The sequence below is a fragment of the Streptomyces sp. NPDC001617 genome (genome assembly GCF_053596855.1).
The window spans coordinates 1-57671 of the sequence record NZ_JBSFHA010000030.1; the positions used below are offsets into that span (position 1 = coordinate 1).

General features: G+C 70.7%; 50 protein-coding genes and 1 pseudogene (1 of these 51 running past the window's edge). 7 read left to right on the top strand and 44 right to left on the bottom strand.

Features of this window, described 5'->3' with window-relative positions:
• Positions 1 to 107: 107 nt before the first annotated feature.
• From ACWC09_RS22985 to ACWC09_RS23015, 7 genes and pseudogenes are all read right to left on the bottom strand, one after another.
• Positions 108 to 1823, bottom strand: coding sequence for a flavin monoamine oxidase family protein (locus tag ACWC09_RS22985; RefSeq protein WP_450852440.1), 1716 nt, complete (start codon positions 1821 to 1823; stop codon positions 108 to 110).
• 57 nt (positions 1824 to 1880) lie between these two features.
• Positions 1881 to 2687: a carbon-nitrogen hydrolase family protein gene (locus tag ACWC09_RS22990; protein ID WP_450852441.1), complete on the bottom strand. Its 807-nt coding sequence runs from the start codon at positions 2685 to 2687 to the stop codon at positions 1881 to 1883.
• A gap of 143 nt (positions 2688 to 2830) precedes the next feature.
• Positions 2831 to 3958: an MFS transporter gene (locus ACWC09_RS22995; RefSeq protein WP_450852517.1), complete on the bottom strand. Its 1128-nt coding sequence runs from the start codon at positions 3956 to 3958 to the stop codon at positions 2831 to 2833.
• Positions 3959 to 4084: 126 nt separating this feature from the next.
• Positions 4085 to 4537 (bottom strand): Lrp/AsnC family transcriptional regulator, encoded by a 453-nt coding sequence (locus ACWC09_RS23000; RefSeq protein WP_142150397.1) that lies wholly within the window; start codon positions 4535 to 4537, stop codon positions 4085 to 4087.
• A 49-nt stretch (positions 4538 to 4586) separates the two neighbouring features.
• Positions 4587 to 4801, bottom strand: a pseudogene (locus ACWC09_RS23005) (amino acid permease C-terminal domain-containing protein); the annotation flags it as partial.
• A 77-nt stretch (positions 4802 to 4878) separates the two neighbouring features.
• Positions 4879 to 5373: a GNAT family N-acetyltransferase gene (locus ACWC09_RS23010; RefSeq protein ID WP_450852442.1), complete on the bottom strand. Its 495-nt coding sequence runs from the start codon at positions 5371 to 5373 to the stop codon at positions 4879 to 4881.
• A 72-nt stretch (positions 5374 to 5445) separates the two neighbouring features.
• Positions 5446 to 6888, bottom strand: a complete 1443-nt coding sequence (locus tag ACWC09_RS23015) for a GuaB1 family IMP dehydrogenase-related protein (protein ID WP_450852443.1) — start codon at positions 6886 to 6888, stop codon at positions 5446 to 5448.
• Between the two features lie 236 nt (positions 6889 to 7124).
• Here ACWC09_RS23015 and ACWC09_RS23020 point away from each other — a divergent pair, with 236 nt between their 5' ends.
• Positions 7125 to 9242 carry an ATP-binding protein gene (locus tag ACWC09_RS23020; protein WP_450852444.1) on the top strand — a complete coding sequence of 706 codons (2118 nt, stop codon included), beginning with the start codon at positions 7125 to 7127 and terminating at the stop codon, positions 9240 to 9242.
• Here ACWC09_RS23020 and ACWC09_RS23025 read toward each other — a convergent pair.
• Both ACWC09_RS23025 and ACWC09_RS23030 read right to left on the bottom strand, forming a co-directional pair.
• On the bottom strand, positions 9167 to 9547 hold the full coding sequence (locus tag ACWC09_RS23025; protein WP_450852445.1) for a hypothetical protein: 381 nt from the start codon (positions 9545 to 9547) through the stop codon (positions 9167 to 9169). The two genes, ACWC09_RS23020 and ACWC09_RS23025, sit on opposite strands and share 76 nt — an antisense overlap.
• A complete protein-coding gene (locus tag ACWC09_RS23030) occupies positions 9532 to 10800 on the bottom strand; it encodes a hypothetical protein (protein WP_450852446.1) in 1269 nt (422 codons plus the stop codon). Before ACWC09_RS23030 ends, ACWC09_RS23025 begins: the two co-directional genes overlap by 16 nt.
• Before the next feature lie 247 nt (positions 10801 to 11047).
• Between ACWC09_RS23030 and ACWC09_RS23035 the strand changes: the two genes are divergently transcribed.
• The gene (locus ACWC09_RS23035) at positions 11048 to 14209 is read left to right on the top strand and encodes an AfsR/SARP family transcriptional regulator (protein WP_450852447.1); all 3162 of its coding nucleotides are present in this window, start codon (positions 11048 to 11050) and stop codon (positions 14207 to 14209) included.
• Positions 14210 to 14897: 688 nt separating this feature from the next.
• Entirely contained in the window at positions 14898 to 15338 is a 441-nt protein-coding gene (locus tag ACWC09_RS23040; protein WP_450852448.1) for a hypothetical protein, read from the top strand.
• 6 nt (positions 15339 to 15344) lie between these two features.
• On the opposite strand, the gene ACWC09_RS23045 is transcribed toward ACWC09_RS23040, so the two are convergent.
• The 4 genes from ACWC09_RS23045 to rpe form a co-directional block, all read right to left on the bottom strand.
• Entirely contained in the window at positions 15345 to 15665 is a 321-nt protein-coding gene (locus ACWC09_RS23045) for a barstar family protein (protein WP_450852449.1), read from the bottom strand.
• Positions 15662 to 16033 carry a ribonuclease domain-containing protein gene (locus ACWC09_RS23050; RefSeq protein ID WP_450852450.1) on the bottom strand — a complete coding sequence of 124 codons (372 nt, stop codon included), beginning with the start codon at positions 16031 to 16033 and terminating at the stop codon, positions 15662 to 15664. The genes ACWC09_RS23045 and ACWC09_RS23050 overlap by 4 nt, the downstream gene beginning before the upstream one ends.
• A gap of 39 nt (positions 16034 to 16072) precedes the next feature.
• Positions 16073 to 17116 (bottom strand): sugar-binding transcriptional regulator, encoded by a 1044-nt coding sequence (locus tag ACWC09_RS23055; RefSeq protein WP_450852451.1) that lies wholly within the window; start codon positions 17114 to 17116, stop codon positions 16073 to 16075.
• 90 nt (positions 17117 to 17206) lie between these two features.
• Entirely contained in the window at positions 17207 to 17893 is a 687-nt protein-coding gene (gene rpe, locus ACWC09_RS23060; protein ID WP_450852452.1) for a ribulose-phosphate 3-epimerase, read from the bottom strand.
• A 134-nt stretch (positions 17894 to 18027) separates the two neighbouring features.
• On the opposite strand from rpe, the gene ACWC09_RS23065 reads away from it, so the two are divergent.
• Positions 18028 to 20184, top strand: a complete 2157-nt coding sequence (locus tag ACWC09_RS23065) for an MMPL family transporter (protein WP_450852453.1) — start codon at positions 18028 to 18030, stop codon at positions 20182 to 20184.
• Here the strand turns inward: ACWC09_RS23065 and ACWC09_RS23070 are convergent.
• Together ACWC09_RS23070 and fmt are read right to left on the bottom strand one after the other, a co-directional pair.
• Entirely contained in the window at positions 20165 to 21583 is a 1419-nt protein-coding gene (locus ACWC09_RS23070; RefSeq protein ID WP_450852454.1) for an RsmB/NOP family class I SAM-dependent RNA methyltransferase, read from the bottom strand. The genes ACWC09_RS23065 and ACWC09_RS23070 overlap by 20 nt on opposite strands.
• 65 nt (positions 21584 to 21648) lie before the next feature.
• Complete coding sequence (gene fmt, locus ACWC09_RS23075; protein WP_450852455.1) at positions 21649 to 22581, bottom strand: methionyl-tRNA formyltransferase; 933 nt, start codon at positions 22579 to 22581, stop codon at positions 21649 to 21651.
• Between the two features lie 248 nt (positions 22582 to 22829).
• On the opposite strand from fmt, the gene ACWC09_RS23080 reads away from it, so the two are divergent.
• Positions 22830 to 23372 carry a hypothetical protein gene (locus tag ACWC09_RS23080; RefSeq protein WP_450852456.1) on the top strand — a complete coding sequence of 181 codons (543 nt, stop codon included), beginning with the start codon at positions 22830 to 22832 and terminating at the stop codon, positions 23370 to 23372.
• Positions 23373 to 23542: 170 nt separating this feature from the next.
• Here ACWC09_RS23080 and ACWC09_RS23085 read toward each other — a convergent pair whose 3' ends face one another.
• From ACWC09_RS23085 to pyrR, 14 genes are all read right to left on the bottom strand, one after another.
• Positions 23543 to 25699: a primosomal protein N' gene (locus ACWC09_RS23085; protein ID WP_450852457.1), complete on the bottom strand. Its 2157-nt coding sequence runs from the start codon at positions 25697 to 25699 to the stop codon at positions 23543 to 23545.
• A 90-nt stretch (positions 25700 to 25789) separates the two neighbouring features.
• Entirely contained in the window at positions 25790 to 26998 is a 1209-nt protein-coding gene (metK, locus tag ACWC09_RS23090) for a methionine adenosyltransferase (RefSeq protein WP_450852458.1), read from the bottom strand.
• A gap of 240 nt (positions 26999 to 27238) precedes the next feature.
• Positions 27239 to 28441 carry a bifunctional phosphopantothenoylcysteine decarboxylase/phosphopantothenate--cysteine ligase CoaBC gene (coaBC, locus tag ACWC09_RS23095; RefSeq protein ID WP_450852459.1) on the bottom strand — a complete coding sequence of 401 codons (1203 nt, stop codon included), beginning with the start codon at positions 28439 to 28441 and terminating at the stop codon, positions 27239 to 27241.
• A gap of 121 nt (positions 28442 to 28562) precedes the next feature.
• Complete coding sequence (gene rpoZ, locus ACWC09_RS23100) at positions 28563 to 28835, bottom strand: DNA-directed RNA polymerase subunit omega (protein ID WP_003988945.1); 273 nt, start codon at positions 28833 to 28835, stop codon at positions 28563 to 28565.
• Between the two features lie 50 nt (positions 28836 to 28885).
• Positions 28886 to 29443 (bottom strand): guanylate kinase, encoded by a 558-nt coding sequence (gene gmk, locus ACWC09_RS23105; RefSeq protein ID WP_450852460.1) that lies wholly within the window; start codon positions 29441 to 29443, stop codon positions 28886 to 28888.
• Positions 29444 to 29503: 60 nt separating this feature from the next.
• Positions 29504 to 29827, bottom strand: coding sequence for an integration host factor (locus ACWC09_RS23110; RefSeq protein ID WP_003977346.1), 324 nt, complete (start codon positions 29825 to 29827; stop codon positions 29504 to 29506).
• Between the two features lie 338 nt (positions 29828 to 30165).
• On the bottom strand, positions 30166 to 31011 hold the full coding sequence (gene pyrF, locus ACWC09_RS23115) for an orotidine-5'-phosphate decarboxylase (RefSeq protein ID WP_450852461.1): 846 nt from the start codon (positions 31009 to 31011) through the stop codon (positions 30166 to 30168).
• Positions 31008 to 32114 (bottom strand): quinone-dependent dihydroorotate dehydrogenase, encoded by a 1107-nt coding sequence (locus ACWC09_RS23120; RefSeq protein ID WP_450852462.1) that lies wholly within the window; start codon positions 32112 to 32114, stop codon positions 31008 to 31010. Before ACWC09_RS23120 ends, pyrF begins: the two co-directional genes overlap by 4 nt.
• Positions 32115 to 32165: 51 nt before the next feature.
• The gene (carB, locus tag ACWC09_RS23125; RefSeq protein WP_450852463.1) at positions 32166 to 35474 is read right to left on the bottom strand and encodes a carbamoyl-phosphate synthase large subunit; all 3309 of its coding nucleotides are present in this window, start codon (positions 35472 to 35474) and stop codon (positions 32166 to 32168) included.
• The gene (gene carA, locus ACWC09_RS23130) at positions 35467 to 36624 is read right to left on the bottom strand and encodes a glutamine-hydrolyzing carbamoyl-phosphate synthase small subunit (protein ID WP_450852464.1); all 1158 of its coding nucleotides are present in this window, start codon (positions 36622 to 36624) and stop codon (positions 35467 to 35469) included. The genes carB and carA overlap by 8 nt, the downstream gene beginning before the upstream one ends.
• Positions 36621 to 37181, bottom strand: a complete 561-nt coding sequence (locus tag ACWC09_RS23135) for a PH-like domain-containing protein (RefSeq protein WP_450852465.1) — start codon at positions 37179 to 37181, stop codon at positions 36621 to 36623. The genes carA and ACWC09_RS23135 overlap by 4 nt, the downstream gene beginning before the upstream one ends.
• The gene (locus tag ACWC09_RS23140) at positions 37178 to 38464 is read right to left on the bottom strand and encodes a dihydroorotase (protein ID WP_450852466.1); all 1287 of its coding nucleotides are present in this window, start codon (positions 38462 to 38464) and stop codon (positions 37178 to 37180) included. The genes ACWC09_RS23135 and ACWC09_RS23140 overlap by 4 nt, the downstream gene beginning before the upstream one ends.
• Before the next feature lie 5 nt (positions 38465 to 38469).
• Positions 38470 to 39450 carry an aspartate carbamoyltransferase catalytic subunit gene (locus ACWC09_RS23145; protein ID WP_450852467.1) on the bottom strand — a complete coding sequence of 327 codons (981 nt, stop codon included), beginning with the start codon at positions 39448 to 39450 and terminating at the stop codon, positions 38470 to 38472.
• An 87-nt stretch (positions 39451 to 39537) separates the two neighbouring features.
• The gene (pyrR, locus tag ACWC09_RS23150) at positions 39538 to 40110 is read right to left on the bottom strand and encodes a bifunctional pyr operon transcriptional regulator/uracil phosphoribosyltransferase PyrR (protein ID WP_450852468.1); all 573 of its coding nucleotides are present in this window, start codon (positions 40108 to 40110) and stop codon (positions 39538 to 39540) included.
• 254 nt (positions 40111 to 40364) lie between these two features.
• Here pyrR and bldD point away from each other — a divergent pair, with 254 nt between their 5' ends.
• Positions 40365 to 40865, top strand: a complete 501-nt coding sequence (gene bldD / locus ACWC09_RS23155) for a transcriptional regulator BldD (protein WP_330456696.1) — start codon at positions 40365 to 40367, stop codon at positions 40863 to 40865.
• A 168-nt stretch (positions 40866 to 41033) separates the two neighbouring features.
• On the opposite strand, the gene nusB is transcribed toward bldD, so the two are convergent.
• From nusB to ACWC09_RS23220, 13 genes are all read right to left on the bottom strand, one after another.
• Complete coding sequence (gene nusB / locus ACWC09_RS23160) at positions 41034 to 41468, bottom strand: transcription antitermination factor NusB (RefSeq protein ID WP_450852469.1); 435 nt, start codon at positions 41466 to 41468, stop codon at positions 41034 to 41036.
• 2 nt (positions 41469 to 41470) lie between these two features.
• Positions 41471 to 42037 carry an elongation factor P gene (gene efp / locus ACWC09_RS23165; RefSeq protein ID WP_020117452.1) on the bottom strand — a complete coding sequence of 189 codons (567 nt, stop codon included), beginning with the start codon at positions 42035 to 42037 and terminating at the stop codon, positions 41471 to 41473.
• A gap of 210 nt (positions 42038 to 42247) precedes the next feature.
• On the bottom strand, positions 42248 to 43354 hold the full coding sequence (locus ACWC09_RS23170) for an aminopeptidase P family protein (RefSeq protein ID WP_450852470.1): 1107 nt from the start codon (positions 43352 to 43354) through the stop codon (positions 42248 to 42250).
• Positions 43355 to 43534: 180 nt separating this feature from the next.
• Positions 43535 to 44383: a Pro-rich N-terminal domain-containing protein gene (locus ACWC09_RS23175; RefSeq protein WP_450852471.1), complete on the bottom strand. Its 849-nt coding sequence runs from the start codon at positions 44381 to 44383 to the stop codon at positions 43535 to 43537.
• A gap of 165 nt (positions 44384 to 44548) precedes the next feature.
• Positions 44549 to 45640: a 3-dehydroquinate synthase gene (aroB, locus tag ACWC09_RS23180; protein ID WP_450852472.1), complete on the bottom strand. Its 1092-nt coding sequence runs from the start codon at positions 45638 to 45640 to the stop codon at positions 44549 to 44551.
• Entirely contained in the window at positions 45637 to 46152 is a 516-nt protein-coding gene (locus ACWC09_RS23185; protein WP_450852473.1) for a shikimate kinase, read from the bottom strand. The genes aroB and ACWC09_RS23185 overlap by 4 nt, the downstream gene beginning before the upstream one ends.
• Positions 46149 to 47333, bottom strand: a complete 1185-nt coding sequence (gene aroC, locus ACWC09_RS23190) for a chorismate synthase (RefSeq protein WP_450852474.1) — start codon at positions 47331 to 47333, stop codon at positions 46149 to 46151. The genes ACWC09_RS23185 and aroC overlap by 4 nt, the downstream gene beginning before the upstream one ends.
• 180 nt (positions 47334 to 47513) lie before the next feature.
• Positions 47514 to 48329 (bottom strand): shikimate dehydrogenase, encoded by an 816-nt coding sequence (locus tag ACWC09_RS23195; protein WP_450852475.1) that lies wholly within the window; start codon positions 48327 to 48329, stop codon positions 47514 to 47516.
• Positions 48329 to 50020: an endolytic transglycosylase MltG gene (gene mltG, locus ACWC09_RS23200; protein WP_450852476.1), complete on the bottom strand. Its 1692-nt coding sequence runs from the start codon at positions 50018 to 50020 to the stop codon at positions 48329 to 48331. Before mltG ends, ACWC09_RS23195 begins: the two co-directional genes overlap by 1 nt.
• Before the next feature lie 121 nt (positions 50021 to 50141).
• On the bottom strand, positions 50142 to 50606 hold the full coding sequence (gene ruvX / locus ACWC09_RS23205) for a Holliday junction resolvase RuvX (protein ID WP_450852518.1): 465 nt from the start codon (positions 50604 to 50606) through the stop codon (positions 50142 to 50144).
• A gap of 35 nt (positions 50607 to 50641) precedes the next feature.
• Complete coding sequence (gene alaS / locus ACWC09_RS23210) at positions 50642 to 53314, bottom strand: alanine--tRNA ligase (RefSeq protein WP_450852477.1); 2673 nt, start codon at positions 53312 to 53314, stop codon at positions 50642 to 50644.
• A complete protein-coding gene (locus ACWC09_RS23215; protein ID WP_450852478.1) occupies positions 53314 to 53667 on the bottom strand; it encodes a hypothetical protein in 354 nt (117 codons plus the stop codon). The genes alaS and ACWC09_RS23215 overlap by 1 nt, the downstream gene beginning before the upstream one ends.
• 9 nt (positions 53668 to 53676) lie before the next feature.
• Positions 53677 to 54120: a DUF948 domain-containing protein gene (locus tag ACWC09_RS23220; protein WP_450852479.1), complete on the bottom strand. Its 444-nt coding sequence runs from the start codon at positions 54118 to 54120 to the stop codon at positions 53677 to 53679.
• Between the two features lie 152 nt (positions 54121 to 54272).
• Here ACWC09_RS23220 and ACWC09_RS23225 point away from each other — a divergent pair, with 152 nt between their 5' ends.
• Positions 54273 to 56426: an ATP-binding protein gene (locus ACWC09_RS23225; RefSeq protein WP_450852480.1), complete on the top strand. Its 2154-nt coding sequence runs from the start codon at positions 54273 to 54275 to the stop codon at positions 56424 to 56426.
• Positions 56427 to 56453: 27 nt separating this feature from the next.
• Here the strand turns inward: ACWC09_RS23225 and rpsD are convergent, their stop codons facing one another.
• Entirely contained in the window at positions 56454 to 57068 is a 615-nt protein-coding gene (gene rpsD, locus ACWC09_RS23230) for a 30S ribosomal protein S4 (protein WP_450852481.1), read from the bottom strand.
• A 297-nt stretch (positions 57069 to 57365) separates the two neighbouring features.
• Positions 57366 to 57671 carry the 3' end of a replication-associated recombination protein A gene (locus ACWC09_RS23235; RefSeq protein WP_450852482.1) on the bottom strand. 1050 nt of this gene lie beyond the right edge of the window, so 306 of the gene's 1356 nt are visible here — the last part of the coding sequence; its start codon lies beyond the right edge, outside the window — the gene reads right to left on this strand; it ends in the stop codon at positions 57366 to 57368.

A 57671-nucleotide genomic window follows, 5' to 3' on the forward strand; every position in this document is an offset into this window, starting at 1 on the left:
GGCGTGCCGGGTGCAGGCCCTCGTACTGGACGTACTCGGGCTTGTGCCCGGTGCGTCGAGAGCGCGTGCCGGGCGTCGCGGGGCAGGCGGGACTTCCGCAACAGGTCCTAGTCCTCCGGCAGCTCGACCGGCGCGATCTCGTCGTAGAGGTCACCCGGGCCCGGGTTGGTGGCGTCGGTCTCGCCGCCGAAGTGGTGCATGACGCCCCAGACCGCGTTCAGCGCGGTCTGGACGGCGCCCTCGGCCCAGCCGGCCGTCCAGGAGATGTCGTCGCCGGCGAGGAAGACGCCCCGCTTGTCCTCGGGCAGCCGGTCCTGCATGAAGTGGGTGAACAGGCGCCGCTGGTAGCGGTAGTGGCCGGGCAGGTTGGCCTTGAACGCGCCCATGAAGTAGGGCTCGTTCTCCCAGGACACGGTCACCGGGTTGCCGATGACGTGCTTCCTGATGTCGACGTTGGGGTAGATCTCGCCGAGCGACTTCAGCATGACCTCCATCCGCTCGTTCGCGGACAGCGGCAGCCACTTCAGGCTGTCGTCGCACCAGGTGTACGAGAGACAGATGACGGCCGGCCTGTCCGGACCGTCGTCGAGGAGGTAGGTCCCGCGCGTCATACGGTCGGTGAGCGTCATCGACATGACGTCCCGGCCGGTCGGGTTTCCCCTGTCGTCGACGGCCTTGTCCAGCCAGAACGGCCGGTCCACGGGCACGAAGAGCTTCGAGGACTCCATGTAGTGGGTGCGCTCGATCGCGGTCCAGTGGTCGATCGGGAAGAGCGAGTCGTCGCAGGCGATCTTCGACAGCAGCATCCAGGACTGGGCGGTGAAGATCGCCGCCTTGTAGGTGCGGATGTCGCCGTTCGCGTCGGTCACGGTGATCTGGTTGCCCGCCGTGCGGTGGAGACGGGTCACAGCCGGGCGAGGTGCGCCGTTCTCGTGCAGGCTCGCCAGCGAGGTGCCGTGGGCCCAGTGCACGATCTTCTCCGGCTCGCGCTCCCAGAGACGGAGCGGCAGCTGCTGCGAGCCACCGACGATGCCCCGGTGATGGTCGTCGGCCTCGGTGTAGACGACCCGGAGGATCTCCAGGATGGAGTTCGGGAAGTCGGTGTCCCAGCCGCCCGTGCCGAAGCCGACCTGGCCGAAGATCTCGCGGTGCCGGAAGGACCTGAACGCCTCGGAGTCGCAGAGGAAGCCGTAGAAGGTCTGGTTGTCGAGCTTCTCCACGAGCCTGGACCAGATCTCGCGGATGCGCGGCACGTCCCGCTCGCGCAGGGCGCGGTTCATGTCGGAGAAGTCGGCGCCGTCTTCGAGACACTTCTTCCAGGCCTCGGCGACATCGCGGTAGACCTGCGGCAGGTCGTCGATCGTCTCGGCGTAGTGCGACTCGCCCTTGAGGTCGACGACCGTCGAAGGGGTCGTCTCGGCAAGGGGGTTGGGGAAGGGCCGGGTCTCGAGTCCGACCAGGTCGATGTAGTGCTGGAGGGCGGTCGAGGAGGGCGGGAAGCGCATGGCGCCCATCTCGGCGGTCAGGCCCTCCGTGTTGGGGCCGTCGAAGCCGACGGTCCGCAGCCGCCCGCCGATCTGGTCGGCCTCGTAGACGACCGGCTTCAGACCCATCTTCATCAGCTCGTACGCGGCCACGATGCCGGACAGTCCGCCGCCGACGACCGCGACCTCGGTGCCGTGCTCGGTCGCAGGTATCTGGCCGAGGCCCGCCGGGTGGGCCAGGAAGTCGTCGTACGCGTACGGGAAGTCCGGGCCGAACATGGTGATCGGCGGCTGCTGCTCGTCTGCGTGCTCGACGGCGTTGGGCACGGTGGACGTCATGAGGTACGGACTCCTTGCACGAAGGTTACTGAGGGGAGGCTTTTGTTCGGTGGGGATTCAGGCGAGCGACCCGTAGAGGCCGGGGCGGCGGTCCTGCAGATACGGGTTCGCCTCGCGGGACGCGGCGAGGAACGCGGGGTCGACGTCGGCGAGGATCAGCTCCTCGCCACGGCCGGCGCGGGTGCGGGCGATCCCGTCGGGCCCGGCCAGCGTGGAGAGGCCGACGAAGTCGAACTCCCCTTCCTGACCGGTGCGGTTGACGTACGCGACGTACATCTGGTTCTCGAAGGCGCGCACCGGGATCATCGACTCGGCGACGAACTGGAACGGGTGCATCTGCGCCGTCGGCACCACGAGCAGGTCGGTGCCGGCCAGGGCGTGGGCCCGGACGTTCTCCGGGAACTCGACGTCGTAGCAGATCATGAGGCCGACGGTGAGCCCGCCGAGCTCGGCCTGGACGACCGGCTGCTCGCCCGGCGTGAAGTGGTCGCGCTCGAAGCAGCCGAAGAGGTGGGTCTTGCGGTAGTTGGCGAGGCGGTCGCCCTCCGCCGAGATCAGCTGGGCGGAGTTGAAGACCGTGCCGCCCGTCCCTTCGGTCTCACCCTCGCGCTCCGGGTAGCCGTAGGCGATCGCGAGCCCGTGCCGTGAGGCGATGTCGGCGATCGCGTCCGCGGAGTCGCCGCCGGCGGGCTCGGCCAGGCGGCCGATGTCGTCGCCGATCGCGTACCCGGTCAGGAACATCTCCGGCGCGGCCAGCAGCACGGCACCGGCAGCGGCGGCACGACCGGCGGCCGCGTCGAGGACCTTGAGGTTCTCGCCGACGGAGCCGGGGCGGCCGGAGCTCTGGAGCAGGGCGGTGCGCATGCGTGTTCCTCAGCGGTACGGAGGGGTTGGGGCCAGTTAGACGGTACGGTCGCCGGGCTCCGGCCAGCAAGAAGGAGCCGTTGCGCGCCGGTGAGCGGTTCGTTGCGTACGGCACGCTTCCGGCGGCGATTCGTTGCGCGCCCTCAGTCACGGGCGCGGATCGCCAGCAGCACCGCCGTCACCAGGTACGGCACCGCGAACAGCGCGAAGGCGGTGCCGTGGGCGGTCCTGGTCGCGATCGCCGCGTATCCGGCGTAGACGGCGATGGTGACCAGTTCCGTGCCCAGGCCCGCGACGGAGGTCAGCGTCGCCCGGCCGATGTCGTCGATGCGGCGCTGAAGTCGTACGTCGGCCAGCACGGTCGCCAGTTGGAAGCCGCCGAAGGCGAGGGCGACCAGGACGAGGGCGGCCGGCGTCCCGGCCGTGGCGCCTGCGGCGAGCGCGACGGCCGCTCCTCCGAGGAGCCACGCGAGTCCTGCCGCGCCCAGCCGTTCGCAGCGCCCGGCGAGCAGGCTTCCGGCCGTCGCGCCCGTCCAGATCAACAGGAGCAGATAGGGGACCGTCGCCTCCGCGACTCCGGTCTCGCGCACCAACAGCGGCGTGTACTCGTCCAGCGCTCCCCACACGGCGGTCACGACCGGGACCAGCAGAATCGCCCCGCGCAGCGACCGCTCGCGCCGGACCTCGCCCAGCCCCGCCCTCAGCGTGGCGGCCCAGTGGTCGCCCTCGCCCTTCCCCACCACCCGGTGCTCCGGGAACCGGGTCGCCGTCACCGCGCTCGCCAGACAGGCCGCCACACTCGCCGCGCCGACCGCCGGATAGCCGCCCCAGGCGAACACGGGCCCGGCGAGCCCCGTCGCCGCCATGACCGCGACCAGACCGAAGGCCCGGGCCCGGCCCATCACCTGGGCGTACCGCTCGACCGCGCCGAGTCGCTCCAGCTCCTCGTAGACGAGAGCCTCCAGCGCACCGGACACCAGCGCGCCCCGGGCACCCCACAGCACGAAGCCGACAGCGAAGGCCCAGTACGACGGGACGAGCACCCACAGCGCGAAGCCGACGGCGGTGAGCAGCGGGCCGAGCCGGAGCAGCAGTCGCCGGGAGACGGCGTCGGCCCAGGCGCCGGAGGGCACCTCCAGCACGACACCGGTGACCGACCAGATGCCGAAGAGCGAGGAGATCTGCCAGACGGACAGCCCGGTGTCGCTGAACAGCAGCGCGTACACCGGGTAGAGCAGGACGAAGTCGTCCAGGAACGCGTAGCCGTACAGCGTGGCCGTGAGCCGGCGGACGCCGGTGGTGGAGGATCAATGTCGCCAGGTCATGTCACCGATGGTAGGCGGGACCGGGCGCGTGTGTCCCCCGAATTGCCTCGGCTTACGTCGGCTCGGGTCTGCTCAGGTGGGCGAACCCGACGAGAAGCGGCGCAGCAGCGGCGACAGCACCAGCACCGACTTGGTGCGCTCGACGAAGGGCTCCCCGGCGATCCGCTCCAGGACCCGCTCGAAGTGCCGCATGTCGGAGGCGAAGACCTGCACGATCGCGTCCGCGTCGCCGGTGACGGTCGACGCGGCGACGACCTCCTGGTACCGCTCCAGGCCCCGCCGGATGGTCTCCGGCGAGGTGTTGTGCCGGCAGTAGATCTCGACGAACCCCTCGGTCTCCCAGCCGAGGGCCGACGGGTCCACCCGTACGGTGAAGCCGGTGATGGCCCCGGTGGCGCGCAGCCGGTCCACGCGCCGCTTCACGGCGGGCGCGGAGAGGCCGACGAGCTGCCCGATGTCCGCGTAGGAGCGGCGGGCGTCCTCGGCGAGGGCGTGCACGATGCGTTCGTCGAGATCGTTCAGCACGGTGGGTGGTTCAGCTCTCAGGTGGTGCGAGACGGGAAAGGCGTTGGCCTTATACGAAGTAGAACACGAGCCCGACGGCCATCCAGACCCCGAAGGCCACCCAGATGACGGCGGACAGGCTGCCCATCGTCCAGACCCAGAAACCGAAGCCGAGCGCGGGCAGGACCGGGACAGCGGGACGCGGAAGGTGCGGTGCGGGTACGGGCGGGTCCGGCGCAGCACGACCACGGCGATGTTGACCAGCGCGAAGGCGAAGAGCGTGCCGTCATGGTCAGCCGCCACAACCCCAGCGAACGCAACCTATGAGCCAGGACTTCGCAGGCGATCGCGGAAGCTCGCTCCTACAGCTCCCGGATGAGGAAGATGCAGGGATCCGCGCACTCATGGCGTGCGCCCGCCGCGTCCCGGTACGACCACCGGTCGACGTAGGACACGGTGGGGCGGTACCCGAGCCGGGCGTACAGCGCCGCCGCCCTGGGGTTGTGCTCGCCGACACCGAGCCCCATCACCCCGACCCCACGCTGCCGCGCCAGCTCCTCGGCGACGCGGATCACCGCCGTGCCGACGCCCTGGGAGCGGAGCGACTCGGGCCAGACGAACAGGCCGTTGATCTCGGGGCAGTCCGGGTGCTCGGCCCGGACCTCCGGCGCCCTGCAGCCGGTCCAGCGGACCTCGGCGTGTCCTACGGGACGCCCGTCGAGCCACGGGAGGAGATAGCTGCTCTCCCCCGCCTGCTGCCGTGCGAACCGAGCGGCGTGATGGCCGTCGAGGCTGTTCGACGGCATGAGCCGGTCCAGTACGTCGAGGTCCTCGGCCCGGCACACGGTGATGTCCATGACCCGACCGTAGAACCTCGTCCGCCGTCCGGCCCCCGAATTTCAACGGGGGCCGTGCGCAAGGGACTTGGCTCAGCTCCAGCTGGCGTGCAGCGGCTTGCCCTCCGCGTAGCCGGCCGCGCTCTGGATGCCGACGACCGCCTTCTCGGCGAACTCCTCCAGGGAGCCCGCGCCGGCGTAGGTGCAGGACGAGCGGACCCCCGCGATGATCGAGTCGATCAGGTCCTCGACGCCCGGGCGAGCCGGGTCCAGGAACATACGGGAGGTGGAGATGCCCTCCTCGAACAGGGCCTTGCGGGCACGGTCGTACGACGACTCGTCCGACGTACGGTTGCGCACCGCCCGCGCGGAGGCCATGCCGAACGACTCCTTGTAGAGGCGGCCGCTGGCGTCCTGCTGCAGGTCGCCCGGCGACTCGTACGTCCCCGCGAACCAGGACCCGATCATCACGTTGGACGCCCCGGCCGCGAGCGCCATCGCGACGTCACGCGGGTGCCGCACACCGCCGTCGGCCCACACGTGCTTGCCGTACTTCTTCGCCTCGGCCGCGCACTCCAGCACGGCGGAGAACTGCGGCCGGCCGACGCCGGTCATCATGCGGGTGGTGCACATGGCACCGGGGCCCACACCGACCTTGATGATGTCGGCGCCGGCCTCGATGAGGTCCCTGACCCCCTCCGCGGCGACGATGTTGCCGGCCACGATCGGCACCCGCGGGTCGAGCGCCCGCACCACCTTGATCGCGCTGATCATCGAATCCTGGTGCCCGTGCGCCGTGTCGATGACGAGCGTGTCGACGCCCGCGTCCAGCAGCTGCTTGGCCTTCTCCGCGAAGTCGCCGTTGATGCCGACGGCCGCGGCGATGCGCAGCTTGCCGTTCGCGTCGACGGCCGGGGTGTAGAGCGTGGCGCGCAGGGCGCCCTTGCGGGTGAGGATGCCAGCGAGCTTGCCGTCCTTGTCGACGGCGGGGGCGTAGCGGCGGTTGGCCGCGTCGAGCCGGTTGAAGGCCTCGCGGGGGTCGATGTCCGCGTCCAGGAGCAGCAGGTCCCGGGACATGACGACCTCGAGCTGAGTGAAGCGGTCGACGCCGGTCAGGTCCTGGTCGGTGACGACACCGACGGGCCGGCCGTCCTCGTCGACGACCACACCGGCGTTGTGCGCCCGCTTCGGCAGCAGGGCCAGCGCGTCGGCGACGGTCTGGTGCGGGGCCAGCACGATCGGGGTGTCCAGGACGTGGTGGCGGCTCTTCACCCAGGAGACGACCTCGGTCACGACCTCGATCGGGATGTCCTGCGGGATGACGACGAGGCCGCCGCGTCGGGCCATCGTCTCGGCCATACGGCGCCCCGCGATGGCGGTCATGTTGGCGACGACCAGCGGGATAGTGGTGCCCGTGCCGTCCGGGGAGCCGAGGTCCACGCCCTGCCGCGAGCCGACCGCACTGCGGCTCGGGACCATGAATACGTCGTCGTACGTCAGGTCGTACGGGGGCTGGATGTCATTGAGGAAACGCACGTGCTGCACATCCCAGTCGATCAGAGGTGGCCCCCGGACAGGTCAGCCAGGGGGAAAGAGCACGTACTTCATTGTCCCATGAGTGGCGGAATGCCATGGCCGGACGATTCGTCCAGAGACCTGGGCCCCCGCTTTGGAGGATCCCCCGAAAGCGACGACGCCTCGATGGATATCGATCGCGTGTACGGAAAAGATCTGTTCAGGAAGCAGCTACTTTCACACCGCGGGGGTCAGGCGTGCGCAGTCACGAGTTCGGGTCGAGCAACGAGCTGAGCGGCACGGTGCACGGCGCGAGCATCCAGGCGGGCGTGGTCCACGGCGGTATCCGCATCGTCTCCGAGGCGAGCGCCACAGGACGGACCCCCTGGCAGTTCCCGCCCTCCGTGCGCATGGTCGACCGCTCCGAGGAACTGGCCGCACTGGAGCGGCACCGGTCCCTCGCCCTGCGCGAGGAGCGGCTCGCACTCGCCGCGGTGAGCGGGCTGGGCGGGGTCGGGAAGACCGCCCTCGCTCTGCGCTGGCTGCGCACCCTGCGCCCGCTCTTCCCGGGCGGCCAGTTGTACGCCGATCTGGGCGCCCAGTCCCCCGACGGGCCGGCGTCCCCGGCCGAGGTGCTCGGCAGCTTCCTGCGGGCCCTGGGTGTCCCGTCACCGGAGGTCCCCACGACGCTCGCCGAACGGACCGCGCTGTACCGGTCGTCGACCGAGGGCCGACGTCTGGTGGTGCTGCTCGACGACGCCGCGACCGCGGCCCAGGTACGGCCGTTGCTGCCCGCGGGTGGAAACGTCACGGCGGTCACCAGCCGCAGCCGGTTACCGGGGTTGGTCGTCGACGGCTGTCTCCCCGTACAGGTGCAGCCGCTCGGGGCCGAGGCGGCGGTGGAACTGCTCGCGGACACCCTGTCCGACGGCCGGGTGGCCGCGCAGCCGGACGCCGCGCGCACCCTGGTCGAGCTGTGCGCCGGACTGCCGCTCGCCGTGCGGGTCGCCGGTGCCCGGCTGGCGGCGCGGCCGGAACGCCGGATCACCACGATGGTGCGCGCCCTCGCCGAGGAGCGCGACCGATTGGAGGCGCTCGCGATCGACGGCGACCACGATGTACGCGCGGCACTGGACCTGTCGTACCGGGCGCTGCCGCCTCAAGCCGCCCGACTGTACCGGCTGTTGGGGCTGCATCCCGGCCCGGAGTTCGGGGGAGCGGTGGCGGAAGCACTGTGCGGGAACGCGGAGTTGCTCCTGGAGACGCTGCACGACGCGAGCCTGCTCCTGGACGCCGGGGACGAGCGCCACCGCTTCCACGACCTGGTGCGTCTGCACGCCGCCACAAAGGCCGAGGAGGACGAGTCACCACGGGAGCGCGCGGAGGCGCGGCGCCGTATCGCCGACCACTACCTGGCGAGCGCCACCCGGGCCGAGGAGCTGATCGACCCCCAACACCGCACCATGGCACGGGACTTCGGCCCCGGGCCAGTCGTGACGGCTGATGTCGGCGAGGATGCCCAGGCCGCCCTGGACTGGCTGGAACGGGAGCTGCCGGCCCTGATGGCCGTGCTCCGCCAGGCACGGCCCGCGGGCTTCCCGACCGTCGCCTGGCAGCTGGCCGACGCCCTGTGGCCGCTCTTCCTGCGGCGGAAGTTCTACGACGACTGGAGGGCCTCGCACGACGAAGGGCTGTTGGCCGCACGGGAGTTGGGCGACACGGCGGCCGAGTGCCGGATGCTCACCTCCGGCGGGGTGGGGCAGCTCGGTGCCGGGAACCACGAGCGCGCCCTGGAGATGTTCGAGCGTGCGGCACGGCTCTTCCTGGACGCCGACGACCGGCTCGGGCATGCCCGCACCCTCAACTACCGGGGGCTCGCCCTGCAACGGCTCGGGCGTCTCGACGAGGCCACGGACCGGTTCCGGCGTGCCGCGGAGGAACTGCCGGAGCAGGGCGACCGTCGGGCCGGCGCGCTGGCCCTGCTGAACCTCGCCGATGTCGCTCTGGCATCCGGGAACGCCGAGGCGGCGGTCCGGCACGCCGGTGCCGCTCGCACCACGCTCGACGGGGAGGGCGACGCTTACAACGTGGCTCGCGCGACCACGCTCCTGGGCCGCGCGTGCCTCGCCCTGGGCCAACTCGACGAGGCGGCACGACATTTGTCGTACGCCTTGGAGACCTTGCGCGGTGTGGCGGCCGGGTACGAGGTGGCCCGAGCTCTCGGTGTTCTGGCAGAGGTCGCCGAGCGGCGCGGGGACGGCCGCACCGCTCGGGACCACTACCAGGAGGCGCTGGAGCTCTACTCCTCCGCGGGCCGGTCCGGATCGGAGGAGGCGGAATCCGCGCGCCGTCGGCTCCGACAGATGGAGGGGTGACCGAACTCTTCGGCAGGCAGCCCCGCCACCAGCCAGGCATGGGCGAGCGAGGCGAGGGCTGCCCACTTCTCCTCGGAATCCGGTCCGTGGAGTTCGAGTACGGTCCCGTCGGCGCCGAAGCGGAGCCAGCACCGGTCTCGGTGGTGCACCGCCACCACCAAGGCGCCCGGATGGGCTGCCGCCGTCTCCTCGGCCCGGTGCGCTCCCGTGCCGTACTCGATCAGCACGTCGGCGAGCAGGGCCAGGCGTGCGGGTGCGGGAAGCCCGACCCTGAGGTGCTCGTCCACGGTCACGGGCGTCGCCATGGCACCGCCACACTGCCGGGATCGTCGTAGGGCACCGTGACCGGGAGATGTGCCGGTTCCGTCGTCGTCCGGGTGGCGGGGGCTCGCAGGCGGAGCTTGCGGTAGAGCAGGGTCCGCATCTTGCGGGAGAACCTGCCCGGTTCCGAGGAGATGCGGGACGCCACCTGCTCGTACCGGTGCGGACGGCAGGTCGCCGAGCTCCGTTTGAGCTGGGGGCGCAGCGGACGGTCCCCGTGCAGACGCGGCGCGAAGGACATGAGTTCGGCGAGCGGCGAGCCCGGATCCACGTCGGCGTCGGACCTGCCCGCCATGAGGACGGGCACACCGGTCATCGCGCCGTAGAGGGTGACCGAACCGTGGTCGCCCACGATGTAGTCGGCGGCGACGACCGCCCCGGTCCAGTCGCTGTACGGGCTCACCAGGGTCAGCCCGGAGCGTGCCAGTCCGGCGAGCCATGCCCGTACCTGCCAGGCGCCGTGCGCGTTCCAGACATGGGGATGCAGGAGTGCGGCGATCCGGAACTCGTCCCGCGGCAGTTCGCCGACCAACCGCTCCAGGAGGTCCCAGCCCTGCCCCAGCAGGGAGTCGGGCCCCCAGGTGGAACAGACGAGGACCAGTCGTTGGCCGGGCCCCGCGCCCAGGGCGTCCCGATACAGTGCTCGGGACGGCAGGCCGGCCGCGATCCGGTCGAAACACGGGTCGCCCACCACCTCGGCCACCGGCAGCGCTTCGGGGCACTCACGGCCCAACCTGGTCAGCTCCTCGTGGTGGGCCAGCACGATCACCTCGGGCACCACCGCTCCGTCCCGCACCAGCCGCTGCCGGCTGAGGCCGTACACCCCGCGCTGCGCCACCGCCCGACCCGGCCGACCGGCCGGGGCGAGCTTGTTGTGTCCGGCCCCGTGCGGGAGCACGATCACCGGGGTGGGCAGTTCGTGGAGGCTGCCGTGGCTCGCGGCCAGGGCCAGGTCGAAGACCGTCTGCACGGCCTGGCTCCACGGCAGCACCAGGCCACCCAGCCCCTCCAGGAACTCGGCCACGCCGTTGCCGAACACATCGGGTGCCTGGGTGAAGAAGGTCTGCACCCTGATGTCGCCCTCCAGCAGGCGGATCGTGTCGAGCAGTCGCTGCCCCGCGATCATGGTGTGCACCACGACCAGCACCCGCCTGCGGGTCCTGCGAGTGGCCCAGCGTTCGACGTCCGGCCGTACCGGCACATGCCGCCAGTGTGTCTCGGGCACTGTCACGCTCATCTTTGTCGTCCCCCGCTTCTCCTTCGATGACTTCTCGGCCACGTTTCTGAGTGGCCGTCACCGAAGGCGTGCCCCGGGGTCTGGATGGCGGGCTTGCAGAATTCCTGCACTCCCACCCTGTGCGCCCCTCGCGCTCCTGTGCGCCTCTGTCCCCTCCCCGGAACCCAGCAGAACAGTGGATCGAGTTCCGCACATACGTACGGCAGTGCCGAGGTGGCAGGAACCGCATACACCCACGGGGGTAAGGGTGGAACTTCTCGCGCTGGGACCGCTGGAGCTGTGGCACGACGGGCGGCAGTACGGACTGGGGTCCCTCCAGGAGCGCCGGGTGCTCCTGATCCTTGTGCATGCCCGCTGTGAACCCGTCTCCGTGGACACGCTGACGGACCGGGTCTGGAACGGCGAGCCGCCCCCGACCGCCGTGGAGACACTGCAGAGTTACCTCTCCCGGCTGCGGGGGCGATTACGCGCGGCCGTGGGCGACGAACAGGCCTGGGTCGGCCGGGTCTCGCCGCGGCTGTACCAACTGCGGGTCGCCGATCCGGACGACATCGATCTGCTGCGGTTCCAGCGGCTGCGGGCGGACGCGGCGGCCGCTGCGGGACGAGGTGGACGCGAGCTCGCCATCGGCCTGTTGCGCACCGCCGAAAGCATGTGGCGTGGCGAGCCGTTGAGCGAGTTCAGCGACAACGACTGGGCTGTGTCGGCGCGTTCGCGACTGGTCGAGGAACATCGCCGGGTGCGCGAGGAACGTATCGGCCTGGACATGGAGTTGGGCCGCCACGCCGACCTGGTCGGCGAACTCCAGGAACTGGCTTCCCAGAACCCCCTCGCGCAGGGGGTGATCGGCTCACTGATGCTGGCGCTGTATCGCTCCGGGCGACACGACGAGGCGCTTGCCGTGTACCGGGACGCGCGGGGCCGACTGCACGAGAGCCAGGGCATCGAGCCGGGGGCCGAGCTGCAGGAGCTGCATCTGCGGATGCTGGAGCAGGACCGGACACTGATGCGGACACCGGACGCGACTGTCGCGGTGGTACCGGCCGTGTCCGAGCCTCGCAACTGCTTGCCCCGGGACACGCGGGACTTCACCGGGCGCGTCGGTGAACTGCGGATCCTGCTCGCGGAGGAGACCGACGCGGCGAGCCCGGACCGCGAGGCGGGCGCCCTCCCCGTCACCGTCGTCCACGGCATGCCCGGCATCGGCAAGACGGCTCTGGCCGTGCACGCCGCGCACCGGCTCTCCGCCGCCTACCCCGACGGCCAGTTCTACGTCGACCTGCGCGGTTACAGCAATGAGCAGCCCTTGGATCCGGCCGAGGCGCTGGCGCTCCTGCTGCACTCGGCGGGGTGGTCGGGTGAGCTGCCGCCCACGCCGGCCGAGCGAGCGGCGAGGTGGCGGGAGTGGACCGCGCGGCACCGCGCGCTCGTGCTGCTGGACAACGCCAGGGACGCGGCCCAGGTCACCCCGCTGCTGCCGGGGGCACCCGCCTGCCGGGCGATCGTGACCACCCGGAGCCGGCTGGCCGGGCTCGACGGTGCCGCGTTCCTGCGCGTGGACGCCCTGTCGAGGGCCGAGGCGGCCGCCCTGTTCACCCGGATCGTCGGCACGTCGAGAACCTCGGCCGAACCCGAGACCCTGGAGCGGGTGGTGGACGCATCCGCGTGCCACCCTCTCGCCCTGCAACTCCTGGCGAGCCGCTTCCGTCACCGGGAGTCGTGGGTGCTCCAGGATCTCCTCGACCGACTGGCCCACGCGGCCGATCCGCTCGCGGAGTTCGACGACCAGGTCTCCGCGGCCTTCCATGTCTCGTACGCGGAACTCGGCACCGGGGCACGCATGTTGCTGCGCCGACTCGCCCTGCACCCCGGCCCCGACATCACCCTCGGAGCGGCGGCAGCCCTCGCCGGCCCGGAGTTCGAGGGGACACCGGGACTGCTGGAGCGCTGCGTGGAGGAACTGCTGGACGCCAGCCTCCTCGAAGACCCGGTCCGCGGCCGTTACCGGCTCCACGACCTGACCCGCGCCTTCGGCCTACGGGCCGGCGCCCCCACCGACCAGGACGCGCTCGCCCGCCTCCTGGCCCACCACCTCACCGCCGCCCACCGGGCCGACCGCACGGCCCATCCGCACCGCAGGACGATCGCACTGCCCCCGGACCAGGACCCTCACACCCCGCACTTCGCCGACGGGGACGAGGCCTCGGTATGGCTCACCGTGGAACGCTCCAACCTCCTCGCGGTCGCCCGCACGGCGGCCGCACGGCACCCGGAGTACGCCGCACTGTTCCCGGCCGTGCTGGCCAGATCCCTCAAACTGTGGGGCACCTGGGACATCACGACGGAACTCTTCGACGCCGCTCTCCCGGCCCTGCGCGCCTCGGGCGACCGCGCCGTTCTCGCCCGTACGCTGACGGCCCACGCGGACCTGCTGGCCCAGCGCAACCACGCCCAGGCCCTGCGCCGCGCCACCGAAGCCCTCTCCATCTGCGAGGACCTGCACGACACCCACGGCCGTGCCGACGCTCTCCTCCAGTCCGGCCGCGCCCACCTCGCAGCCGGCCACGGGGGCCTGGCGATGCAGGCCCTGGACCAGTCCCTGGCCTTGTACCGCGAGGCCCAAGACCGCTCCGGTGAGGCCGAATGCCTGAATGTGCAGGGGGTGGTGCTGTACTACGCAGGCCAATACGACGCGGCCCTGAACCGGGTCCAGCTCATGCAGACCATCTACGAGGAGCTGCCCGATCACTACGGGCTGGCCCAAGCCCTCAACAACCGCGGCGAGTTGGCGAGCCTGCAGGGGCGTTACGACGACGCCCGCGACTGCTACGAACGCTCGCTGACGCTTATGCGGGAGCACGGCGGCCCACAGGACCTGGCGATTCTGGCGACCAACCTGGGTGCCGTACACCAGGCGACAGGCCGCACCGACCTCGCCCTGGCCTGCTACCGACGTGCCCTCGACGCCCACCGCAGCAGCGGCGACGTCCTCGGCGAGGCCGACGTCCTCATCAGGCTCGGCCTGGCTCACGCCCGGTCCGGCCGCCGGGGCGAGGCCCTGCTGCACCTCTCCATGGCGGAACAGGTCGCCACCAGCATCGACAACCCGTACGAGAGACTGCGCGCACTGATCGCCACGGCGGATGTCCAACGCGAGTCGGGCCGCCTCGACATCGCCTGCAAAGGCTACGAGGAGGCACTCGCCGTATCCGAGGGCATCGACTTCCCGCTCGGTTCCGCCCAGGCATTCGCGGGGCTGGCGCGCACCGCGTTCCTGCGTCCCGGCGGCGCCCAGCAGGCCCATCGACACGCCGAACAGGCGATCACCCTGTACCAGGACCTCGGCGCCGACAAGGAGGCGGAGCAACTGTTCCGCCTCCTGACAGAACACGAATCGACCGGCTCCTGAGCCCCCCTCCCAGGAGCCGACGACGACCCTGGGGCAGGGTCACCACATCCAGCGGTCCACCACCACTACGGCCAACGTGACGCTCAGGAGGTGGACGGCGGCCATGACTCTCGGGAGGTTTTTCAACGTACGCCTTTCCATGTCACAGGGGGTCCCGACGCGATGATCACGTCGGCGCGCCGAAGCTATCGAACACCCAAGGGGTCGTGCGACAAATTTGCGAAACACGAATACCTGCGGTACAACCAAGGCCGAGCGCGTCAACCCACCAGGCCTACCGGTGACTTGAAGTAACAGCCATGGCCAGAGGTCGGCCCGAGCCTAGCCCCAAGCCCGCCATCTGCACGTTCCTCGAAATCCACGCTCACCCGGCGTTCCCCGGTGCACAGCAGCACGCCCTCCGCGAGTTCCTTGCCACTCCTGCCGTCCATCAGCCGCAGGTCCACAACCGCTCCCAGAAGCAAAGGGTCGAGAGGTGTCTCCGGTGCCTGGCTCGCGGCGGCGAGGACCGGTCCGACCCTCTACTCGCTCACCCGGCCGTCCTCCGTTCGACCCGCGCCGCCAAGGCCTCACACCTACTGGCATGGTCAACTCCCCTCACACCGCCGCGCGGTGGCGCCACCAGCACCCTCCCGCTTACGGTGATGGGTCCAAGCGCCGGGTTGAGGCGGAGAGCCGAAGGAGTCCTGTGGAAGCCGAACTGGCGATGCTCGTGGGAACCGGAGCCACGACGGTGGTCGGCCTCATGGTCACCGAGACCTGGGAACAGGCGAAGCAGCGTCTGGTACGGCTCTTCGCCCGCGACGCCCGAGCGGCCACCGTCGACGGTGAACTCGACGAGTCCCGCACCGCCCTGACAGCAGCGATCGGCACCCCTGACGAGGAGGACCTCACCACGGACGTCACAGCGGCGGTACGCCTCAGACTGCGCCGACTGCTGGAGCAGCACCCCGAGGCGGCCGACGAACTCCGCCTCCTCGTCGCAGAATTCGGCCCCGCAGTGCGCAACGGCGAGCCAGGAGCCGTGCACAACAGCATCACCGGCGGCACACAGCACGGCCCCGTGTTCCAAGGGCAGTCCTTCTCGAACATCTTCCACAGCTCTGGGGGACCGGCCCCCGATCAGTGAGCTCGGTCAGCGACCGGCCGCCCCACCGAGAGCCAGCGCCACCGAGAGCTCCGCCGTCCGGTCCACCGCCTCGCCGAAGATGTCGACGGCGATCTCCCACTCGTCCGGCCGCGCCTTCGCGTACGGCTGCCAGTTCCGAACGACGATCGACAGGCCCTTCTCCACCGCGCCCTCGGGCCAGACGGTGTGGTCCGAGAGGGAGTCGGCCAGGGCGTCCCAGTTGCGCCCGAACCAGTCGGGCAGCCCCAGGGCGCGGGCGATGCACTCCATCAGCCCCGCCTTGTCCATGACCCCGTCGAGGTCCAGCGTGACCACGTGCTCCGTCATCTCAGTACCGCCCTGAACGAGTTGTAGTGATCATCGGTGTAGTAGATCTCGCCGCCCTGCCCGGTGACGATGCGCCGGGCCCCGCGATCGCGCGAGCCCGGCGTCCTGACGGTGTACTCGTGGTAGTAACCCCGCTTCTGCCGGGGCAGCAGACCTTCGAAGTTCCCGAAGACGACGCCGTCGCGCGCGTACGGGAAGGGGCCGCCTTTGTCGATGAGGGCCAGCGTCTGCCGTGCCTCGGCGGGGAGTTGGGAGACCCGGACGGTGGCCGTGCCACCGGTCCGCCCGGATCCGGAGTCGGTGGCGGAGCATCCCACCACAAGGACCAGCAGACACAGCAGCAGACGAGGGACGAACCGCAGCACCATGCGCCCGATGCTGCCACGGCCGCCCCTCATGACGTGCTGTCAGGGCCCGTCCGGGTCAGCCCTGTTGAGCGCCGGCCTCGGTGTCGGACCCGCCGTCATCAGTACGTCCGCGGCGGAGGTGTCCGTCACCAGGCTGGTGACGAGCCCGGAGCGCAGCACCGCGTCGATCGCCGCCGCCTTCCGCGCCCCGCCCGCGATCGCGACGACCTCGGGGATACGGCGGAGCTGGTCGGTCTTGACCGTGATGCACCGCTCCCCCAGGTCCCGTCCGACCCGGCGCCCCTCGCTGTCGAAGAGGTGCGCGGACATCTCGGCGGCGACGCCGAGAGAGGCGTAGTGCGCGCGCTCCTCGTCGCTGAGCATGTCGTGCACGGTGGAGATGCCGGGCTCCCAGGAGCCGATGGAGACGCAGGCGACGGTGACCTTGTCGAAGTACTCGAAGGCCCGGGCGATCCCGGTCTGGTTGCGCAGCGCCGCCGCGGTCGCCGCGTCGGGCAGCAGCATCGGCGCGTAGATGGGGTGGGCGTCGCCGCCGGACACCTGGGCGGCGCGGCGGACGGCCTCGACGGAGCCGCGCTCGGCGGTCCCGGCGTCGTAGACGCCCGTCAGCTGCACCACCGTGCACGGCGGCAGCTTGTCCAGGGCCGCGGCCATGTGGATGGTGGAGCGGCCCCAGGCCAGACCGAGAACATCGCCCTCGTTCACGAGCTCGCCGAGCAGGTCGGCGGCCACCTCACCGAGGTTCTCGGGGTCGGGCGACTCCTCGGCCTCGGCCGGGGACTCCACCACGACTGCGTGCCTGAGGCCGTAGCGGGCGCGCAGAGCGTCGGAGCGCTCGGCGTCCAGCTCGGCCGGGACACGGATCTCGATGCGTACGAGATCCCGTTCGAGAGCCGTCTCCAGGACCCGGGCCACCTTGAAGCGGCTGACGCCGAACTCCTCCGCGATCTGGATCTTGGACTTGCCCTCGAGGTAGAAGCGGCGGGCCATGGCCGCCGCCTGCACCAGCTCAGCGGGTCCCATCCGCACTGCTGACCGGCCCGCCGACATACCCGACACGGCGATCTCCTCACTGCTGTTCACACTCTGGATTCGCCGTTCATCCTTGCAGATTCGGCGCACTTGATCCGCCCTGATGGGCGCCGTTCACGTAGCTGTTCACCGACCTGTGGCTCAGTGGTTGCATGCCCAGGACGCCTTGGCCGTCGCCCCCTCTGCCTGGTTGCGCAGTGCACGTACCGCCTCGGCCGGGTCGTCCGCGCTGTATACCGCCGAGCCGGCGACGAAGACGTCCGCGCCCGCGTCCGCGCAGCGCTCGATGGTGGCGGCGGAGACTCCGCCGTCGACCTGGAGCCAGAGCTCGAGGCCGTGCTTGCTGATCAACTCGCGCGTGCGGCGAATCTTCGGGAGCATGATGTCGAGGAACGCCTGCCCGCCGAAGCCCGGCTCCACGGTCATGATCAGCAGCATGTCGAGCTCGGGGAGCAGGTCCTCGTACGGCTCGATGGGCGTCGCGGGCTTCAGGGCCATGGAGGCGCGGGCGCCCTTGGCCCGGATCTCCCGGGCGAGCCGCACCGGCGCGGCGGCCGCCTCGACGTGGAAGGTGACGGAACCGGCCCCCGCCTCTACGTACTGAGGCGCCCACCGATCGGGGGCCTCGATCATCAGATGGCAGTCCAGCGGGGTGTCCGTCGCGCGGGCCAGGGACTCTACGACCGGCACACCGAGCGTGAGGTTCGGGACGAAATGGTTGTCCATGACGTCGACGTGGAGCCAGTCGGCTCCCTCCACGGCCTTCGCCTCGTCCGCGAGGCGGGCGAAGTCGGCGGACAGGATGCTGGGGTTGATCTGCGGGGCCATGACCCAAGCCTGCCATGTCCGGGCACGTTTGTTCGCGCCGGTCCAGACCTAAGCCGTTCATCGGATGTTGTGAACGCGCGCCGCGTGCCATGCTGGGCCGCCGACCGGCACCACGTACGTCGACGGGGGTAGCCATGCGGCAGCTCTACGCCTGGAAGCGGAACGCCATCCGGTTCGTGTGCGGACGGCGCTCCAAGTGGCTGATCGTAGCCCTGTGGCTGGTGGTCCTGGTGATCGCGGCGCCGTTCGGGGCGAAGCTGAACGACGCCCAGGACAACGACGCCCAGTCCTGGCTGCCCGGCTCCGCGGAATCCACCCAGGTTCTCGACACCTCGCAGCACTTCAGGCCCGAGCAGATCCCCGCCGTCGTCGTCTACACGCGCGACGGCGGACTGACCGTCCGGGACCGGCAGCAGATCGCCGAGGACGCCCGGCAGATCAAGACGCTGCGCGCCCACGGCATACGTGGGGCCGAGACACAGGGCCCGGTCTTCGACCGGCAGGCGGCGCCGCGGGCCGCCCAGATCTACGTACCGATCACCATGGACGCGCGGGGCTGGCAGCGCATCGCACCCGCCGTCGACTCCATCCGCGACCAGGTGGGCAAGGGCGGCAACGGACTCGCGGTGCACATCACCGGACCCGGCGGCACGTCGGCGGACTTCTCCAAGGCCTTCGAGGGCATCGACACGACGCTGCTGTTCTCGGCCATGGCGGTGGTGATCGTGATGCTGCTGCTGACGTTCCGCAGTCCGACGCTGCTGTTCGTGCCGTTGCTCGGGGTCGTGGTGGCCCTGTTCACGGCACAGGCGCTGATCTACCTGCTCGCGAAACACGCCGGTCTGACCGTCAACGGCCAGAGCGCGGGCATCCTGACGGTGCTCGTCTTCGGCGCGGGCACCGACTACGCACTGCTGCTGGTCGCCCGCTACCGGGAGGAGCTGCGCCGGCACGAGGACCGCCACGAGGCGATGGAGCTCGCCCTGAACCGCGCGGGACCCGCGGTCCTCGCGTCCGGTCTGACCGTCGTCCTGAGCATGCTGGTGCTGCTGGTCGCCGAGATGAACTCGACGCGCGGCCTGGGCCCGGTGGCGGCCATCGGCGTGACGATCGCGCTCCTGGCCATGCTCACCCTCTTCCCGGCGCTGCTGCTGATCTTCGGCCGCTGGATCTTCTGGCCGACCGTTCCCCACTTCGGGTCCGCCGATCCCACCGAGCGCGGCGTCTGGGCCCGCATGGGCCGTCGTATCGCCCGCCGTCCCCGCATGGTCTGGGGCATCACGGCCGCGGTGCTCATCGCCCTGTCCCTGGGTCTCCTCCAACTGCGCGCGGCCGGAATCGCCAACGCGGACGCCTTCACCAACACCCCGGACTCCATCACCGGCCAGAAGATCTCCGCACGCTACTTCCCGGCCGGCTCCGGCGACCCTCTCGTGATCGTCTCCAACAAGGCGCAGGCCACACAGGTGGGCCGCGCCGTCGCCGCCGACCGCGGGGTCGTCCCGCAGAGCATCGGCGTACCGCCCGGCACCGCGCCCGAGCACAACGGGCAGGTGCTGTTCGAGGCGACCATGCGCGCCCCGTCCGACAGCGATGCGGCGAAGGCGACCGTGGAACGGGTGCGCGACGCGGTGCACGCGGTGCCCGGCGCCGACGCGCAGGTGGGCGGCGGCACAGCGGCCCTGCTCGACATGGAGAACGCCCAGACCCACGACAACTACCTGGTGATCCCGCTCGTCCTGGCCGTCGTCCTGCTGGTGCTGGGCATCCTGCTGCGCGCCCTGGTGGCCCCGCTCCTGCTGATCGGGACGGTCATGCTGTCCCTGGCCACGGCACTGGGCCTGAGCGCCCTCGCCTTCCGGCACGTCTTCGACTACGCGGGCGAGGACGTGGCCTTCCCGCTGTTCGTCTTCGTGTTCCTGGTGGCCCTGGGCATCGACTACAACATCTTCCTGACCACACGCATCCGCGAGGAGGCCTTCCGCCAGGGCACCCGGCCCGGTGTGGTGACGGGCCTCGCCACCACGGGCGCGGTGATCACCTCGGCGGGTCTGGTCCTCGCGGGCACGTTCGCCGCCCTGGGCACACTGCCGATGGTGGGCTTCGCGGAGATCGGCTTCGCGGTGGCGCTGGGCGTCCTGCTGGACACCTTCGTCATCCGCTCCGTGCTGGTCACGTCCCTCTTCCTCGATGTGGGGAGGAAGGTGTGGTGGCCGCACCGGCTGGCCCACGAGGACGGCGGCGCGCCCGTGCTGACGGAGGCGGAACGGATCAGCCAGTCCTCCGAATGAGCGCCAGGTACATGGCGTCGGTCCCGTGCAGATGCGGCCACAGCTGTACGTCGGGACCCTCGCCGAGGTCCGGCACACCCGGCAGCAGGGGACGGGCGTCGATCAGCTCGGCGTCCGGGTGCTGCTTGAGCAGGTCGTTCACGACCGCCCGGGTCTCGGCGAGGTGCGGCGAGCAGGTCGCGTAGCCGACGACGCCGCCGACCCGCACCGCCTCCAGGGCACTGCGCAGCAGGTCGCGCTGGAGCGGCGCGAACCCCTCCAGGTCCTCGGGACGGCGCCGCCAGCGTGCCTCGGGCCGCCGCCGCAGGGCGCCGAGTCCGGTGCAGGGCACGTCCATCAGCACCCGGTCGAAGGAGCCCGCCCGCCAGGGCGGGCGGGTCCCGTCGGCGGCGATGACCTGGTAGGGCCCGGGGTTGCCGTGCAGCGCCCTGGCGACCAGGCCGGCCCGGTGCGGCTGCTTCTCGGAGGCGAGGAGCAGGGCCCCGCGCTCGGCGGCGAGGGCCCCCAGCAAGGCGGCCTTTCCGCCGGGCCCGGCGCACCCGTCGAGCCACTTCTCGTCCCGGCCGTCGACCGGCGCGTTGGCCAGCGCGAGCGCGACGAGCTGGCTGCCCTCGTCCTGCACACCGGCCCGCCCGTCCCGCACGGCCTCGATGGCCCCCGGCTCGCCGCCCTCGGTGAGCCGCACGGCGTACGGCGACCAGCGCCCCGCCACCGCGGCCTCCTCGCCCAGCAGTTCCTCGGTGGTGGCCCTCCCGGGCCGGGCGACGAGCGTCACCTCGGGCCGTTCGTTGTCCGCGGCCAGCAATTCCTCGATACCGGCCCGCCCGCCGCCGAGCGAGTCCCACAGCGCGGAGACGACCCAGCGCGGATGCGAGTGCACGACGGCGAGATGGTCCTCGGGGTCCTCGTCGTAAGGCGGCGACACCTTCTCGATCCACCCGCCGAGATCGTCCTGAGCGACCTTCCGCAGCACGGCGTTGACGAACTTGGCCCGCCCGTCACCGAGCACGACACGGGCGAGCTCGACGGAGGCGGAGACGGCGGCATGGGTCGGAATCCGCGTACCGAGCAGCTGGTGCACGCCGAGGCTCAGCACATCCAGCACCGGCGGATCGACTTCCCGCAGCGGCCGGTCGACACACGCCGAGATGACGGCGTCGTACGTCCCCTGCCGCCGCAGCGTCCCGTACACCAGCTCGGTCGCGAGCGCGGCGTCCCGCCCGTCGAAGTCGCCCTTCTCCCGCGCCTTCCGCAGCAGCGGCGGCAGGACGAGGTTGGCGTACGCATCCCGCTCGTCCACGGCCCTGAGCGCCTCGAAGGCGAGGATGCGGACGGGGTCCTTCTTGGGCCGCCGGTAGGGCTTGCCGGGCTTGTCGGCCCGACGGGGGGTGTCGCTCACGAAAAGGTGCTCCGGATGTGGGATCAGCTGATACGCCCCAAGCGTACGTCGCCCCCGCTCCCCCACTACCCGCCGAGGCTCTCCCCGTCGCCGATCCGCACGCCACGCGCCCAGTCCGCCGCTTTCATCGGCTTCTTGCCCTGGGCCTGCACCCACAGCAACTCGACACCGTACGAACCGGTCCCGACGTGAACGCTGTTCTTGCCGACGGCCAGCTGACCGGCCGCCAGGTCGGTGCGCTCCGGGACGGGTGCGACCTGGATGAGCTTGAGCCGCTCGCCGCGGAAGGTGGTCCAGGCGCCGGGCGCCGGGGTGCACCCGCGCACGATCCGGTCGACCCTCAACGCCGGTGCGGCCCAGTCCACCTGGGCGTCCTCGACGGTGATCTTCGGAGCGAGGGTGATGCCCTCGCCCGGCTGCGGTACGGCCTTCAGGGTGCCGTCCTCGATGCCGTCCATGGTCGCGGCGAGCAGTCCGGCACCGGCGAAGGCGAGGCGGGTGAGCAGGTCGCCGCTGGTGTCGGTGGGCCGGATCACCTCGGTGACCGTCCCGTACACGGGCCCGGAGTCGAGGCCCTCCTCGATGAGGAAGGTGGAGGCGCCCGTGATCTCGTCGCCGGACATGATGGAGTGCTGCACAGGCGCGGCACCTCGCCAGGCCGGCAGCAGCGAGAAGTGCAGATTGACCCAGCCATGGGCGGGGACGTCCAGAGCGACGCGCGGCAGCAGAGCCCCGTACGCGACGACAGGACAGCAGTCGGGCGCGATCTCCCCGAGCCGCTCCAGAAACTCCGGATCCCGGGGCCTGACCGGCTTCAACACCTCGATCCCCGCCTCCTCCGCCCGCTGCGCCACGGGCGAGGCGACCAGCCGACGCCCCCGCCCCGCCGGTGCGTCGGGCCGCGTGACCACGGCAGCCACCTCGTGCCGCCCGGAGGCGAGCAGAGCGTCCAGAGCGGGAACGGCGACCTCGGGGGTCCCGGCGAAGACGAGCTTCATGGGTGGCTTGGGGCCTCTCGGGCGGAAACGGGTACGGGCAACGCACAAGTCTATGACCACCGAGTCGTCCGACCCGCGAGGGGAAAGCCGCCGACGGCGCCAAGCCCCCACCGGGGCGCGCGCATATGCCCACGCGCCCCCTCTGCGTGACCCGCGGAGCGCTCCCGCGTTGGTCAAGGAGGAGTTGACCACAACGGGCCGCACGCACGCGGCCCGATCCTTTTCACGCCGGTTCGAGAGGCTTGTTCATGGCCGACCACGCAACCCACGACGCCCAGGCTCGGGCCAGCCTGCACTTGCTGGTGCGGGACATCGAGCGGGTCCGCCGGCAGGTGGACGCACTGCGCACGCTCACCGCCCAGCTGGGCAACGTCTACCGCCCGCGCCGCTCCGGCCCGTCCACGGGCTTCGTCGTCTACGGACGCGCCCCCGCCCCGACGGTCCGTCTCGCGCAGGAGTTGCGGGACAGTGTCGAGACCCTGGTGACGGCAGCGGTCGACTTCGACCGTTCCCTCGGCTTCTCGTGGGACGCGGTGGGTTCGGCGCTCGGCGTCACCAAGCAGGCCGTGCACCGCCGTTACGGCGCCCGCCGCGCCGCGGCCCAGGCGGCCGCGGAGGCCGAGCGCACGACCGAGCCGTCGGCGACGAGGACGGTCGGCGTCAACACCGGCCTCCCCACGGTGCCGACGGTCCCCGCCGCCCGCTCCATGCCGACCCAGCCGACGGCCGGCAGCCCGGTCCTCCACGACGAGGCCAGATCAACGGCTTTCCCCGGCCCCCGCAACGGCTGAGCCACGTTCATCCCCCGCCCTCCCGGCACACCCGCCCGGGAGGGCGGACGCATGCCCCCACACACTCCTGAAGCCGACCGTCGGCCATCCCTCCCCTGTCGGGCCGCCGTCCCCTGTGGGGCCGCCGTAGTCCATCCCTCAGCCCGTCGCCGGCAGCTACCGGCCATCCCTCACCCAATGTCCGGCGGATCGATCCGCACCCGAACCACCGCCTCTCCGGCCCCCCGAGCCATCCGCGCAGCCTGCGCGGCCTTCAACGCGGCCGCGAGCGCGGCCCCGCTCCCCGGCGGCACCCGTACCAGCGCCCGCTCCCAGTGCTCCCCGGGAGGCGGCGCCCCCACCCGCCGCGGCCGATCCGCCGAAGTGACCGGCAACGGCACCGGCCCCAGCACCTGGGCCTCCCGCGGCAGTTCCGCCGTACGCAGGAACTCGGCGACCGCCTCCCCCGTCCCCGACACGGCCGCCATCCGGGACACCGGCGGAAAGCCCAGCTCGGCCCGCTCGGCCAGCTCCCGCACCGCGTGTCCGACGGGATCCCACCGCACCAGCGCCTGCACAGGCCGCAGCGTCGGCTCGGCGACGACGACCACGGTGCCGCCGGCGCCCTGTGGCCGTACGAGTGCCGCGGCCGCGATCCATCGCCGCAACGCGTCCTCACCGGCCCGCAGATCGGGCCGCCCGAGCATCGCCCAGCCGTCCAGCAGCAGCGCCGCCGCGTACCCGCCCTCGGCGACGGGCTCGGCCCCGGGCGTGCTCACGACCAGCGCGGGCGCCCCCGGCACGGTGTCCAGCACCTGCTCACGCCCCGAGGTCCGCACCGGAACCGCGGGGAAGGCCCGCCCCAGCTCCTCGGCCGTCCGCCGCGCCCCGACCACCTGCGCCCGCAGCCGGAGGCCGCCGCACTCCGGACAGTGCCAGCCGGTCTCCTCCTGCCCGCACCACCCGCACCGCAGCGCCGTCGCACCGGACTCCTGCGCCTCCAACGGTCCGGAACAGTGCCGACACCGAGCGGGCGCACGGCAGTTGGCGCAGGCCATCCGGGGAACGTACCCCCGCCGTGGCACCTGCACGAGCACCGGCCCGTGCCGCAACCCCTCCCGTACGGCCTGCCAGGCGAGGCTCGGCAACCGGGCGGCCCGCGCCGCCTCGTCGCGCGCGAGATCCTGGTCCCCCACGGTCCGCACCAGCGCGGCGGCCCCCCGCACCTGCTCCCGCCCGGCGACGAGCGGTCGTGCCCAACCGCTCTCGACCAGCTGGGCCGCCTCCACCGTGCAGCTCCAACTCCCCAACAGGAAACCGCACTTGTCCTGAGCGGCCCGCACCAGAAGCACCTCACGGGCATGCGGCTGAGGAGCGTGCTGCTCGCTGTGGCTGTCGTCGCCGTCGTCCCAGATGACGACGAGCCCCAGATCCTGGACGGGCGCGAACATGGCGGCCCGGGTCCCCACGACGGCCCGCACGGCCCCCCGTCGCACCGCGAGCCACTCCCGGTACCGCTTCTCGGGCCCGGCATCGGCGGTGAGCACGGCATGCCGCCCCTCCCCCAGCACCGAGGTCAGCGCGGCATCGACCCGCGCGGCGGCCCGCCCGGCGGGCACCACGACCAACGCCCCACGCCCGGAGGCGAGGGTCGCCGCGACGGCCCGGGCGATCTCGTCGCTCCACTCGGGCCCGGGCAACGCGTTCCACACGGCACGCGGCGCACCCCCCGCCGCCAGCGACTCCAGAAACGCGCCCCCGTGCTCGTACCGCCCCCAGGACCCCGCCTCCGGCGCCCCGGGCGGCGGCAACGGCGCGGGCGAGGGCCGCTGCTCGGCCCGCGCGTTACGCGGCGGCACGGCGAGCTGCAGCACATCGGCGAGACTCCCCGCATACCGATCGGCGACGGCCCGCGCGAGCCCGAGCAACTCCTCGCTCAGCACCCGCTCGGGAGAAACGACCTGGGCAAGCGCGGCCAACGGCCCGGAGTAGTCGGACTCGGCCAGCCGCTCGACGAGGAACCCGTCGATCAGCCCCCCGCCCTCACGCCGCCCGTCCCGCACCCGATGCCGCCCGGCCCCGAACCGCACCCGCACGCGCACCCCGGGCTGAGCGTCGGCATCGAGCTCCGCGGGCACCGCATAGTCGAAGTACCGATCAAGATGCAGCACCCCTTTGTCGACCAGCACCCGCGCCACCGGCAACTCCCCGGCCAACGCGGCCCCCCGCCAGGTCCGGGGCTTGGCCCGTGGCTCCTTGGCCTTCCGCACACTCTCCCGAATCAACGCAAGCTGCTCCGGCGGCGCCCCGTCCGCGCCCCCGCCCCCCTGCCCGTTCTCGCTGCTCACCCTTGCATTCTTACCAAACGCCACTGACATCCGGCGCAGACGAAGGCCCGGCCCCCGAAGGGAACCGGGCCTCACATGGCAACGCGGGACCTACAGCCCCGCCGCCTTCCGCAGCGCCTCCACGCGGTCCGTCTTCTCCCAGGTGAACTCCGGCAGCTCGCGGCCGAAGTGGCCGTAGGCCGCCGTCTGGGCGTAGATCGGGCGGAGGAGGTCGAGGTCGCGGATGATGGCGGCCGGGCGGAGGTCGAAGACCTCGTCGATCGCCTTCTCGATCTTCTCGACGTCGACCTTGGCGGTGCCGAAGGTCTCGACGAAGAGACCGACCGGCTCGGCCTTGCCGATCGCGTACGCGACCTGGACCTCGCAGCGGGAGGCGAGGCCTGCGGCGACCACGTTCTTCGCGACCCAGCGCATCGCGTACGCCGCCGAACGGTCCACCTTGGACGGGTCCTTGCCGGAGAAGGCACCGCCGCCGTGGCGGGCCATGCCGCCGTACGTGTCGATGATGATCTTGCGGCCGGTCAGGCCGGCGTCGCCCATCGGGCCGCCGATCTCGAAACGCCCGGTGGGGTTGACCAGGAGACGGTAGTTCTCCGTGTCCAGCTTGATGCCCTCGTCGAGGAGCGCCTTCAGCTCCGGCTCCACCACGAACTCGCGGATGTCGGGGGCGAGGAGGGACTCCAGGTCGATGTCGGAGGCGTGCTGCGAGGAGACGACCACGGTGTCGAGGCGGACGGCCTTGTCGCCGTCGTACTCGATGGTGACCTGCGTCTTGCCGTCGGGACGCAGGTAGGGGATGGTGCCGTTCTTGCGGACCTCGGAGAGGCGCTTCGAGAGGCGGTGCGCCAGGAAGATCGGCAGCGGCATGAGGGTCGGCGTCTCGTCGGTCGCGTAGCCGAACATCAGGCCCTGGTCACCCGCGCCCTGACGGTCCAGCTCGTCCTCGTCGCCCTCGACCCGGTTCTCGTAGGCCGTGTCGACACCCTGCGCGATGTCCGGGGACTGCGCGCCGATGGACACCGAGACGCCGCAGGACGCGCCGTCGAAGCCCTTCTTCGAGGAGTCGTAACCGATCTCCAGGATCTTGCTGCGGACCAGCGTCGCGATGTCCGCGTAGGTCTTGGTGGTGACCTCTCCGGCCACATGGACCAGGCCGGTGGTGATCAGCGTCTCGACGGCGACCCGAGAGGTCGGGTCCTCGCGCAGAAGCGCGTCGAGAATGGTGTCGCTGATCTGGTCAGCGATCTTGTCGGGGTGACCCTCGGTCACGGACTCCGAGGTGAAGAGACGACGGGACACAACGCTCCCTGGGGTTGCAGCGGCTGCTGGCTGATCATTGGCGGACGGGCTCGGGGGCTGCGCCCGGCATCGTCCGAGAACAGTTTATCGGTCGTACTCCGCAGACGGCCCTCCTGTCTCGCCTCTCGGGAGGGCTGTGACCTGCGGCACGGGCATTCTGCCCAATCCCCGGCGGACTTGGCCAGGGTCGCCACACCCCTGTGGCAGAGGTTTGAGGAGACCGAGAAGCGAATCAAACATTCAGCCGAGGCGTTCCGCCACCAGGTCCCAGACGGTTTCGGCCAAATGCTCCTTGGGGCCTCGCGACACGGGAGTCTCGCTGCCGTCGGCGCCCAGCACCACGGCCTCGTTCTCCTCGGAGCCGAAGGTCTTGCGCTCCCCCACCTCGTTCACCACCAGCAGGTCGCAGCCCTTGCGCTGCAGTTTGACGCGGCCGTTGGCGAGGACGTCGTCGGTCTCGGCGGCGAAGCCGACGATCACCTGTCCGGGGCGGGCGCGCTCGGCGGAGATCTCCGCGAGGATGTCCGGATTCCGTATGAGAACGATCGGCTCCGGTTCCTGGTCGTCCTTCTTCTTGATCTTTCCGGCGGCGTAGGTCGCCGGACGGAAGTCGGCCACCGCCGCCGCCATCACCACGGCGTCCGCGTCCGCCGCCGCCTTGAGCACCGCCTCGCGCAGCTGTACAGCGGTGCCGACCTGGACGACGTCCACGCCCGCCGGGTCCGGCAGTCCGGTGTTGGCGGCGACCAGCGTGACCCGGGCGCCGCGCGCGGCGGCGGTGCGGGCGAGGGCGTAGCCCTGTTTGCCGGAGGAGCGGTTGCCGAGGAAGCGGACCGGGTCGAGGGGCTCGCGGGTACCGCCGGCGCTGACGACCACGTGCCGGCCCTTGAGATCGGGCTCGATGACTCCCCGGGAGAGCACTCGGCGGCAGACGGCGTAGATCTCCGTGGGGTCGGGCAGGCGGCCCTTGCCGGTGTCGACGCCGGTGAGGCGGCCGACGGCGGGCTCGATCACGACGGCGCCGCGGCTCCGTAGCGTCGCCACGTTCTCCTGGGTGGCCGGGTGCTCCCACATCTCCGTGTGCATGGCGGGCGCGAAGACGACCGGACAGCGGGCGGTGAGGAGGGTGTTGGTGAGCAGGTCGTCGGCGAGGCCGTGGGCGGCCTTGGCGAGGATGTCCGCCGTGGCGGGGGCGACGACCACCAGGTCCGCATGCTGCCCGATGCGGACGTGCGGGACCTCGTGGACGTCGTCCCAGACCTCGGTGGAGACCGGGTTGCCGGAGAGGGCGGACCAGGTGGCGGCGCCGACGAAGTGCAGCGCGGAGGCGGTGGGGACCACCCGGACGTCGTGTCCCGACTCGGTCAGTCTGCGCAGCAGCTCACAGGCCTTGTAGGCGGCGATGCCACCGCTGACCCCCAGAACGACCTTCGGCTTGTCCACCGGGTCTCCCCACACTCGATACCCGTACGCCTCGGCTCCCGGCGCACGACTCCATCACACACCACAGGCCCGACAGTCGCGCTGTCGGGCCTGTGGAAAAGCCAACTGCAATCTGAAAGTACTACTGCGCGGGGCCCTCAACGGCCTCGGACGTCAGCAGACCCGCGTTGATCTCGCGCAGGGCGATCGAGAGCGGCTTCTCGTGCACGTGGGTGTCGACGAGCGGACCGACATACTCGAGGAGGCCCTCGCCGAGCTGCGAGTAGTACGCGTTGATCTGGCGGGCACGCTTGGCCGCGTAGATCACGAGGCTGTACTTCGAGTCGGTGGCCTCGAGGAGCTCGTCGATCGGCGGGTTGATGATGCCCTCGGGCGCGGAGATGGAAGAGGACACGCTCTACCTTCCGATGGATGGGAAAAGATCGTCATGATCACAGATCGTGATCACACTACGTCCATCAAGGCTAGCAGCTCGCGAGCCACGTCCTCGACGGAGGTGTTGACCAAGGTCACGTCGAACTCCGGCTCCGCCGCCAGCTCGATCCGCGCCGCGTCCAGACGGCGCTCGATCACCTCGGGCGGTTCGGTGCCCCGCCCGGTGAGCCTGCGCACGAGCTCCTCCCAGGAGGGAGGAGCCAGGAACACCAGCTGAGCGTCCGCCATGGACTCGCGGACCTGCCGGGCGCCCTGGAGGTCGATCTCCAGGAGAACCGGCTCGCCCGCCTCCAGCCGGTCCAGCACGGCCGTACGCGGCGTGCCGTACCGGTTGCCGGCGAACTCGGCCCACTCCAGCAGCTCACCGTTGGCGATCAGCTTGTCCATCTCCTCGTCGGTGACGAAGAAGTAGTGGACTCCGTGCCTCTCGCCGGGGCGGGGCTTTCGGGTCGTCGCCGACACCGAGAGCCAGACCTCGGGGTGTTCCTTGCGCATATGGGCGACGACCGTGCTCTTGCCGACCCCGGAGGGGCCGGAGAGCACGGTCAGCCGCGGACGTTCACTCATGCAGCGATTATTCCAGCAATCCCGGAGTGCCCGGGACTCCCGGTCCGGAGGTCACCGGACTCAGGAACCGGTGCTGCCGAACTCACGCTCCAGAGAAGCGATCTGGTTGGAACCGAGGCCACGCACACGGCGGCTCTCGGAGATACCGAGTCGCTCCATGATCTGCTTGGCGCGGACCTTGCCCACGCCCGGCAGGGACTCGAGCAGCGCGGAGACCTTCATCTTGCCAATGACGTCGTTCTCCTGGCCCTGCTTGATGACCTCGTGCAGGGAGGCGCCGGAGTGCTTGAGTCGATTCTTGACCTCGGCCCGCTCCCGGCGAGCCGCGGCGGCCTTTTCGAGCGCGGCTGCGCGCTGTTCAGGGGTAAGGGGCGGAAGAGCCACGCCTACGTCACCTCGGATGTCGAACTGTCGGATACGGACCGGTGAGGAACCTAGTCGCCCCACACCTGGGGAGCCACGAGCAACACGCTTGCCCGTTCACTCTGCGTCGGAGACTAGCGGCCAACTCCGCCGGAGTCAGCGAGAACAGCGGAAAAGTCCTGGTCAGCCTCCGCCAGGCCGGACATTTAGGACATAATGCCCTGGATTTGAGAATGTATTCAGACTCAAGTGGGCTTTCGAACAGTCGTCGGAGGACTCCCGTGACCTCCTGGAACGCCCGAGACGACCGTCGCGGAAGCCGCACACGGTCGTCTCGGAAATCTCATACGTGGTACAGCTCACACCCCTGCCAAAGCGACCCGGATCTCCTCCGCGAAGCGGTCGGCGGAGGCCCTCAGACCCCCGATGTCCGGCCCGTGCCGCAGCACTCCCCGGCTGACGTTCGGCACGACATTGCGCGCCGCGGCCCCGAAGACGGCGGGAAGGTCGGCCGGGGTGGCCCCCTGTGCGCCGACCCCTGGGGCGAGCAGCGGACCGTTGATGTTCAGGTCGTACGACGACAGGTCGCCCAGCGTGGCGCCGACGACGGCCCCGAAGGAACCCAGCGGCTCGTCGCCCTCGTTCTCGGCCGCCAGATGGCCGAGGATCGTCGCTCCGACGTTGCGTCCGTCGGCCCGCACCGCGTGCTGGACCTCGCCGCCCTCCGGGTTGGAGGTGAGGGCCAGCACGAACAGCCCCGTGCCGCTCTCCCGGGCCAGCGCGATGGCCGGCGAGAGCGACCCGTAGCCGAGGTACGGCGAGACGGTCAGGGCGTCCGAGAACAGCGGGGAGTCCTTGTGCAGAAAGGCCTCGGCGTACCCGGCCATGGTCGAGCCGATGTCGCCGCGCTTGGCGTCCATGACGACGAGCGCACCGGCCGCCCGCGCCTCCTCGACCGACTTCTCGAGCACGGCGATGCCGCGCGAGCCGAAGCGTTCGAAGAAGGCGCTCTGCGGCTTCAGGACGGCGACCCGGTCGGCCACCGCCTCGACGACCGTGCGGGAGAACCGCTCCAATCCGGCCACGTCGTCGTTCAGGCCCCACTCGGTGAGCAGGGACGCGTGCGGGTCGATCCCGACGCAGAGTGGGCCACGCTCGTCCATGGCCCGCCGCAGACGTGCGCCGAAGGGTTCGAGGACAGTCATCCGTTCTTCCTCACGTCGGCGCCGACCGCGTCGGCGAGAGTGGCGTACGGGCTCGTACGCAGGCGGGCGGCGAGCCCCTTGTGGACGGCGCGGGCCCAGAAGGGCCCCTCGTAGATGAACGCGCTGTAGCCCTGCACGAGCGTGGCACCGGCCAGGATCCGCTCCCAGGCATCCTCGGCGTTCGCGATGCCGCCCACGCCCACCAGGGTGATGCGGTCGCCCACGCGCGCGTACAGGCGCCGCAGGACCTCCAGGGAGCGCGCCTTCAGAGGCGCCCCGGACAGCCCACCGGTCTCCTTGACCAGGGAGGGTTCGGATTTCAAACCGAGACCCTCGCGCGCGATGGTGGTGTTCGTGGCGATGATCCCGTCCAGGCCGAGCTCGACGGCCAGGTCGGCGACGGCGTCGACGTCCTCGTCGGCGAGGTCCGGCGCGATCTTCACCAGGAGCGGGACACGCCGGTTGGCCACCGTACGGTCCGCGGCCTCGCGGACGGCGCTCAGGAGCGGGCGCAGCGCCTCCGTTGCCTGAAGGTTGCGCAGCCCGGGCGTGTTCGGGGACGAGACGTTCACGACCAGGTAGTCGGCGTACGGCGCCAGCCGCTCGGCCGACTTCACGTAGTCGCCGACCGCCTCGTCCTCCGGGACGACCTTGGTCTTGCCGATGTTGACGCCCACGACCGTCTTGAAGACCGGCTCACGGGACGCCAGACGGGCCGCCACGGCCAGCGAGCCCTCGTTGTTGAAGCCCATGCGGTTGATGAGCGCACGGTCCTTCACCAGCCGGAACAGCCGCTTCTTGGGGTTGCCCGGCTGCGCCTCCCCCGTCACCGTGCCGATCTCGACGTGGTCGAAGCCCAGCATCGACATGCCGTCGACGGCGACCGCGTTCTTGTCGAAGCCGGCGGCGAGCCCGAAGGGGCCGTGCATACGCAGCCCGAAGGCCTCGGTGCGCAGCTCCTTGTGGCGGGGCGCGAGGGCGGCGGCGACGAAGGTGCGCAGCACCGGGGTACGGGCGGCGAGGCGGATGCAGCGGAAGGCCAGGTAGTGGGCGTTCTCGGGGTCCATGCGCTTGAAGACGAGGTTGAAGAAGATCTTGTACATGGTGTCCTCACCAAGAGGGGGACACCGTTTCCGGTGTCCCCCTCAGGGCTGCTAGTCGCGGGCCGCGGTCAGGTGTTCCGCGTGTTCCTGGAGCGAACGGACGCCCACGTCACCGTGGTTGAGGGCGTCGATGCCCTGGACGGCCGCGGCGAGCGCCTGGACCGTCGTCAGGCACGGGACCGACCGCGCCACGGCCGCCGTACGGATCTCGTAGCCGTCGAGGCGGCCGCCGGTGCCGTACGGGGTGTTGACGATGAGGTCGACCTCGCCGTCGTGGATGAGCTGGACGATGGTCTTCTCGCCGTTCGGGCCGGTGCCCTCGGACTGCTTGCGCACGATGGTGGCGTTGATGCCGTTGCGCTTGAGGACCTCGGCGGTGCCGGAGGTGGCGAGCAGCTCGAAGCCGTGCGCCACCAGCTCGCGCGCCGGGAAGATCATCGAGCGCTTGTCCCGGTTGGCGACCGAGATGAACGCGCGGCCCTTGGTCGGCAGCGGACCGTAGGCGCCCGCCTGCGACTTGGCGTACGCCGTGCCGAAGACGGAGTCGATGCCCATGACCTCGCCGGTGGAGCGCATCTCCGGGCCGAGGACCGTGTCGACGCCGCGCCCCTGGATGTCGCGGAAGCGCGACCACGGCATGACGGCCTCCTTGACGGAGATCGGCGCGTCAAGCGGGAGCTCGCCGCCGTCGCCGTTCGCCGGAAGCAGACCCTCCGCGCGCAGTTCGGCGATGGTCGCGCCGAGCGAGATGCGGGCGGCGGCCTTCGCCAGCGGCACCGCGGTCGCCTTCGAGGTGAAGGGGACCGTACGGGACGCGCGCGGGTTGGCCTCCAGGACGTACAGGATGTCGCCGGCCATCGCGAACTGGATGTTGATCAGGCCCCGGACGCCGACGCCACGCGCGATGGCCTCCGTGGAGGCCCGCAGGCGCTTGATGTCGAAGCCGCCCAGCGTGATCGGCGGCAGCGCGCACGCCGAGTCGCCGGAGTGGATGCCGGCCTCCTCGATGTGCTCCATGACGCCGCCGAGGTAGAGCTCCTCGCCGTCATAGAGCGCGTCGACGTCGATCTCGATCGCGTCGTCCAGGAAGCGGTCGACGAGCACCGGCCGCGAGGGGCTGATCTCGGTCGACTCGGCGATGTAGGACGACAGCCGGGTCTCGTCGTAGACGATCTCCATACCGCGCCCGCCGAGGACGTACGACGGCCGCACCAGGACCGGGTAGCCGATCTCGTCGGCGATGGCCTTGGCCTCGGCGAAGGTGGTGGCGGTGCCGTGCTTGGGGGCCGGGAGGCCCGCCTCGGCGAGCACCCGCCCGAAGGCGCCCCGGTCCTCGGCCGCGTGGATGGCCTCCGGCGAGGTGCCCACGATCAGCACACCGTTGTCCTTGAGCGCCTGCGAGAGGCCCAGCGGGGTCTGGCCGCCCAGCTGGACGATCACGCCCGCCACGGGGCCCGCCTGCTGCTCCGCGTGGACGATCTCCAGCACGTCTTCCAGCGTCAGCGGCTCGAAGTACAGGCGGTCGGAGGTGTCGTAGTCCGTGGAGACGGTCTCCGGGTTGCAGTTGACCATCACCGTCTCGTACCCGGCGTCGCTCAGCGCGAAGGACGCGTGCACGCAGGAGTAGTCGAACTCGATGCCCTGGCCGATGCGGTTCGGGCCGGAGCCCAGGATGATGACGGCCGGCTTCTCACGCGGCGCGACCTCGGTCTCCTCGTCGTACGAGGAGTAGAAGTACGGCGTCCTGGCCGCGAACTCGGCGGCGCAGGTGTCGACCGTCTTGTAGACCGGGCGCACGCCCAGCGCGTGCCGCACCTCGCGCACGACATCTTCGCGCAGCCCGCGGATCTCGCCGATCTGCTGGTCGGAGAAGCCGTGCCGCTTGGCCTCGGCGATCAGGTCCTTCGTCAGCTCCGGAGCCTCGGCGAGCTCGTCGGCGATCTCCTTGATCAGGAAGAGCTGGTCGACGAACCAGGGGTCGATCTTCGTGTACTCGAAGACCTCCTCCTGGGTTGCTCCGGCGCGGATCGCCTGCATGACGGTGTTGATACGGCCGTCGGTCGGGCGCACGGCCTCTTCGAGGAGCAGATCCTTGTCGCCGGGCTCGCCGACGAACGTGAACTGGCTGCCCTTCTTCTCCAGCGAGCGCAGCGCCTTCTGGAAGGCCTCGGTGAAGTTGCGGCCGATGGCCATGGCCTCGCCGACCGACTTCATGGTGGTGGTCAGCGTGGAGTCGGCCTGCGGGAACTTCTCGAAGGCGAAGCGCGGGGCCTTGACGACCACGTAGTCGAGCGTCGGCTCGAAGGAGGCCGGGGTCTCCTGCGTGATGTCGTTCGGGATCTCGTCGAGGGTGTAGCCGACGGCCAGCTTGGCAGCGATCTTGGCGATCGGGAAGCCGGTCGCCTTGGAGGCGAGCGCGGAGGAGCGCGACACGCGCGGGTTCATCTCGATGACGATCACTCGACCGTCCTCGGGGTTCACCGCGAACTGGATGTTGCAGCCGCCGGTGTCGACGCCGACCTCGCGGATGACGGCGATGCCGATGTCGCGCAGGATCTGGTACTCACGGTCGGTCAGCGTCATCGCGGGCGCCACGGTGATCGAGTCGCCGGTGTGCACGCCCATGGGGTCGAAGTTCTCGATGGAGCAGACGACCACGACGTTGTCGTGCTTGTCGCGCATCAGCTCCAGCTCGTACTCCTTCCAGCCGAGGATGGACTCCTCCAGGAGCACCTCGGTGGTCGGCGAGAGCGTGAGGCCCTGGCCGGCGATGCGGCGCAGCTCCTCCTCGTCGTGCGCGAAGCCGGAGCCGGCACCGCCCATGGTGAACGACGGGCGGACGACGACCGGGTAGCCGCCGAGCGTCTCGACGCCCGCGAGGACGTCCTCCATGGAGTGGCAGATGACCGAGCGGGCGGACTCGCCGTGGCCGATCTTCTGGCGGACGGCCTCGACGACGTCCTTGAAGAGGTCGCGGTCCTCGCCCTTGTTGATCGCCTCGACGTTGGCGCCGATCAGCTCGACGCCGTACTTCTCGAGCGTCCCCGCCTCGTGCAGCGAGATGGCCGTGTTCAGGGCCGTCTGGCCGCCCAGGGTGGGCAGAAGCGTGTCCGGGCGCTCCTTGGCGATGATCTTCTCGACGAACTCCGGGGTGATCGGCTCGACGTAGGTGGCGTCGGCGATCTCCGGGTCGGTCATGATCGTCGCCGGGTTGGAGTTGACCAGGATGACCCGCAGGCCCTCGGCGCGCAGGATGCGGCACGCCTGGGTGCCGGAGTAGTCGAACTCGGCGGCCTGTCCGATGACGATCGGGCCGGAGCCGATGACCAGGACGGACTGGATATCGGTGCGCTTAGGCACGCTGGCCCTCCATCAGGACTGTGCTCATCAACGATGTGAACCGGTCGAACAGGTAGGCGGCGTCGTGCGGGCCCGCTGCCGCTTCGGGGTGGTACTGGACGCTGAAGGCCGGGCGGTCGAGGAGCTGGAGGCCCTCCACCACGTTGTCGTTGAGGCAGACGTGGGAGACCTCGGCGCGGCCGTAGGGGGTCTCGGAGACCCTGTCGGTCGGGGCGTCGACGGCGAAGCCGTGGTTGTGGGCGGTGACCTCGACCTTGCCGGTCGTACGGTCCTGCACCGGCTGGTTGATGCCGCGGTGACCGTACTTGAGCTTGTAGGTGCCGAAGCCCAGCGCGCGGCCCAGGATCTGGTTGCCGAAGCAGATGCCGAAGAGCGGGGTGCCGCGCTCCAGGACCGTCTGCATGACGGAGACCGGGTGGTCGGCGGTGGCCGGGTCGCCCGGGCCGTTGGAGAAGAACACACCGTCGGGGTTGACGGCGTAGACGTCCTCGGCGGTCGCCGTGGCCGGGAGCACGTGCACCTCGATGCCGCGCTCGGCCATGCGGTGCGGGGTCATGCCCTTGATGCCCAGGTCGATGGCGGCGACGGTGAACTTCTTCTCACCGATCGCCGGGACGACGTACGCCTCCTTGGTGGCGACCTCGGCGGAGAGATCGGCGCCCTTCATCTCGGGCGCCTGGCGGACCTCGGCGAGCATGGTGCCCTCGTCGGGCAGCGCGTTGCCGGAGAAGATGCCGACGCGCATGGCGCCGCGCTCGCGCAGATGGCGCGTCAACGCGCGCGTGTCGATGCCGGAGATGCCGACGACGCCCTGGTGGCGCAGCTCGTCGTCCAGGGAGCGCTTGGCGCGCCAGTTGGACGGCACGCGCGCGGGGTCGCGCACGACATAACCCGCGACCCAGATCTGCCTGCTCTCCGGGTCCTCGTCGTTGACGCCGGTGTTGCCGACGTGCGGGGCGGTCATCACGACGACCTGGCGGTGGTAGGAGGGGTCGGTCAGGGTCTCCTGGTAGCCGGTCATGCCGGTCGAGAAGACCGCCTCGCCGAAGGTCACCCCCACGGCCCCGTAGGCACGGCCGCGGAAGATCCGGCCGTCCTCCAGGACGAGTACGGCGGGAACCTTTGCGGCTCCCCTGGTGGAGGTTGTCATCGTGCGCCTTCCATCTTGTTGATCATCAGGTTCAGTGCCTCGACCCACTCGGTGTGCTCGGCCGCGTGGTCGGAGCGGAAGCCGGAGTCGATCAGCCGCTCGCCGTGCGCCCAGGTCACCACGAGCAGTCCGCCCTCGGTGAGGACCTTGCCCGCGATCCCCTTCCCGAGCAGGGCCTCGCGCAGCGCCTCCGCCGGGATGAAGAAGTCGGTGGCCCCGGGGCGTACTACGTCCAGTCCGGCGTCCGTCAGCGTGAGCTCGACCCGGCTGCGGGTGCCGAGGCCGTGCGCCACGATGCGGTCGAGCCACTGACCGGCGGTCGTGGAGCCGTGGTAGCGGCCGCTCATGCTCAGTTTCACCGGGCCGGTCTCGTCCGGCGCGCTGGGCAGCTCCGGCAGGTCGCCCTGGAGCGTGCCGCGCCACTTCCAGCCCTCGCGCATCAGCCAGTAGACGAGCGCGATGAAGAGGGCGAGCCCGACGAGCCAGCCGATCCGCGCGGCCCAGTCGGTGACCTCAGCCGATTTCTTCTCGGCGGCCAGCAGGATGAGTGATGTCACGTGAGCTTCCCGTCGACGAGCGTGGCCTTGCCCCGGAGCCACGTGTGCGTCACACGGCCCGGCAGCTCACGCCCCTCGTACGGGGTGTTCCGGCTGCGCGAGGCGAAGCCCGCGGGGTCCACGGACCCACGGTATGCCGTGTCGACGAGCGTGAGGTTGGCGGGCTCACCAGCCGAGACGGGACGCCCGTGCCCCTTCGCCCGCCCGATCTCGGCGGGCTTGAAGGACATGCGCTCGGCGACCCCGGCCCAGGTGAGGAGCCCGGTGTCCACCATGGTCTCCTGCACCACCGACAACGCGGTCTCCAGGCCCACCATCCCCATGGCGGCCGCGGCCCACTCGCAGTCCTTGTCCTCGTGCGGGTGCGGGGCGTGGTCGGTGGCGACGATGTCGATCGTGCCGTCGGCGAGCGCCTCGCGCAGGGCGAGCACGTCGCGCTCGGTGCGCAGCGGCGGGTTGACCTTGTAGACCGGGTTGTACGACCGGACCAGCTCGTCGGTGAGGAGCAGATGGTGCGGGGTCACCTCGGCCGTGACGTCGATGCCGCGGGACTTGGCCCAGCGGACGATCTCCACCGAGCCGGCGGTCGAGAGATGGCAGATGTGCACCCGGGACCCCACATGCTCGGCGAGCAGGACATCCCGGGCGATGATCGATTCTTCGGCCACCGCGGGCCAGCCTCCGAGCCCCAGCTCGGCGGAGACGACACCCTCGTTCATCTGGGCGCCCTCGGTCAGCCGCGGCTCCTGGGCGTGCTGCGCGACGACGCCGCCGAAGGCCTTCACGTACTCCAGCGCCCGCCGCATGATCACGGCGTCGTCGACGCACTTGCCGTCGTCGGAGAAGACGGTGACGCCGGCGGCCGACTCGTGCATGGCGCCCAGCTCGGCGAGCTTCTTGCCCTCGAGACCGACGGTGACGGCGCCGATGGGCTGTACATCGCAGTAGCCGTGCTCCTGGCCGAGCCGGTAGACCTGCTCGACGACGCCGGCGGTGTCGGCGACCGGGAAGGTGTTGGCCATGGCGAAGACGGCCGTGTAGCCGCCGGCGGCCGCCGCGCGCGTGCCGGTCAGCACCGTCTCGGAGTCCTCGCGGCCGGGCTCGCGCAGGTGGGTGTGCAGGTCGACGAGACCCGGGAGCAACAGCTTGCCGGCGGCCTCGACGACCTCGGCGCCCTCGTCGGACAGCCCGGTACCGACGGACTCGATGACCGAGCCGTCGATCAGCACGTCCTGCGGCTCGCCGCCGAGCACCTTCGCACCACGGATAAGGATCTTGCTCATGGCTCTTACTTCTCCTCGATGGTGCGGGCGTGGGTGACGGCGGGCTCGTTGCCACCGAGCAGGAGGTACAGAACGGCCATCCGGATGGAGACTCCGTTTGCGACCTGCTCGACGACGGTGCAGCGCTCGGAGTCGGCCACCTCGGCGGTGATCTCCATGCCGCGGACCATCGGGCCGGGGTGCATCACGATGGCGTGCTCCGGCATCCGCGCCATACGGTCGCCGTCGAGGCCGTAGCGCCGCGAGTACTCGCGCTCGGTCGGGAAGAACGCGGCGTTCATGCGCTCGCGCTGGACACGCAGCATCATCACCGCGTCGGACTTCGGAAGGGTGCTGTCGAGGTCGTACGACACCTCGCAGGGCCACGTCTCGACGCCGACCGGCACCAGGGTGGGCGGCGCGACCAGCGTGACCTCGGCGCCCAGGGTGTGCAGCAGATCGACGTTCGAGCGGGCGACCCGGCTGTGCAGGACGTCGCCGACGATCGTGATGTGCTTGCCGGCCAGGTCCTGGCCGAGGCCGGCGTCCCTGCCGACCAGGCGGCGGCGCATGGTGAACGCGTCCAGCAGGGCCTGGGTGGGGTGTTGGTGGGTGCCGTCGCCGGCGTTGATCACGGCGGCGTCGATCCAGCCCGAGGTGGCGAGCCGGTACGGGGCTCCGGAGGCGCCGTGCCGGATGACCACGGCGTCGACGCCCATGGCCTCCAGGGTCTGCGCGGTGTCCTTCAGGGACTCGCCCTTGGAGACGCTCGACCCCTTGGCGGTGAAGTTGATGACGTCCGCGGAGAGGCGCTTCTCGGCGGCTTCGAAGGAGATACGCGTGCGCGTGGAGTCCTCGAAGAAGAGGTTGACGATCGTGCGGCCCCGCAGGGTCGGCAGTTTCTTGATCGGCCGGTCGGCGACCCGGGCCATCTCCTCGGCGGTGTCGAGGATCAGGACGGCGTCGTCGCGGGTGAGGTCGGCGGCCGAGATGAGATGACGCTGCATCTGTCAGGCTCCGTAGGACAGTTCAGGTTTCAGGAGATTCCGGGCAGGCGAGGGCACGCAGAGGCGATGCGGGCCCCGCGGCTGCTGCTAGGTCTGCTTCACACCGAGCAGCACGGTGTCCCGACCGTCCTCCTCGGCGAGCAGGACCTTGACCGTCTCCCGCAGCGACGTGGGGAGGTTCTTGCCGACATAGTCGGCGCGGATGGGCAGTTCGCGGTGGCCGCGGTCGACGAGGACCGCGAGCTGGACCGCGCGCGGGCGCCCGATGTCGTTCAGGGCGTCGAGGGCGGCTCGGATGGTGCGGCCGGAGAAGAGCACGTCGTCGACGAGGACGACGAGCTTGCCGTCGATGCCGTCACCGGGGATCTCGGTGCGGGCCAGCGCACGCGGCGGGTGCATGCGCAGATCGTCGCGGTACATGGTGATGTCGAGCGAACCGACCGGGATCTTGCGGTCGGTGATCTCCTCGAGCTTGGCGGCGAGCCGCTGGGCGAGGAAGACGCCCCGGGTCGGAATGCCGAGGAGCACCACGTCGTCGGCGCCCTTGGCGCGCTCGACGATCTCGTGGGCGATACGGGTCAACACCCGCGCGATGTCGGGCCCTTCGAGCACGGGCCGGGCATCGGACGCCGGAATTCCGGACGTGTCCTGCTTGTCCATAGGAAACGGACCTCCTTCTCCGCCTCACGGGACGGACCTTAAAGGACGTCGGATTTGCGCCATCCACGGTAGCAGGCCCGCACGACACGCCTGATCACCCCCCTGGCGTAATCAGCCACGGCTCGCACGGAAGAGTCGGTGTGGACCATTCGGCTTGACGCAGAAGAATCACGCTGCGTAACCTCACAGTGAGTTACCAGACGCGCGGCCGCGGAACCACTGCAGCCGCGTAGACACAGTGTCCGGGGAGCTATATGTCCAGCGAATACGCCAAACAGCTCGGGGCCAAGCTCCGGGCCATCCGCACCCAGCAGGGCCTTTCCCTCCACGGTGTCGAGGAGAAGAGCCAGGGACGCTGGAAGGCGGTCGTGGTCGGTTCGTACGAGCGCGGTGACCGCGCCGTGACCGTACAGCGTCTCGCCGAACTGGCGGATTTCTATGGCGTTCCCGTCCAGGAACTGCTGCCGGGCACCACCCCGGGCGGTGCCGCCGAGCCCCCGCCGAAGCTGGTTCTGGACCTCGAGCGGCTGGCCACCGTGCCGGCCGAGAAGGCGGGACCGCTCCAGCGGTACGCGGCGACGATCCAGTCGCAGCGCGGTGACTACAACGGCAAGGTGCTCTCGATCCGCCAGGACGACCTGCGCACACTCGCCGTCATCTACGACCAGTCCCCCTCGGTCCTCACCGAGCAGCTGATCAACTGGGGCGTGCTGGACGCGGACGCGCGCCGCGCGGTGGCTCACGAGGAGAGCTGAGCCGCACGGCACCACAGCAGAAACGTGCCGCCGGGGTGGCCGGAACTTCACGGTTCCGGCCACCCCGGCGGCTTTCTGCGGCCTTCGGGTGCCTCGCCGGTACCGGACGCCAGGGGGCCCGCAGCAGTCACGCTGCGGGCCCCCTGGCAGTGCCGTACCTGTCGCCCGTTACGCCTCGTCCCGGCGCAGCGATGGCTTGAGCTCCTTGAGCCGGCCGAGCAGACCGTTGACGAACGCGGGCGACTCGTCCGTGGAGAACTCCTTCGCCAGCTGCACCATCTCGTCCAGCACGACGGCGTCCGGGACCTCGTCGACCCAGATCAGCTCGTAGGCGCCGAGCCGCAGGATGTTGCGGTCGACGACCGGCATGCGGTCGAGCGTCCAGCCGACGGAGTACTGCGCGATCAGCTCGTCGATGCGCCTGACCTGCTTGGCGTAGCCCTCGACCAGCTGCATCGTGTACTCGCTCACCGGCGGCTGGCGGGTGTCTTCCCGGGAGAGCCGGATCCAGTCCGCGAGGACTGTCAGGACATCGGCGCCGCGCTGGTCGCCCTCGAAGAGGATCTGGAAGGCGCGCTTGCGGGCCGTGTTGCGGGCAGCCACGGTTAGCTGTTCACCCGGCCGAGGTAGTCGCTCGTGCGGGTGTCGACCTTGATCTTCTCACCGGTGGTGATGAAGAGCGGGACCTGGATCTGGTGACCGGTCTCCAGGGTGGCGGGCTTGGTGCCGCCGGTGGAACGGTCGCCCTGCAGGCCCGGCTCGGTCTCCTGGACGACGAGCTCGACGGCGGCCGGGAGCTCGACGAAGAGCACCTCGCCCTCGTGCTGCGCGACGGTGGCCGTGAAGCCCTCGATGAGGAAGTTGGCGGCGTCGCCGACGGCCTTGCGGTCGACCATGAGCTGGTCGTAGGTCTCCATGTCCATGAAGACGAAGTACTCGCCGTCCATGTACGAGAACTGCATGTCGCGCTTGTCGACAGTGGCCGTCTCGACCTTGACGCCGGCGTTGAACGTCTTGTCGACGACCTTGCCGGAGAGCACGTTCTTGAGCTTGGTGCGCACGAAGGCGGGGCCCTTGCCGGGCTTGACGTGCTGGAACTCGACGACGGACCAGAGCTGGCCGCCTTCGAGCTTGAGCACCAGGCCGTTCTTGAGGTCGTTCGTGGAAGCCACGGTTGCGGAATCTCCTGGACTGACGTGGACGACCCCGGCGCACGCACCGAGCGGCGCCGGGGAAGTGCGGGTGCGTTCCCGCGTCGTTCGGTGCGTGCTCTCGGTGTGCCGGGGGAAGGTCCTCGTAGCGGAGCTACTTGGGCCTTCGGCCGGTGCGGCGAGAGTGCGTGCCGGGCGGCGTGGGGGCGTGCCTGAACTTCCCTGGGGTCGCTACAGCGCGAGCAGCTCCTTGGTCGTGATGGTGAGTAGCTCGGGTCCGCCGTCCGCCTCGGGGCGGACGACGAGCGTGTCATCGATCCGGACGCCGCCCCGGCCCGGGAGGTGGACCCCCGGTTCGACGGTGACCGGCACGCAAGCGTCCAGTTTACCCATGGCCGAAGGGGCCAGCTGCGGGTCCTCGTCGATTTCGAGCCCTACACCGTGTCCGGTGAGGGGCGACAGTCCCTCGCCGTACCCCGCGGAGTCCAGCACCTGACGTGCGGCCCGGTCGACGTCGCGGTAGGCCGCGCCGGGTGCGAGCGACTCCCGTCCGGCGCGCTGGGCGGCGAAGACGAGGTCGTAGAGCTCGATCTGCCAGTCCGCGGGCGAGGTGCCGATGACGAAGGTACGGCCGATCTCGCAGCGGTAGCCACGGTACGTCGCGCCGAGACAGACGGAGAGGAAGTCGCCCTCCTCGACGCGGCGGTCGGTGGGGCGGTGGGCCCGGCGGCCGGCGTTGGGGCCGGTGGCCACGGAGGTGGCGAAGGCGGGGCCGTCGGCGCCGTGGTCGACCAGGCGGCGTTCCAGTTCGAGGGCGAGGTGGCGTTCGGTGCGGCCCACCAGGATGGACTCCAGGAGTTCGCCCAGTGCCTGGTCGGCGATTTCGGCGCCGATGCGGAGGCAGGAGATCTCCTCCTCGTCCTTGACGATCCGCTGTTGCTCCACCGCGCCGCCGAGATCCGCGAGACGGAGGCGGGGGGCGACCGAGCGGATCTCTCGGTGGCGGGCGACGGTGAGGTGGTGTTCTTCCACGGCGACGGAGTCGGCGTGCTGCGCATCGGCCAGGTCGGCTGCGGCGACCGCGGGGTCGCCGTGGTTCGCCGGCAGGTACTGGATGCGCACGGTCTCGTCCGGGCGGCCTTCCGCGGGGCGGTCTTCCAGGGGGCCCGGGCAGAGGAGCAGGTCTTCTGTTCTGCCGAGGAGGAGGACGGCGCCTTGAGGGGCCGTGCCGGTGAGGTAACGGACGTTGGCGGGGCGGGAGACGATCGCTGCCGCGTGGCCGGCCGCGTGGCAGCGTTCCCTGAGCCGGGTTCGGCGGGTCGCGTACATCTCTGACATGAGACGAGCGTAGGAGCGTTGGGGGATTTGTGCCGGTTCTGGGGGTGCCGTTCGGGGGACGGGGTGGGTGGTGGGGTTCTGTGCCGGGTGCGGGCGCGTGGGGGCTTGTCGCGCCCGGCGCGGCGGAGCCGCATATCGACGCAGCCCCGCGCCCCTTCAAGGCGTGCAGCTCGCCGGTGTCTACCAGTTCGGTGGGCTTGCGATTGATCTTGCCAGGACGTCGTCCAGGACTCGGGCCGTCTGGGGGACGTCCAGCTGGGAGTTGTCGATGATGGGCAGACCCGAGCCGTACCAGCCCGCCATGCGGCCGTGGATGCGGGCCACCTCCTCGTCGGTGAGGCGGCGGTTGCCGCTGCGTTCCGCGTTGCGTTCCAGGACTATTTCGAGGCCTGGGAGGAGGACCACGGGGAGGAGGCCGGGGCCCACGTGGCGTTTCCAGCCGCCCAGGCCCACGACGGGGCGGTCGGGGAAGACCGCGTCGTCGAGGATGCAGGAGATGCCGTTGGCGAGGAAGTTGCGGGCGGCGAAGCCGCAGGTGCGGCGGGCCAGGCGGTACTGGGCCTCGGAGTGGTCGTTCCACCCGGACTGCGGGTCGGCGAAGCCGGAGCGGACCCATTCGCGGACGTCGTCGAGGCTGATGTGGGCCGTCGGGACCCGGCGGTGGTCCGCCCAGTACTTGGCGACGCTCGTCTTGCCGGCTCCCGCGGGGCCGATGAGGAGCACGGCCAGGGTCGTGGTGGTGGGATCCGGTGCCGTGGTGGTGGGGGCCGTGCTGGGCATGGCGACCGGGGCGCCGGCCGGGAGCGGGACATGGCCCGTGGTGTCCGGGGCCGGTGGCGGCGGGGCGTGGTGCGGTGCGGGTGGGACCGGGGGTGTGAAGCCCGGCGCCGGGGGCGGCGGGGGCACCGGGGCCGAGCCCTGGTGTGGGCCCGGGTGACCCGGGTGGTGTGCGGCCGGCGACCAGCCGGCGGCCGGTCCCTGCCCCGGCTGGTGGGGCGGCGGCAGCGGAGAACCCACTGCGTGCTGCATCCGGTGCCACTCCGTCTCGTACAGGCCAAATGACGCTGGCAGCAGGGTACGACCCCGCTCCTTACCGAACGGTACCTTCCCCGGCCGCCGTTTGTTGAACGGCCGGGGGCGGGTCGAAGTGCCCATGCCCGTAAGGCAAATGGGGCGGACGGCGCTCCGGTGGACTTACTCGCCCACTTCGCCGTACGCGGCGAGCAGCACGGCCGGGTCGGGGCCCTCCAGGACGGTGGGCTTGGCCAGGCCGTCGAGGACGATGAAGCGCAGGAGGTCGCCGCGGGACTTCTTGTCGACCTTCATCGTCTCCAGCAGCTTGGGCCACTGGTCGTAGCGGTAGTGGAGGGGCAGGCCCACGGATTCGAGGACCGTGCGGTGGCGGTCGGCCGTCGCGTCGTCCAACCTGCCCGCGAGACGGCCGAGTTCGGCGGCGAAGTGCATGCCGACGGCGACCGCGGCGCCGTGCCGCCACTTGTAGCGCTCGTTCTTCTCGATGGCGTGGCCGAGCGTGTGGCCGTAGTTGAGGATCTCGCGGAGACCGGCCTCCTTGAGGTCCGAGGAGACGACCTCGGCCTTGACCCGGATCGAGCGCTCGATGAGCTCCGCGGTGTGCGGGCCCGCCGGGGTGCGCGCGGCCTCGGGATCGGACTCGATGAGCTCCAGGATCACCGGGTCCGCGATGAAGCCCGCCTTGATGATCTCGGCGAGTCCGGAGACGTAGTCGTTGACCGGGAGGGAGTCCAGCGCGGCCAGGTCGCACAGCACGCCGGCGGGCGGGAAGAAGGCGCCCACCAGGTTCTTGCCCTCGGCGGTGTTGATGCCGGTCTTGCCGCCGACGGCCGCGTCCACCATCGCGAGGACGGTGGTGGGGATCGCGATCCAGCGCACGCCGCGCAGCCAGGTCGCGGCCACGAAGCCGGCCAGGTCGGTGGTCGAGCCGCCGCCGACGCCGACGATGACGTCGGTGCGGGTGAAACCGGACTGGCCCAGCGCCTTCCAGCAGTAGGCGGCGACCTCGGCGGTCTTGGCCTCCTCCGCGTTCGGCACCTGGATGGCGACGGCCTCGTAACCCTGCCCGGCGAGGTCGGCACGCAGCGCCTCCCCGGTCTCGGCGAGCGCCTCGGGGTGGATCACGGCGACCCGCTTGGCCCTCTCCCCGATCAACCCGCCCAGCTCGCCCAGGAGTTGACGGCCCACCAGGACCTCGTACGGGTCACTGCCCGCGCTCCCGCCGACCTGGATCCGGGTGACTGCCTCGCTCATGCTTCTTTCAACTCCAAAGCGTCCAGGGCGACTTGGGCAACCTCTTCGGGCGTACGGCTGTCGGTGGCCACGACCGCGGTGGCGACCTCCTCGTACAGCGAGCGGCGGGCCTCCATCAGCTCGCGCCACTGCTTGCGCGGGTTGACCGCGAGGAGGGGGCGCGCCTGGTTCAGGCCGGTGCGCTTGACCGCCTCCTCGACGTCCATCGAGAGGTAGACGACCCGCTGCCCGGCCAGCAGCGCGCGCGTGTCCGCGTCCAGGATCGAGCCGCCGCCCAGCGCCAGGACGCCCTCGTGCTCGGCCAGCGCCCGCTTCACGGCCCGCTTCTCGATCGCCCGGAAGACCGGCTCGCCCTCGTCGACGAAGATCTCGGCGATCGTGCGGCCCTCGGCCGCCACGATGTCGTCGTCCGTGTCCCGGTAGCCGACGCCGAGCCGCTCGGCCAGCAGCTGGCCGACGGTCGACTTGCCCACGCCCATCGGACCGACCAGCACCACCTGGGGAGCGGTCATCGGATGGCCAGGTTGTCGAGGTAGGACCGGACGTTGCGGCGGGTCTCGGTGACCGAGTCGCCGCCGAACTTCTCCGCGACCGCGTCCGCGAGGACCAGGGCGACCATGGCCTCGGCGACGATGCCGGCCGCTGGGACCGCCGACACGTCGGAGCGCTGGTGGTGGGCCTGGGTGGCCTCGCCGGTGGTCACGTCGACCGTCTGCAGGGCCCGCGGGACGGTCGCGATCGGCTTCATCGCGGCACGGACGCGGAGCAGCTCGCCCGTGGTCAGGCCGCCCTCGGTGCCGCCGGAGCGGCCGGAGACACGGCGGATGCCCTCGGGGGTGTTCACGATCTCGTCGTGCGCCTTGGAGCCGGGCACGCGAGCGAGCTCGAAGCCGTCGCCGAGCTCCACGCCCTTGATCGCCTGGATGCCCATGAGCGCACCGGCCAGGCGGGCGTCCAGCTTGCGGTCCCAGTGCACGTGCGAACCCAGGCCGACCGGGACGCCGTAGGCGAGGATCTCGACCACGCCGCCGAGCGTGTCGCCGTCCTTGTGGGCCTGGTCGACCTCGGCGACCATCGCCTTCGACGCGTCCGCGTCCAGGCAGCGCAGCGGGTCGGCGTCCAGCTTCTCCACGTCGGCCGGGGTCGGGTACACACCGGCCGGGGCCTTCACCGAGCACAGCTCCACGACGTGGCTGACGATCTCGATGCCGGCCGTCTCCTTCACGTACGACCGTGCGACCGCGCCGAGCGCGACGCGGGCCGCGGTCTCCCGGGCGGAGGCCCGCTCAAGGATCGGCCGGGCCTCGTCGAAGCCGTACTTCTGCATGCCCGCCAGGTCGGCGTGGCCGGGGCGGGGCCGGGTCAGCGGCGCGTTGCGCGCCAGCCCGGCCAGGATCTCCGGGTCGACCGGGTCGGCCGCCATGACCTGCTCCCACTTGGGCCACTCGGTGTTGCCCACCATGATCGCGACCGGGGAGCCGAGGGTCAGACCGTGCCGGACGCCGCCCAGAAAGGTGACCTCGTCGCGCTCGAACTTCATGCGCGCACCGCGTCCATAGCCGAGCCGGCGCCGGGCCAGGTGGTCCGCCACCATCTCCGTGGTGATCGGCACGCCGGCGGGAAGGCCCTCCAGCGTCGCCACGAGTGCGGGACCGTGGGACTCCCCCGCGGTCAGCCAGCGCAACCTGCTCAACGGTGCTCCTCAGTGCTCGCGCCCTCGTACTGCCCTGCGTACGCGCGTCCTCGCGTACGGCGACGGCGCGACCAGGTGCGCGGCCCTGGCCCGCCACCCCGATCCTCCCACGTCCGGGGGGCGACTCCGATCCGAGTCCGGCAGACGGACAGGGCGGGGCACGGCAGCACCCCGTGGAGGTCAGCCCCGCTCAGCCGCCTCACGCATGGCCGCCAGCGGCGACCGCGGGTCCCCCGTGAACTGGTGGAACTGGAACACCGCCTGGTGCACCAGCAGGTCGAGGCCGCCCAGTACCGGGCCGCCCCGGTCCTGCCAGGCCGCGGCGAGCGCCGTGGGCCACGGCTCGTAGAGCACGTCGAAGAGGGTGCCGACCTGGGTCGGGACCTGCGCGGCGAGCTCGTCGGTGCCTCCGGCGGGCGTCGTCGAGATGACGAGGGGTGCGTCGAAGGCCCGTACCGCATCCGTCCAGTCCGCCGGGCGGACCTGGACCCCGAGCCGTTCGCCCCACTGGCGCATCTCGTCGGCGCGCCGCTCGCTGCGCACGTACACGGTGACCTCACCGGTGCAGACGCGGGCCAGCGCGGCCAGGGCGGAGGAGGCGGTGGCGCCGGCGCCCAGGATCGCCGCCGACTCGGTCTTCTCCACGCCGCGCTCGTGCAGGGCGGCGACCAGGCCGGGGATGTCGGTGTTGTCGCCGACCTTGCGCCCGTCGGGCCGGAAGACCACGGTGTTGACGGCCTCGACCGAGGCGGCCGTGTCGGTGATCTCGTCGAGCAACGGGATCACCGCCCGCTTCAACGGCATGGTCAGGGACAACCCCGCCCACTCGGGGCCGAGCCGCTCGAGGAACCCGGGCAGGGCGGCCTCGTCGATCTCGAACCTGTCGTACGACCAGTCGTCCAGGCCGAGCGTCCGGTAGCCCGCGTTGTGCAGCTGCGGCGACAGGGAGTGGGCGATGGGCGAGCCGAGCACGGCCGCCCGTCGGGGTGCTGACATCAGTTCTTGTTCCTCGACGCGTTGAATTCCTCGACCAGTCTGTTGTGCTCGGCGAGGGTCTTCGTGAACTTGCTGGTCTTCCCGTCCAACGAGATGAAGTAGTACCAGCCGTCGTGCGTCGGGTCGAGCGCGCCCTTGAGCGCCAGCTCACCGGGGTTGTCGATCGGGCCGGGGGGCAGGCCCTTCACGTAGTACGTGTTGTACGGGTTGTTGTACTTCCGCAGCTCGGCGATGCTCAGGTCGATCTTGGTCTGGTTCTTGATGTAGTTGTACGTGGAGTCGAACTCGAGCGAGCCGTAGGTCTCCGGGTTGCCGGGCTTGAGGCGGTTGTAGACGACCTCGGCCATCTTGCGGAAGTCGTCGTGGCTGGTGCCCTCCGCCTGGGCCAGGCTCGCCACGGTGAGCAGCTGCCAGGGGCCGTCGAGGCCCAGGCTCTTCGCCTTCTTCACCAGGCCGAGTGCCGCGTACTTGTCGCTGGCCCGGGTGACCATGTCCTTCAGGACCGCCTCGGGCTTCTGGCCCTTGGCGGCCGCGTAGCTGGACGGGTAGAGGAACCCTTCCAGCGGGTCCTTGACGTTGGGGTGGTTCAGCGCCCAGGAAGGAAGGCCGAGCTTCTTGTAGTCCTGCTTGGCGATCTTCGCCGTCGTGCCGTCGGCCACACCGAGGCGGGTGTCGATCAGCTTGTAGATCTGCGCGTTGCGCAGGCCCTCGGCGAGGACCAGGTTGCTGCGGCTCTTGTTGCTGAGCATCAGTTCGACCGCGCTCGCGGCCGACATGTGCTTCTGCAGCGTGTAGACGCCGTCCTGGATCTTCTTGCCGTCGGGGTTCGACTGCTGCGCGGAGACGAAGGCGTCGACGCTCTCGACGACCCCGGCTTCCTTCAGCTTCTGCCCGATCACATAGCCGCCGGCGCCCTTCGGGATGACGACCGTGACCTCTGTGCCGTCGCCGTCGCCCGCGTAGTCCGGTGCCGGGCCGAAACGATCCTGGTAGTACTGCCAGCCGAAATAGCCGACCCCGGCGAGACCTCCGCCGAAGACCAGCACCAGGACGAGGCAGGCGCAGCCGTTGCGGCTCTTCTTCTTCGGCTTCTTGCCGCCGCGGGCCTTGCGGCCGGCGCGTGAGTCCTCGTCCTCGTCCTCTTCGTCGTCGTCACCACCGGCGAAGAAGGCGTGTTCGCCCTGGTCAGGGCCGGGGTCCCAGTCCGTCTGCGGCGGCTCGGGCTCAGTCTGCCGACGGCTGGGCGGCTCCGGCGGCGGGTAGGCGTCCGGGGTGCCGTAGTAGTCGGGCTGCTCGCCGTACGAGGCCGCGGCCGCCTGCTGGGCATACGGGTCCTGCGGGTCCGTGTACTGCACATGCGTGTGCGTGCCCGCGCCCCAGCCGCCCTGGCTCTGGTCGTACGACTGCTGGTCCTGTCCGGCGTAGTACTGCTGCTGGTCGTACTGCTGCTGGTCGTACTGCGGATACTGCTGCTGGTACTGCTGCGCCTGACCGTGTCCGGCCTGTTGGCCGTCATCGCCCCAGCCTCTGTAGTGCTGCTGCTGCGGCTGCTCTGGAAAGTGCTGTGGCTGGCCGCCGTAGGGGGACTGCTGGCCCACCTGGGCCTGCTGTCCACCCCATCCGTCGTCCCCGTAGTACGGGTCCTCCGGATGCCACGGTTCGGAGCCTTGGCCCCGGCCATACTCAGTCATCAAACCCCTAGAGCCGCGAGGCGGTGATCACGCGGCCTTTGCGGGCCTGTCATCGTTCCGCCTCATTCTGTGCGGCGACTGTTCGAACGCCGACATCGCGCGGAACGTTACCGTATCGCGATCAGATGACCACTTCGACGCCCTCGCCGGGTGCTTTACCTGACACTCGTTCGGATTCCAGGGCCTGCTGCAGGATGATCACAGCGGCTGCCTGGTCGATGACCGAGCGGCCTTTCTTGGACTTCACCCCTGAGGCGCGCAGTCCTTGACTGGCCGTCACCGTCGTCATCCGCTCGTCGACGAGGCGGACGGGGACCGGGGCAATGCCCTTCGCGAGCTCCTGGGCGAACTTGCGAACCTTTACCGCGGCCGGGCCCTCGCCCCCCTTGAGGGAGCGCGGGAGCCCGCAGACGACCTCGATCGGTTCGTACTCCTCGACCAGTTGGCGAAGTCGGCGGTGAGCTGCCGGGATGTCCCGGCCGGGGACCGTCTCCACCGGGGTGGCGAGGATCCCGTCGGGGTCACAGGAGGCGACTCCGATCCGGGCGTCCCCGACATCGATCGCGAGCCGGCGGCCCCGGCGCATCACCGGGCCGCCCTCACTCGATTCCCGCTCGATGCTCACTTGGCCGTTTCCGCCACGAGCCGCTCGACCGCGTCCACGGCCTCGCCGATCGCGGCCGGGCTCTGACCGCCGCCCTGGGCGACGTCCGGCTTGCCGCCACCGCCGCCGCCGAGGGTCTTGGCGGCCGTGCGGACCAGGTCACCGGCCTTGAGACCGCGCTCGCGGGCGGGCTCGTTGGTGGCGATGACCGTGAGGGGCTTGCCGTTGTTGACCGTGAAGAGAGCCACTACGGCAGCACGCCCGCCCTGGATGCGGCCGCGCACGTCGAGGACCAGCTTGCGCAGGTCGTCGGGGGTGGTGCCGTCCGGGACCTGGCCGGTGACGACGGCCACGCCGTGCACGTCCTTGGCGGACTCGACGAGGCCGGCGGCGGCCTGCAGCACCTTCTCGGCGCGGAACTTCTCGATCTCCTTCTCGGCGTCCTTCAGCTTGCCGAGCATGGCGGAGACCTTCTCCGGGAGCTCCTCCGGGCGGCCCTTGATCAGCTCCTGGAGCTGGGCGACGACCGTGTGCTCACGGGCGAGGAAGTTGTAGGCGTCGACGCCGACAAGGGCTTCGATACGGCGGACACCCGAACCGATCGAGGACTCGCCGAGCAGCTTCACCAGACCGAGCTGCGAGGTGTTGTGCACGTGCGTGCCGCCGCACAGCTCCTTGGAGAAGTCGCCGATGGTCACCACGCGGACCCGCTCGCCGTACTTCTCGCCGAACTCGGCGATGGCGCCCTGCTTCTTGGCCTCGTCGATGCCCATGATGTCGGCGCGGACGTCCAGGTCGCGGGCGAGGACTTCGTTGATCTTCTGCTCGACGTCGGTCATCACGGCCGTGGGAACGGCGGACGGGGAACCGAAGTCGAAGCGGAAGCGGCCGGGCTGGTTCTCGGAACCGGCCTGGGCGGCCGTCGGGCCGAGCGCGTCACGCAGCGCCTGGTGGGTGAGGTGCGTGGCCGAGTGGGCGCGGGCGATGGCCGTGCGGCGACGGGCGTCGATGGAGGCGTGCGCCTTGGCGCCGACCGTGACCTCGCCGACCTGGACGACACCCTTGTGGACGTAGACGCCCGGGACCGGCTTCTGGCAGTCGCGGATCTCGATGACCGCGCCGGAGTCGACCTTGATCTTGCCGGTGTCACCGATCTGGCCGCCGCCCTCGGCGTAGAACGGGGTGCGGTCGAGGACGATCTCGACCTCGTCGCCCTCGGTCGCGGCCGGGGAGGAGGTGCCGTCGACGAGGATGCCGACGATCGTGGACTCGCCCTCGGTGTCGCCGTAGCCGATGAAGTCGGTCTCGCCGACCTTGTCGGCGATCTCCCGGTAGGCACCCGCGCCGGCGTGGCCGGTCTTCTTCGCCTGGGCGTCGGCCTTGGCGCGCTCCCGCTGCTCCTTCATCAGACGGCGGAAGCCGTCCTCGTCCACCGAGAGGCCCTGCTCGGCGGCCATCTCCAGGGTGAGGTCGATCGGGAAGCCCCAGGTGTCGTGGAGCAGGAACGCCTTGTCGCCGGCGAGAATCGTGCCACCGGACTGCTTGGTCTCGGTGACCGCGGTGTCGAGGATGTTGGTGCCGGCCTTCAGCGTCTTGAGGAAGGCGTTCTCCTCGGCGACGGCGACCTTCTCGATGCGCTCGCGGTCGGTGACCAGCTCGGGGTACTGCTGGCCCATCATGCCGATCACGGTGTCGATCAGGTCGAGCACGACCGGGCCGGTGGCGCCCAGCAGGCGCATGTTGCGGATGGCGCGGCGCATGATGCGGCGCAGGACGTAGCCGCGGCCCTCGTTGCCGGGGGTCACGCCGTCGCCGATGAGCATCACCGACGTACGCATGTGGTCGGTGACCACGCGCAGGGAGACGTCCGAGGCGTGGGCGTCGCCGTAGGCGACACCGGTCAGCTCGGTGGCCTTCCTGATGACGGCCATGGAGGTGTCGATCTCGTACATGTTCTGCACGCCCTGCAGAATCATGGCGAGTCGCTCCAGGCCCAGGCCCGTGTCGATGTTCTTGCTGGGGAGCTCGCCGAGGATCTCGAAGTTGTCCTTGCCGATGCCCTCGCCGCGCTCGTACTGCATGAAGACGAGGTTCCAGATCTCCACGTACCGCTCGTCGTTGACGGCGGGACCGCCCTCGACGCCGAAGTCGGGGCCTCGGTCGTAGTTGATCTCGGAACAGGGGCCGCAGGGGCCGGGGACGCCCATGGACCAGTAGTTGTCCTTCATGCCGAGGCGCTGGATGCGCTCCTTCGGCACACCGACGACCTCGTGCCAGATGCGCTCGGCCTCGTCGTCGTCCTTGTAGACGGTGATCCAGAGCTTCTCCGGCTCCAGGCCGTAACCGCCCTTGTCCTGGGGGCTGGTGAGCAGCTCCCAGGCGTACTTGATGGCGCCTTCCTTGAAGTAGTCGCCGAAGGAGAAGTTGCCGCACATCTGGAAGAAGGTGCCGTGGCGGGTGGTCTTGCCGACCTCTTCGATGTCGGGCGTACGCACGCACTTCTGCACGCTGGTGGCGCGGTCGAAGGGCGGCTTGACCTCACCCAGGAAGTAGGGCTTGAAGGGCACCATGCCGGCGGGGACCAGGAGCAGAGTCGGGTCGTCCGCGATGAGCGACGCCGAAGGGACGACGGTGTGCCCGCGCTCCTCGAAGAAGCTCAGCCAGCGGCGGCGAATCTCGGCCGACTCCATCAGTGGTCCTCATTCCGGTTGTACGAGTACGTCTGGTACGTCGAGCCCTCGACGTACTTCGGGTTGTTGCGGTTCTCGATGGCGGCGTACCGCCGGGGTGCGGGGAGTTCGGGAGCCGCAGTGATGCCCAGGGCCTCCCCCAGCTCCTCCTCCCGCTGGGCCATGTTGTCCCGGACGTCCAGCGCGAAGCCGACCGCGCGGTCCTTGATGCGGTGACCGGCCTCGAGCGCCTTGTTGGCCGCGGACGCGGCGAGGCTCTCGGGGGTCAGCTGCCTCAGCTTGCGGTTGACCTTGGTGGTGGCCCACACACCGGCGGCGACGCCCGTGGTGAACCAGAACGTACGGCGGAACATCGCTAGGTCTCAGTCCTTCTTCCGCTTGCCCCGCCGCGCGGCCGGGACCGTCCGGCCCACGATCACGGTACGCCGGGACTCCTTGGCGGGCACGTCCTCCCGGCGGGCGCCGAGGGCCCGGCGGACTCCGTAGCCGAAGGCCGCGACCTTGACCAGGGGGCCGCCGAAGGTGGAGGCGACGGTGGTGGACAGGGCCGAGGCGTTCGACGTGACCTCCTGGACGTCGGTCGCGATCGCGTCGACCCGGTCGATCTGGGTCTGCGCGGAGCGCACCGCGGAGGAGGCGTCGGCCAGCAGCGGGACGGCCTGGTCGGTCACGTCCGCCACCAGCTTGGTGGTCGCCCTGAGCGTCTGGGCCAGCCTCGCGAGGGCCACCGCGAGGAAGGAGACCAGGATCGCCCAGAAGACGGCCACCAGGATCCCGGCCACCTCTCCACCGGACACCACGCGCACCCGCTCCCTGGAACATGCCTGAACATCGAAAAAGTCGTAGCCGAGCCTATCGCGCCGGGGGTGGGGCTCCGCACCGGATTACGGTCCGCCCGCCGCCGATTCGCTCCCGGCGATTGTACGGAGTGAATACGATTCAGTACGCTCCGTATTCCATGCGGGATCAGCAGCGCGACGACGGCTCGGTCGACGGCAATCTGCCCCTCGAACTCAACGCGTTCGTCGGGCGCTCGGCCGAACTCGCCGGGCTGGCGCGGGCGCTCGACGCCGCGCGTCTGGTGACGGTGACCGGCGCGGGCGGGGTCGGCAAGTCGCGGCTGGCGGCCCGGGCGGCCGCGCGCCGCGCTCCGTACGACGGTGTGTGGCGGGTGGAGCTGTCGCCGGTGCGCGACGCGGAGTTCGTCGACTACGCCGTCGTAGAGGCTCTGGGGCTCACGGATCACACGACCCGGCTTCCTCGCGAGACGCTGCTCGCTCATCTCGCCGAGCGTCAACTCCTGCTGGTGCTGGACGGGTTCGAGCATCTGGTGGACGCGTGTGCCGAGCTGGTGGGCGAGTTGCTGCGCGAGGTGCCCGGCCTGAGGGTGCTCGCGGTGGGGCGGAGGCCGCTGGCCGTGGCGGGCGAGCGGGTGTTCCCGCTGGCGCCGCTCGGTGCGGACGAGGCGGTGGAGCTGTTCGCCGAGCGGGCCGCGCCGCACGGGATGCCTGCCTCGGACGACCAGGATGTACGGGAGCTCTGCCGGCGCCTCGACGGGATTCCGCTCGCGATCGAGCTGGCCGCGGGGCGGCTGCGGGCGCTGTCGCCGGGGCAGTTGCTGGAGCGGCTCGACGACCGGTTCCGGGTGCTGACCGGGGGTGGGCGGGACGCGTTGCCGCGCCATCAGACCCTGCGTCTGGCGATCGGCTGGAGCCATGAACTGTGCACTGGGCAGGAGCGGTTGCTGTGGTCACGACTGTCGGTGTTCGCCGGGCAGTTCGATCTGGAGGCCGTCGAGTACGTGTGCAGCGGGCGGGGGCTGGCGGCCGATGACGTCCTGGATGTGCTGACCGAGTTGCTCGCGCAGTCCGTGGTCGCGCGCGAGGAGACGCCGGCGGGTGTGCGCTATCGGATGCTGGACACCGTACGGGCGTACGGCGCCGACTGGCTGGAGGCGACCGGAGACGCGGCGCGGCTGCGGCGGCGGCACCGGGACTGGTATCTGGGGCTGGCGACCTGGTGCGAGCTGGACTGGTTCTCGCCGCGTCAGGACGAGGTGGCCGCGCGGGTGGAGGCGGAGCTGCCGAATCTGCGGTGCGCCCTCGATCACTGTCTGACCGAGCCGGAGGAGGCGCATCTGGGTCAGTACCTCGCGGGCTCGCTGTGGTTCTACTGGGCGGGTTGCGGGCGGCTGTCGGAGGGGCGGCACTGGCTGGAGCAGGTGGTGCAGCTGGACTCGGGGCACGACCAGTCGCGGTTGAAGGCGCTGTGGGTGCTGGGTTATGTGGCGATCCTGCAGGGCGACACGATGCCGGCGCTGGCGGCGCTCCAGGAGTGCCGGGAGGAGGCGGAGCGCTGCGGCGATCCGACAGCCGTGGCCTACGCGGAGCATCGCACCGGCTGTCTGGCCCTGGTCACGGACGACATGGCGCGTGCGGAAACGCTGCTGCGCTCGGCACTGGACCGCTACCACGAGATCGGCGAGCTCAACAGCAATGTGCTGATGGGCCAGGTCGAGCTGGCGATGACGCGCGCCTTCCAGGGTGATCTGCCGGGCGCGGTGCGGATGTGCGAGGACGTGCGCCGGGTCTGTGAGGACCACGGCGAGCGGTGGACGCGTTCCTACGCGCTGTACGTCCTGGCGTACGCGGCCTGGGCCGAGGGCGATCCCGCACGCGCGCGTGCCCTGCTGACCGACTGTCTCACCGGCGCCCACGCCTTCCACGACCTGCTCGGCTCGGTGCTCTCGGTCGAGCTGCTGGCCCTGGTCACGGCGGTGGAGGGCGATGCGGCGGAGGCCGCGGTGCTGCAGGGCGCGGCGGGCCGGATGTGGCCGTCCGTGGGGCTGCAGCTGTTCGGCTCGGCCTACTACAACGACCCGCACGAGCTGTGCGAGGCGATGGCCCGGGAGCGGCTCGGCGACGCGCGGTACGCGGAGTGCGTGGAGGAAGGGGCGCGCCTGGTGCGGGAGGTGGCGGTGTCGCGGGCGCTCGAGCGGCCGCTGGACGCCGTGCCCTCGCCGCGCGGGCCGGTGCGGCACACGACGGCCCGCGCGGAGATGCACGAGCCCGCCGCCTCCCGCACCCGGAAGGGCGGGGAGACGGCGGGCTGAGGTGGTGCTACCGCCTGCTGAAGAAGATCAGCGGGCGTAGTACTCGACGACGAGCTGCTCGTCGCAGATGACCGGAACTTCCTTGCGGTTCGGCTCGCGGTCCAGGCGGAACGCCAGGGCCCTGAGGTTCACCTGCAGGTAGCGGGGGGTCTCACCGTCGGGGGCGAAGCCGCCCTCGCGGGCGATCGCGAAGAGGGTCTTCTCACGGCTGCGCTCGCGGACCATCACGACGTCGTCGGGACGGACGCGGAACGACGGCTTGTCGACCTTCTGGCCGTTGACCTCGATGTGGCCGTGCACGACCATCTGACGGGCCTGGTAGATGGTGCGGGCGATGCCCGAACGCAGGACCAGGGCGTCGAGACGGCGCTCGAGCTCGATGATCAGGGCCTCACCGGTCTTGCCCTGGACCTTGGAGGCACGCTCGTAGGCGCGGACGAGCTGACGCTCGGACACGTCGTACTGCGCGCGCAGACGCTGCTTCTCCAGCAGACGGACCTTGTAGTCCGAGTTCTGCTTGCGGCCACGGCCGTGCTCACCCGGCGGGTAGGGGCGGGCCTCGAAGTACTTGACGGCCTTCGGGGTCAGCGCGATGCCGAGGGCACGCGACTTCTTGACCTTGGGGCGGGACTGGTTCGCCACTGTCTCTTTCTTCCTTCTGATATTCGGCTTGTCAGGGTTGAGGGAGGTCGCATCCGCAGCCGGGGAAACCCTCCGGGTCCGCCTGGACCTGGTGGGCAGCCGCTCCCCTGGTCTGGGCACATACGTGCAGCACGCGAGTGGCCCACCGACCTGTCCCGTCGTACGACGGATGGTGGTGGGCTGCCCGCGACACCATTCGAACGGTGCGCGACGCTCCTGGAACCCGCTGGGGGTTCCGGCCGGGTGTCCCGCTCTGACTGCGCGGGACTCGGCGCTCCGAGGGATTCTACAGGGTGCTCAGGACCGCTTCCGACCGAGGCGCTTCCTGGTCCACTCCACGGCGTCCGCGTACCGCGCCTCGGCGCCGTGTCTGGTCGGCGTGTAGTACTCGCGGTCCTTGAGGGCGTCCGGCGCGTACTGCTGCTCGGCGATGCCCTCGGCCAGGTCGTGCGGATACACGTATCCCTGCGCGTGGCCGAGCTTGGCGGCGCCCTTGTAGTGGCCGTCCCGCAGGTGCGGCGGCACCGGGCCCGCCAGTCCGCTGCGTACGTCCTCCCGGGCGGCGCCGATCGCCATCGTCGCGGCGTTCGACTTGGGAGCCAG

Excerpts from the sequence above, each read along its gene's own strand:
- ACWC09_RS22985 (WP_450852440.1), bottom strand. The coding sequence starts at position 1,823 with ATGACGTCCACCGTGCCCAACGCCGTCGAGCACGCAGACGAGCAGCAG.
- ACWC09_RS22990 (WP_450852441.1), bottom strand. The coding sequence starts at position 2,687 with ATGCGCACCGCCCTGCTCCAGAGCTCCGGCCGCCCCGGCTCCGTCGGC.
- ACWC09_RS23010 (WP_450852442.1), bottom strand. The coding sequence starts at position 5,373 with ATGGACATCACCGTGTGCCGGGCCGAGGACCTCGACGTACTGGACCGG.
- ACWC09_RS23025 (WP_450852445.1), bottom strand. The coding sequence starts at position 9,547 with ATGGCGACGCCCGTGACCGTGGACGAGCACCTCAGGGTCGGGCTTCCC.
- ACWC09_RS23030 (WP_450852446.1), bottom strand. The coding sequence starts at position 10,800 with ATGAGCGTGACAGTGCCCGAGACACACTGGCGGCATGTGCCGGTACGG.
- ACWC09_RS23045 (WP_450852449.1), bottom strand. The coding sequence starts at position 15,665 with ATGACGGAGCACGTGGTCACGCTGGACCTCGACGGGGTCATGGACAAG.
- ACWC09_RS23050 (WP_450852450.1), bottom strand. The coding sequence starts at position 16,033 with ATGGTGCTGCGGTTCGTCCCTCGTCTGCTGCTGTGTCTGCTGGTCCTT.
- rpe (WP_450852452.1), bottom strand. The coding sequence starts at position 17,893 with ATGGCCCCGCAGATCAACCCCAGCATCCTGTCCGCCGACTTCGCCCGC.
- ACWC09_RS23065 (WP_450852453.1), top strand. The coding sequence starts at position 18,028 with ATGCGGCAGCTCTACGCCTGGAAGCGGAACGCCATCCGGTTCGTGTGC.
- fmt (WP_450852455.1), bottom strand. The coding sequence starts at position 22,581 with ATGAAGCTCGTCTTCGCCGGGACCCCCGAGGTCGCCGTTCCCGCTCTG.
- ACWC09_RS23080 (WP_450852456.1), top strand. The coding sequence starts at position 22,830 with ATGGCCGACCACGCAACCCACGACGCCCAGGCTCGGGCCAGCCTGCAC.
- gmk (WP_450852460.1), bottom strand. The coding sequence starts at position 29,443 with ATGAGTGAACGTCCGCGGCTGACCGTGCTCTCCGGCCCCTCCGGGGTC.
- pyrF (WP_450852461.1), bottom strand. The coding sequence starts at position 31,011 with ATGACTGTCCTCGAACCCTTCGGCGCACGTCTGCGGCGGGCCATGGAC.
- ACWC09_RS23120 (WP_450852462.1), bottom strand. The coding sequence starts at position 32,114 with ATGTACAAGATCTTCTTCAACCTCGTCTTCAAGCGCATGGACCCCGAG.
- carA (WP_450852464.1), bottom strand. The coding sequence starts at position 36,624 with ATGACAACCTCCACCAGGGGAGCCGCAAAGGTTCCCGCCGTACTCGTC.
- ACWC09_RS23140 (WP_450852466.1), bottom strand. The coding sequence starts at position 38,464 with ATGAGCAAGATCCTTATCCGTGGTGCGAAGGTGCTCGGCGGCGAGCCG.
- ACWC09_RS23145 (WP_450852467.1), bottom strand. The coding sequence starts at position 39,450 with ATGCAGCGTCATCTCATCTCGGCCGCCGACCTCACCCGCGACGACGCC.
- pyrR (WP_450852468.1), bottom strand. The coding sequence starts at position 40,110 with ATGGACAAGCAGGACACGTCCGGAATTCCGGCGTCCGATGCCCGGCCC.
- bldD (WP_330456696.1), top strand. The coding sequence starts at position 40,365 with ATGTCCAGCGAATACGCCAAACAGCTCGGGGCCAAGCTCCGGGCCATC.
- ACWC09_RS23170 (WP_450852470.1), bottom strand. The coding sequence starts at position 43,354 with ATGTCAGAGATGTACGCGACCCGCCGAACCCGGCTCAGGGAACGCTGC.
- ACWC09_RS23175 (WP_450852471.1), bottom strand. The coding sequence starts at position 44,383 with ATGCAGCACGCAGTGGGTTCTCCGCTGCCGCCGCCCCACCAGCCGGGG.
- aroB (WP_450852472.1), bottom strand. The coding sequence starts at position 45,640 with ATGAGCGAGGCAGTCACCCGGATCCAGGTCGGCGGGAGCGCGGGCAGT.
- ACWC09_RS23185 (WP_450852473.1), bottom strand. The coding sequence starts at position 46,152 with ATGACCGCTCCCCAGGTGGTGCTGGTCGGTCCGATGGGCGTGGGCAAG.
- ACWC09_RS23195 (WP_450852475.1), bottom strand. The coding sequence starts at position 48,329 with ATGTCAGCACCCCGACGGGCGGCCGTGCTCGGCTCGCCCATCGCCCAC.
- mltG (WP_450852476.1), bottom strand. The coding sequence starts at position 50,020 with ATGACTGAGTATGGCCGGGGCCAAGGCTCCGAACCGTGGCATCCGGAG.
- ruvX (WP_450852518.1), bottom strand. The coding sequence starts at position 50,606 with ATGCGCCGGGGCCGCCGGCTCGCGATCGATGTCGGGGACGCCCGGATC.
- alaS (WP_450852477.1), bottom strand. The coding sequence starts at position 53,314 with ATGGAGTCGGCCGAGATTCGCCGCCGCTGGCTGAGCTTCTTCGAGGAG.
- ACWC09_RS23215 (WP_450852478.1), bottom strand. The coding sequence starts at position 53,667 with ATGTTCCGCCGTACGTTCTGGTTCACCACGGGCGTCGCCGCCGGTGTG.
- ACWC09_RS23225 (WP_450852480.1), top strand. The coding sequence starts at position 54,273 with ATGCGGGATCAGCAGCGCGACGACGGCTCGGTCGACGGCAATCTGCCC.